Origin of the sequence: Asanoa siamensis (assembly GCF_016862555.1) — a bacterium.
Taxonomy (GTDB): domain Bacteria; phylum Actinomycetota; class Actinomycetes; order Mycobacteriales; family Micromonosporaceae; genus Asanoa; species Asanoa siamensis.
Window position 1 is genome coordinate 1 of sequence record NZ_BONE01000033.1, and the last position, 55,062, is coordinate 55,062.

General features: G+C 71.1%; 59 protein-coding genes and 2 pseudogenes (1 of these 61 only partly in view). 24 read left to right on the forward strand and 37 right to left on the reverse strand.

Annotated features, from left to right (window positions below; genetic code table 11):
* Window positions 1–113 precede the first annotated feature (113 nt).
* Window positions 114–836, forward strand: a complete 723-nt coding sequence (locus tag Asi02nite_RS20500; RefSeq protein WP_203715262.1) for a TIGR03943 family putative permease subunit — start codon at window positions 114–116, stop codon at window positions 834–836.
* A 3-nt stretch (window positions 837–839) separates the two neighbouring features.
* On the opposite strand, the gene Asi02nite_RS20505 is transcribed toward Asi02nite_RS20500, so the two are convergent.
* Window positions 840–1,739, reverse strand: coding sequence for a hypothetical protein (locus Asi02nite_RS20505; RefSeq protein WP_203715264.1), 900 nt, complete (start codon window positions 1,737–1,739; stop codon window positions 840–842).
* Between the two features lie 449 nt (window positions 1,740–2,188).
* On the opposite strand from Asi02nite_RS20505, the gene Asi02nite_RS20510 reads away from it, so the two are divergent.
* The 4 genes from Asi02nite_RS20510 to Asi02nite_RS20525 are packed head-to-tail and all read left to right on the forward strand — an operon-like array spanning window position 2,189 to window position 5,204.
* Window positions 2,189–3,133 carry a metal ABC transporter solute-binding protein, Zn/Mn family gene (locus Asi02nite_RS20510; RefSeq protein ID WP_239126852.1) on the forward strand — a complete coding sequence of 315 codons (945 nt, stop codon included), beginning with the start codon at window positions 2,189–2,191 and terminating at the stop codon, window positions 3,131–3,133.
* Entirely contained in the window at window positions 3,133–3,951 is an 819-nt protein-coding gene (locus tag Asi02nite_RS20515) for a metal ABC transporter ATP-binding protein (RefSeq protein ID WP_203715271.1), read from the forward strand. Before Asi02nite_RS20510 ends, Asi02nite_RS20515 begins: the two co-directional genes overlap by 1 nt.
* Window positions 3,944–4,840: a metal ABC transporter permease gene (locus tag Asi02nite_RS20520; protein WP_239126853.1), complete on the forward strand. Its 897-nt coding sequence runs from the start codon at window positions 3,944–3,946 to the stop codon at window positions 4,838–4,840. The genes Asi02nite_RS20515 and Asi02nite_RS20520 overlap by 8 nt, the downstream gene beginning before the upstream one ends.
* A 19-nt stretch (window positions 4,841–4,859) precedes the next feature.
* Window positions 4,860–5,204: an ArsR/SmtB family transcription factor gene (locus Asi02nite_RS20525; protein ID WP_203715273.1), complete on the forward strand. Its 345-nt coding sequence runs from the start codon at window positions 4,860–4,862 to the stop codon at window positions 5,202–5,204.
* Window positions 5,205–5,206: 2 nt separating this feature from the next.
* Here Asi02nite_RS20525 and Asi02nite_RS20530 read toward each other — a convergent pair whose 3' ends face one another.
* The 11 genes from Asi02nite_RS20530 to Asi02nite_RS20580 form a co-directional block, all read right to left on the reverse strand.
* Window positions 5,207–5,878 carry a hypothetical protein gene (locus Asi02nite_RS20530; protein WP_203715274.1) on the reverse strand — a complete coding sequence of 224 codons (672 nt, stop codon included), beginning with the start codon at window positions 5,876–5,878 and terminating at the stop codon, window positions 5,207–5,209.
* Window positions 5,879–6,023: 145 nt separating this feature from the next.
* Window positions 6,024–6,665, reverse strand: coding sequence for a choice-of-anchor M domain-containing protein (locus tag Asi02nite_RS20535; RefSeq protein ID WP_203715275.1), 642 nt, complete (start codon window positions 6,663–6,665; stop codon window positions 6,024–6,026).
* Complete coding sequence (locus Asi02nite_RS20540) at window positions 6,662–7,315, reverse strand: choice-of-anchor M domain-containing protein (protein WP_203715276.1); 654 nt, start codon at window positions 7,313–7,315, stop codon at window positions 6,662–6,664. The genes Asi02nite_RS20535 and Asi02nite_RS20540 overlap by 4 nt, the downstream gene beginning before the upstream one ends.
* Window positions 7,316–7,445: 130 nt before the next feature.
* Complete coding sequence (locus tag Asi02nite_RS20545) at window positions 7,446–7,850, reverse strand: Fur family transcriptional regulator (RefSeq protein WP_203715277.1); 405 nt, start codon at window positions 7,848–7,850, stop codon at window positions 7,446–7,448.
* 113 nt (window positions 7,851–7,963) lie between these two features.
* Window positions 7,964–9,490 (reverse strand): TIGR03773 family transporter-associated surface protein, encoded by a 1,527-nt coding sequence (locus Asi02nite_RS20550; protein WP_203715278.1) that lies wholly within the window; start codon window positions 9,488–9,490, stop codon window positions 7,964–7,966.
* Window positions 9,487–10,524: a WxL protein peptidoglycan domain-containing protein gene (locus tag Asi02nite_RS20555; protein WP_203715280.1), complete on the reverse strand. Its 1,038-nt coding sequence runs from the start codon at window positions 10,522–10,524 to the stop codon at window positions 9,487–9,489. The genes Asi02nite_RS20550 and Asi02nite_RS20555 overlap by 4 nt, the downstream gene beginning before the upstream one ends.
* A 2-nt stretch (window positions 10,525–10,526) precedes the next feature.
* The gene (locus tag Asi02nite_RS20560) at window positions 10,527–11,993 is read right to left on the reverse strand and encodes a choice-of-anchor M domain-containing protein (protein ID WP_203715281.1); all 1,467 of its coding nucleotides are present in this window, start codon (window positions 11,991–11,993) and stop codon (window positions 10,527–10,529) included.
* An 82-nt stretch (window positions 11,994–12,075) separates the two neighbouring features.
* A complete protein-coding gene (locus tag Asi02nite_RS20565; protein ID WP_203715283.1) occupies window positions 12,076–12,930 on the reverse strand; it encodes an anchored repeat-type ABC transporter permease subunit in 855 nt (284 codons plus the stop codon).
* A 1-nt stretch (window position 12,931) separates the two neighbouring features.
* On the reverse strand, window positions 12,932–13,702 hold the full coding sequence (locus Asi02nite_RS20570) for an anchored repeat-type ABC transporter ATP-binding subunit (RefSeq protein WP_203715285.1): 771 nt from the start codon (window positions 13,700–13,702) through the stop codon (window positions 12,932–12,934).
* Window positions 13,699–14,583, reverse strand: a complete 885-nt coding sequence (locus Asi02nite_RS20575) for a choice-of-anchor M domain-containing protein (RefSeq protein ID WP_203715287.1) — start codon at window positions 14,581–14,583, stop codon at window positions 13,699–13,701. The genes Asi02nite_RS20570 and Asi02nite_RS20575 overlap by 4 nt, the downstream gene beginning before the upstream one ends.
* A 16-nt stretch (window positions 14,584–14,599) precedes the next feature.
* On the reverse strand, window positions 14,600–16,177 hold the full coding sequence (locus Asi02nite_RS20580) for an anchored repeat ABC transporter, substrate-binding protein (protein ID WP_203715296.1): 1,578 nt from the start codon (window positions 16,175–16,177) through the stop codon (window positions 14,600–14,602).
* Window positions 16,178–16,280: 103 nt separating this feature from the next.
* Between Asi02nite_RS20580 and Asi02nite_RS20585 the strand changes: the two genes are divergently transcribed.
* Window positions 16,281–17,387: a TolB-like translocation protein gene (locus Asi02nite_RS20585; protein ID WP_203715298.1), complete on the forward strand. Its 1,107-nt coding sequence runs from the start codon at window positions 16,281–16,283 to the stop codon at window positions 17,385–17,387.
* A gap of 475 nt (window positions 17,388–17,862) precedes the next feature.
* Here Asi02nite_RS20585 and Asi02nite_RS20590 read toward each other — a convergent pair whose 3' ends face one another.
* Window positions 17,863–18,444, reverse strand: a complete 582-nt coding sequence (locus Asi02nite_RS20590; RefSeq protein ID WP_203715300.1) for a carboxymuconolactone decarboxylase family protein — start codon at window positions 18,442–18,444, stop codon at window positions 17,863–17,865.
* Window positions 18,422–18,769 (reverse strand): carboxymuconolactone decarboxylase family protein, encoded by a 348-nt coding sequence (locus tag Asi02nite_RS20595; protein ID WP_203715302.1) that lies wholly within the window; start codon window positions 18,767–18,769, stop codon window positions 18,422–18,424. Before Asi02nite_RS20595 ends, Asi02nite_RS20590 begins: the two co-directional genes overlap by 23 nt.
* Window positions 18,770–19,020: 251 nt before the next feature.
* Between Asi02nite_RS20595 and Asi02nite_RS20600 the strand changes: the two are divergent.
* Together Asi02nite_RS20600 and Asi02nite_RS20605 are read left to right on the forward strand one after the other, a co-directional pair.
* Window positions 19,021–19,644, forward strand: a pseudogene (locus Asi02nite_RS20600) (zinc metalloprotease); the annotation flags it as partial.
* A gap of 107 nt (window positions 19,645–19,751) precedes the next feature.
* Window positions 19,752–20,525 (forward strand): ZIP family metal transporter, encoded by a 774-nt coding sequence (locus tag Asi02nite_RS20605; protein ID WP_203715306.1) that lies wholly within the window; start codon window positions 19,752–19,754, stop codon window positions 20,523–20,525.
* A gap of 70 nt (window positions 20,526–20,595) precedes the next feature.
* Here the strand turns inward: Asi02nite_RS20605 and Asi02nite_RS20610 are convergent, their stop codons facing one another.
* Together Asi02nite_RS20610 and Asi02nite_RS20615 are read right to left on the reverse strand one after the other, a co-directional pair.
* Window positions 20,596–21,006 (reverse strand): (R)-mandelonitrile lyase, encoded by a 411-nt coding sequence (locus Asi02nite_RS20610; protein ID WP_203715308.1) that lies wholly within the window; start codon window positions 21,004–21,006, stop codon window positions 20,596–20,598.
* A gap of 16 nt (window positions 21,007–21,022) precedes the next feature.
* Window positions 21,023–22,033 (reverse strand): zinc-dependent alcohol dehydrogenase family protein, encoded by a 1,011-nt coding sequence (locus Asi02nite_RS20615; RefSeq protein WP_239126854.1) that lies wholly within the window; start codon window positions 22,031–22,033, stop codon window positions 21,023–21,025.
* 155 nt (window positions 22,034–22,188) lie between these two features.
* On the opposite strand from Asi02nite_RS20615, the gene Asi02nite_RS20620 reads away from it, so the two are divergent.
* The gene (locus Asi02nite_RS20620; protein ID WP_203715311.1) at window positions 22,189–23,070 is read left to right on the forward strand and encodes a helix-turn-helix domain-containing protein; all 882 of its coding nucleotides are present in this window, start codon (window positions 22,189–22,191) and stop codon (window positions 23,068–23,070) included.
* A gap of 11 nt (window positions 23,071–23,081) precedes the next feature.
* Here the strand turns inward: Asi02nite_RS20620 and Asi02nite_RS20625 are convergent, their stop codons facing one another.
* Window positions 23,082–23,309: a hypothetical protein gene (locus Asi02nite_RS20625; protein WP_203715313.1), complete on the reverse strand. Its 228-nt coding sequence runs from the start codon at window positions 23,307–23,309 to the stop codon at window positions 23,082–23,084.
* A gap of 82 nt (window positions 23,310–23,391) precedes the next feature.
* Window positions 23,392–23,883, reverse strand: coding sequence for an RrF2 family transcriptional regulator (locus Asi02nite_RS20630; RefSeq protein ID WP_203715315.1), 492 nt, complete (start codon window positions 23,881–23,883; stop codon window positions 23,392–23,394).
* Window positions 23,884–23,960: 77 nt separating this feature from the next.
* Between Asi02nite_RS20630 and Asi02nite_RS20635 the strand changes: the two genes are divergently transcribed.
* The 5 genes from Asi02nite_RS20635 (at window position 23,961) to nhaA (ending at window position 28,397) form a co-directional block, all read left to right on the forward strand.
* Window positions 23,961–24,725 (forward strand): SDR family oxidoreductase, encoded by a 765-nt coding sequence (locus Asi02nite_RS20635; RefSeq protein WP_203715318.1) that lies wholly within the window; start codon window positions 23,961–23,963, stop codon window positions 24,723–24,725.
* Between the two features lie 81 nt (window positions 24,726–24,806).
* Window positions 24,807–25,253 (forward strand): CBS domain-containing protein, encoded by a 447-nt coding sequence (locus Asi02nite_RS20640; RefSeq protein WP_203715319.1) that lies wholly within the window; start codon window positions 24,807–24,809, stop codon window positions 25,251–25,253.
* Window positions 25,250–26,548: an ArsB/NhaD family transporter gene (locus tag Asi02nite_RS20645; RefSeq protein WP_203715321.1), complete on the forward strand. Its 1,299-nt coding sequence runs from the start codon at window positions 25,250–25,252 to the stop codon at window positions 26,546–26,548. The genes Asi02nite_RS20640 and Asi02nite_RS20645 overlap by 4 nt, the downstream gene beginning before the upstream one ends.
* A 122-nt stretch (window positions 26,549–26,670) precedes the next feature.
* Window positions 26,671–27,027: a hypothetical protein gene (locus Asi02nite_RS20650; protein WP_203715323.1), complete on the forward strand. Its 357-nt coding sequence runs from the start codon at window positions 26,671–26,673 to the stop codon at window positions 27,025–27,027.
* Window positions 27,028–27,095: 68 nt separating this feature from the next.
* Window positions 27,096–28,397: a Na+/H+ antiporter NhaA gene (gene nhaA / locus Asi02nite_RS20655; RefSeq protein ID WP_203715325.1), complete on the forward strand. Its 1,302-nt coding sequence runs from the start codon at window positions 27,096–27,098 to the stop codon at window positions 28,395–28,397.
* A 24-nt stretch (window positions 28,398–28,421) separates the two neighbouring features.
* Here nhaA and Asi02nite_RS20660 read toward each other — a convergent pair whose 3' ends face one another.
* The 4 genes from Asi02nite_RS20660 to Asi02nite_RS20675 all read right to left on the reverse strand — a co-directional run bounded on the left by Asi02nite_RS20660 (window position 28,422) and on the right by Asi02nite_RS20675 (window position 32,142).
* Window positions 28,422–29,999 (reverse strand): ABC transporter permease, encoded by a 1,578-nt coding sequence (locus tag Asi02nite_RS20660; protein WP_203715327.1) that lies wholly within the window; start codon window positions 29,997–29,999, stop codon window positions 28,422–28,424.
* Window positions 29,996–30,922: an ABC transporter ATP-binding protein gene (locus Asi02nite_RS20665; protein ID WP_444541774.1), complete on the reverse strand. Its 927-nt coding sequence runs from the start codon at window positions 30,920–30,922 to the stop codon at window positions 29,996–29,998. The genes Asi02nite_RS20660 and Asi02nite_RS20665 overlap by 4 nt, the downstream gene beginning before the upstream one ends.
* 83 nt (window positions 30,923–31,005) lie before the next feature.
* Complete coding sequence (locus tag Asi02nite_RS20670) at window positions 31,006–31,191, reverse strand: hypothetical protein (protein WP_203715465.1); 186 nt, start codon at window positions 31,189–31,191, stop codon at window positions 31,006–31,008.
* Window positions 31,192–31,308: 117 nt separating this feature from the next.
* Window positions 31,309–32,142, reverse strand: coding sequence for a helix-turn-helix transcriptional regulator (locus Asi02nite_RS20675; protein WP_203715330.1), 834 nt, complete (start codon window positions 32,140–32,142; stop codon window positions 31,309–31,311).
* A 147-nt stretch (window positions 32,143–32,289) separates the two neighbouring features.
* Between Asi02nite_RS20675 and Asi02nite_RS20680 the strand changes: the two genes are divergently transcribed.
* Entirely contained in the window at window positions 32,290–33,720 is a 1,431-nt protein-coding gene (locus tag Asi02nite_RS20680; RefSeq protein WP_203715331.1) for an aldehyde dehydrogenase family protein, read from the forward strand.
* 13 nt (window positions 33,721–33,733) lie between these two features.
* A complete protein-coding gene (locus Asi02nite_RS20685) occupies window positions 33,734–34,702 on the forward strand; it encodes a zinc-dependent alcohol dehydrogenase family protein (protein ID WP_203715333.1) in 969 nt (322 codons plus the stop codon).
* On the opposite strand, the gene Asi02nite_RS20690 is transcribed toward Asi02nite_RS20685, so the two are convergent.
* From Asi02nite_RS20690 to modA, 5 genes are all read right to left on the reverse strand, one after another.
* Window positions 34,697–35,755: a zinc-dependent alcohol dehydrogenase family protein gene (locus tag Asi02nite_RS20690; protein ID WP_203715334.1), complete on the reverse strand. Its 1,059-nt coding sequence runs from the start codon at window positions 35,753–35,755 to the stop codon at window positions 34,697–34,699. The two genes, Asi02nite_RS20685 and Asi02nite_RS20690, sit on opposite strands and share 6 nt — an antisense overlap.
* 48 nt (window positions 35,756–35,803) lie before the next feature.
* Window positions 35,804–36,205 (reverse strand): adenylyltransferase/cytidyltransferase family protein, encoded by a 402-nt coding sequence (locus Asi02nite_RS20695; protein WP_203715335.1) that lies wholly within the window; start codon window positions 36,203–36,205, stop codon window positions 35,804–35,806.
* 64 nt (window positions 36,206–36,269) lie between these two features.
* The gene (locus tag Asi02nite_RS20700) at window positions 36,270–37,355 is read right to left on the reverse strand and encodes an ABC transporter ATP-binding protein (protein ID WP_203715337.1); all 1,086 of its coding nucleotides are present in this window, start codon (window positions 37,353–37,355) and stop codon (window positions 36,270–36,272) included.
* Window positions 37,352–38,182 carry an ABC transporter permease gene (locus tag Asi02nite_RS20705; protein WP_203715340.1) on the reverse strand — a complete coding sequence of 277 codons (831 nt, stop codon included), beginning with the start codon at window positions 38,180–38,182 and terminating at the stop codon, window positions 37,352–37,354. The genes Asi02nite_RS20700 and Asi02nite_RS20705 overlap by 4 nt, the downstream gene beginning before the upstream one ends.
* A complete protein-coding gene (modA, locus tag Asi02nite_RS20710; RefSeq protein WP_373312296.1) occupies window positions 38,182–38,973 on the reverse strand; it encodes a molybdate ABC transporter substrate-binding protein in 792 nt (263 codons plus the stop codon). Before modA ends, Asi02nite_RS20705 begins: the two co-directional genes overlap by 1 nt.
* 239 nt (window positions 38,974–39,212) lie before the next feature.
* Between modA and Asi02nite_RS20715 the strand changes: the two genes are divergently transcribed.
* Together Asi02nite_RS20715 and Asi02nite_RS20720 are read left to right on the forward strand one after the other, a co-directional pair.
* Window positions 39,213–41,135, forward strand: a complete 1,923-nt coding sequence (locus Asi02nite_RS20715; RefSeq protein WP_203715349.1) for a potassium transporter Kup — start codon at window positions 39,213–39,215, stop codon at window positions 41,133–41,135.
* An 80-nt stretch (window positions 41,136–41,215) separates the two neighbouring features.
* Window positions 41,216–42,100, forward strand: a complete 885-nt coding sequence (locus tag Asi02nite_RS20720) for a phytanoyl-CoA dioxygenase family protein (RefSeq protein ID WP_203715356.1) — start codon at window positions 41,216–41,218, stop codon at window positions 42,098–42,100.
* 3 nt (window positions 42,101–42,103) lie between these two features.
* Here the strand turns inward: Asi02nite_RS20720 and Asi02nite_RS20725 are convergent, their stop codons facing one another.
* Window positions 42,104–43,567 carry an MFS transporter gene (locus Asi02nite_RS20725; protein ID WP_203715358.1) on the reverse strand — a complete coding sequence of 488 codons (1,464 nt, stop codon included), beginning with the start codon at window positions 43,565–43,567 and terminating at the stop codon, window positions 42,104–42,106.
* An 18-nt stretch (window positions 43,568–43,585) separates the two neighbouring features.
* Window positions 43,586–44,251 (reverse strand): annotated as a pseudogene (locus Asi02nite_RS20730) (DsbA family oxidoreductase); the annotation flags it as partial.
* A gap of 155 nt (window positions 44,252–44,406) precedes the next feature.
* On the opposite strand from Asi02nite_RS20730, the gene Asi02nite_RS20735 reads away from it, so the two are divergent.
* Window positions 44,407–44,817 (forward strand): winged helix-turn-helix transcriptional regulator, encoded by a 411-nt coding sequence (locus Asi02nite_RS20735; protein ID WP_203715369.1) that lies wholly within the window; start codon window positions 44,407–44,409, stop codon window positions 44,815–44,817.
* A gap of 213 nt (window positions 44,818–45,030) precedes the next feature.
* Entirely contained in the window at window positions 45,031–46,083 is a 1,053-nt protein-coding gene (locus tag Asi02nite_RS20740; RefSeq protein ID WP_239126862.1) for a glutathione-independent formaldehyde dehydrogenase, read from the forward strand.
* A gap of 23 nt (window positions 46,084–46,106) precedes the next feature.
* Here Asi02nite_RS20740 and Asi02nite_RS20745 read toward each other — a convergent pair whose 3' ends face one another.
* Window positions 46,107–46,664 carry a DM13 domain-containing protein gene (locus Asi02nite_RS20745; RefSeq protein ID WP_203715371.1) on the reverse strand — a complete coding sequence of 186 codons (558 nt, stop codon included), beginning with the start codon at window positions 46,662–46,664 and terminating at the stop codon, window positions 46,107–46,109.
* A 92-nt stretch (window positions 46,665–46,756) separates the two neighbouring features.
* Between Asi02nite_RS20745 and Asi02nite_RS20750 the strand changes: the two genes are divergently transcribed.
* Entirely contained in the window at window positions 46,757–47,023 is a 267-nt protein-coding gene (locus Asi02nite_RS20750; protein WP_203715372.1) for a hypothetical protein, read from the forward strand.
* On the opposite strand, the gene Asi02nite_RS20755 is transcribed toward Asi02nite_RS20750, so the two are convergent.
* A complete protein-coding gene (locus Asi02nite_RS20755) occupies window positions 47,017–47,469 on the reverse strand; it encodes a cyclophilin-like fold protein (protein WP_203715375.1) in 453 nt (150 codons plus the stop codon). The genes Asi02nite_RS20750 and Asi02nite_RS20755 overlap by 7 nt on opposite strands.
* A gap of 131 nt (window positions 47,470–47,600) precedes the next feature.
* Between Asi02nite_RS20755 and Asi02nite_RS20760 the strand changes: the two genes are divergently transcribed.
* Both Asi02nite_RS20760 and mraY read left to right on the forward strand, forming a co-directional pair.
* Window positions 47,601–48,479, forward strand: a complete 879-nt coding sequence (locus tag Asi02nite_RS20760) for a helix-turn-helix transcriptional regulator (RefSeq protein WP_203715376.1) — start codon at window positions 47,601–47,603, stop codon at window positions 48,477–48,479.
* A 57-nt stretch (window positions 48,480–48,536) separates the two neighbouring features.
* Complete coding sequence (mraY, locus tag Asi02nite_RS20765; protein ID WP_203715378.1) at window positions 48,537–49,640, forward strand: phospho-N-acetylmuramoyl-pentapeptide-transferase; 1,104 nt, start codon at window positions 48,537–48,539, stop codon at window positions 49,638–49,640.
* Here mraY and Asi02nite_RS20770 read toward each other — a convergent pair.
* The 3 genes from Asi02nite_RS20770 to Asi02nite_RS20780 all read right to left on the reverse strand — a co-directional run bounded on the left by Asi02nite_RS20770 (window position 49,619) and on the right by Asi02nite_RS20780 (window position 51,710).
* Window positions 49,619–50,245, reverse strand: a complete 627-nt coding sequence (locus Asi02nite_RS20770; protein WP_239126863.1) for a GNAT family N-acetyltransferase — start codon at window positions 50,243–50,245, stop codon at window positions 49,619–49,621. The genes mraY and Asi02nite_RS20770 overlap by 22 nt on opposite strands.
* A 29-nt stretch (window positions 50,246–50,274) precedes the next feature.
* A complete protein-coding gene (locus Asi02nite_RS20775) occupies window positions 50,275–50,808 on the reverse strand; it encodes a restriction endonuclease (protein ID WP_203715380.1) in 534 nt (177 codons plus the stop codon).
* A gap of 164 nt (window positions 50,809–50,972) precedes the next feature.
* Complete coding sequence (locus Asi02nite_RS20780) at window positions 50,973–51,710, reverse strand: SDR family NAD(P)-dependent oxidoreductase (protein WP_203715382.1); 738 nt, start codon at window positions 51,708–51,710, stop codon at window positions 50,973–50,975.
* Window positions 51,711–51,876: 166 nt separating this feature from the next.
* On the opposite strand from Asi02nite_RS20780, the gene Asi02nite_RS20785 reads away from it, so the two are divergent.
* Complete coding sequence (locus Asi02nite_RS20785; RefSeq protein ID WP_203715384.1) at window positions 51,877–52,242, forward strand: hypothetical protein; 366 nt, start codon at window positions 51,877–51,879, stop codon at window positions 52,240–52,242.
* Here the strand turns inward: Asi02nite_RS20785 and Asi02nite_RS20790 are convergent.
* The 3 genes from Asi02nite_RS20790 to Asi02nite_RS20800 all read right to left on the reverse strand — a co-directional run.
* Window positions 52,239–53,426: a M20 metallopeptidase family protein gene (locus Asi02nite_RS20790; protein WP_203715386.1), complete on the reverse strand. Its 1,188-nt coding sequence runs from the start codon at window positions 53,424–53,426 to the stop codon at window positions 52,239–52,241. The two genes, Asi02nite_RS20785 and Asi02nite_RS20790, sit on opposite strands and share 4 nt — an antisense overlap.
* On the reverse strand, window positions 53,423–54,211 hold the full coding sequence (locus Asi02nite_RS20795) for an alpha/beta fold hydrolase (RefSeq protein ID WP_203715388.1): 789 nt from the start codon (window positions 54,209–54,211) through the stop codon (window positions 53,423–53,425). Before Asi02nite_RS20795 ends, Asi02nite_RS20790 begins: the two co-directional genes overlap by 4 nt.
* Before the next feature lie 72 nt (window positions 54,212–54,283).
* Window positions 54,284–55,062, reverse strand: the 3' end of a protein-coding gene (locus Asi02nite_RS20800) for an ATP-binding protein (RefSeq protein WP_203715390.1). It continues 1,531 nt past the right edge of the window; the window shows 779 of its 2,310 coding nt (coding positions 1,532–2,310); its start codon lies beyond the right edge, outside the window; the stop codon is at window positions 54,284–54,286.

The window sequence follows — 55,062 nt, forward strand, 5'->3', positions numbered from 1 at the left end:
AAACTCATCTCGATGCAGACGGGCGTCTTCGGCCGGCGGTTCGCGACCCGGTTCTCACCGGCCACGTTCGCCGTCGCGGTCCTCGTCGCCGTCGCGGTAGGAGCGGTGGTCCTGTGAACCGGCAAGCACAAGGTGTCGTCCTACTCCTGCTCGGCGGCGCCGTCCTCAAGGCCAGCCTGACCGACGTCTACCTGCGCTACGTCAAGGAAGGCCTGCGGCCGTTCCTGATCGCCGCGGGGGCCGTCCTCGTCGTCGCCGCCGTCATGACGCTCGTCCATGACCTGCGCCAGCAGTCGCGCGAGCCGGACGACTCGGACGACGGTCACGGGCACGGCCACCACGGCCCGGCGGTCGGCTGGCTGCTCGTCCTGCCCGTCCTCGGCCTGCTGCTGGTCGCGCCGCCGGCGCTCGGCGCGTTCGCCGCCGGACAGGCCGGCACCGCCCTGTCCAGCCAGGCCACCTCCGACTACCCGCCGTTGCCACCGGGCGATCCCGCCAAGATCAGCGTCCTGGAGTACGCGTCCCGCGCGGTCTACGACAACGGCACCTCCATCGGCGACCGCACGGTCCAGATGTCCGGCTTCGTCATCCCGGGCGAGAACGGTGAGCTGATGCTGGCCCGCATGGTCATGTCGTGCTGCGCCGCGGACGGCCGGCCCATCAAACTGGGCCTGACCGGAAGTGCGCCAGTCGACGTACCGGCCGACACCTGGATCGAAGTCACCGGGAAATACTCCGAGAAGGCCGGCACCGACCCGGTAAACGGCGAGCAGATCCCCTACGTCGACGTGCAGACCTGGGTGCAGGTCGAGCCGCCCCGCAACCAGTACCAGTGACGGTCAGGTCAATGCGCGCAGTTCGAGCGCGGTCCACGAGACGCGGTCCTCGAAGCCGCTGGACCACCACAGGAAACCACCTGAGTAGCGCACGCTGATCGCGTCGGACGCGACGGTCACGGTCGCGTCGCGGGCAATGTCGTAAATCTGTAGCGGTCGGCCCTGGGCGGCCCGGGACGCCGGGTCGAGCCCGGTCAGCACCTCGAACCGGTCGAGCACCGCGACGTCCGTGACCGGAAAGCCGACATCGGGCCCGGCGACCCGGCGGCGCTCGGTGCCGTCGACCCGGACCAGGTCGACCCGGCCCGAACTCCCGTCATCGACGACGATGGACCGGCACCACGTGGCGCCGCACGCCGGGAAGTCGGCCGGCCCGACGGTGAACTCCCGCGTCGCCCGGTCGAGCCGGTTCATCAGCACGATCCGGCCGCCGCCGACCGCGTCGGTGCTGTCCATCAGCCACGGCCAGGCGACCGGTGACCACAGCCGCGGTATCGTCGTGGTTCGCGGGTCACCGCCGTCCACGACGACCGATCGCAACTCGGTGGACGCGTCGTCACCCGGACCGATCGCCGTCCAGTGCAGGCGGCCGTCCACAATGGCCAGATCATAGGTGGAGTCGGTCTGACGCACGTCACCGGCGTCCGCGACGATCCTGCGCGGCGCGCCCTTCAGATCGCTGCCGATCACCCACATCGAGGTGGTACGCCGGCCGGACGCGTCCTCCGACGACTCGGCCCAGGCAACCCACCCGGTGCCGGACGTGAAGCCGAAGAACTGCGGAGCCGACTCCGCCGGCAGCCGCCGCAGTTCGAGGATCGCCCCCGCGTCGGGCACCACGAGGAGTTGCACGAACGCACCGTCCGCGGTGACCGCCGGGCCGATCGACGTCTTCACATCCACGAAGAAGCCGGGAGTGTAGGTACCGCCGTCTCCCAACGCGCTGGGCATCGAGGCTCGCGGGGCCGACGGCCACACCGAACCGACGCTGCGGGCAGGCGGTGACGCGCCGTCGCCGGCGGGCTCGGAGGGCTCGGGCGACGACCCCAATAGCCACGCCGCCGCCACGAGAGCGGCGACCAGCCCTGTCCACCGCACCTCGCGACGGGCGGCCGGCCGGGAGGCGGCGGAGCTGCTGACGACCACGGGTGTCTCCTGCCCTCGACGAACCGGACCGCAGACTATCCAACGATCCGACCGGGATCCGTCCTCTTGGGAACATGCGGTTATCGCGATATCGTGATACCGCAATCATAATGAAAATCACTTTCAGGTATCTTGTGGTGCGGGCGCGGTCTCGCCTAACGTCCTGCTGGTAATGAACCTCATTGTCAGTAAGCCGGACGTGGAAGGTGGCGATCCCGGTGCGCCATAAACGCGCGGGTCTAGTTGGTGCTGTGCTGGTGTCGATGGCCATGCTGGCGACGGCGTGCGGGTCCGGCGGAGACGAGGACGCGGCCGCGACGCCTTCTGCTGCCTCGCCTGCGGCCGGCGACGTGTCGGTTGTCGCGTCCACCAACGTGTACGGCGACATCGCCCGGCAGATCGCCGGCGACAAGGTGGCGGTCACGTCGATCATCAGCGACCCGTCCGCCGACCCCCACTCCTACGAGGCGAACACCCGCACGCAGCTCGCGCTTTCCAAAGCCGACGTGGTGATCGAGAACGGTGGCGGCTACGACGACTTCGTCGACACCATGCTCAAGTCGGCGAACAGCGACGCCAAGGTACTCAACGCCGTCCAGATCTCCGGTCATGTCGCGGCCGGTGGCGAGGAGCTCAACGAGCACGTCTGGTACGACCTGCCCTCGATGGGCAAGCTCGCGGACCAGATCGCCGGCGCCCTGTCGGCGGCCGACGCCGGCAACACCGCCACGTTCACCGCCAACGCGACCGCTTTCAAGCAGAAGCTCCAAGAGCTGGAATCCGTCGCCGCGCAGATCAGGACGGCGCACACCGGAGCGGGTGTGGCGATCACCGAGCCGGTGCCGGTCTACCTCCTGGAGGCGTGCGGGCTGACCAACAAGACGCCCGACGAGTTCAGCGAGGCGGTCGAGGAGGGCACTGACGTGCCCGCGAGCGTGCTCCAGGAAACCCTCGGCCTGTTCACCGGCAAGCAGGTCAAGCTCCTCGCCTACAACGAGCAGACCGCCGGCCCGGAAACCGAGAAGGTCCTCCAGGCCGCCAAGGACAACAAGGTCGGCGTGGTCCCGGTGACCGAGACGCTGCCCGCCGGCAAGGACTACCTGGCCTGGATGGCCGGGAACCTCGAGGCCGTCAAGACGGCGCTGGGCTGATGTCCGCTCCGGTGCTGGAGTTCGAGGACGCCGGGCTGAGCTTCGGGCCGCGGCGGCTCTGGTCCGGCCTGTCGCTGCGGGTCGAGCCGGGCGAGTTCGTCGCGGTGCTCGGCGCCAACGGCTCGGGCAAGACGAGCCTCGTGCGTGCCATCCTTGGACTCCAGCGCCTCAGCTCCGGCCGGATCCGACTGGTGGGCAGCCCGCCGCGGCGCGGCTCGGACGACATCGGCTATGTGCCACAGCAGCGGCGGATCGATCCCCTCACGCCCATGCGCGCCCGCGACATCGTCGGCCAGGGCCTCGACGGACACCGTTGGGGCCTCGGCCGGCAGGCCGGCCGCGCCGCACGGGTCAGGGCGGCGCTCGAGTCCGTCGACGCGGCCGCCTTCGCGGACCTGCCGATCGGGCTGCTCTCCGGCGGCGAGCAGCAGCGGGTACGCATCGCGCAGGCGCTCGTCGCCGACCCGGGCCTGCTGCTCTGCGACGAGCCGCTGCTCTCGCTCGACCTGCGCAGCCAACGGACCATCACCGCGCTGGTCGACCGGCGCCGCCGGGAGAAGGGCACCGCCGTCGTGTTCGTCACCCACGAGATCAACCCCGTGTTGCCCTATGTGGACCGTGTGCTGTACCTGGCTGACGGCCGGTTCCGGGTCGGCTCCGTCGAGGAGGTCTTCACCTCGACGACCATGTCCGAGCTGTACGGCGTACCGGTCGAGGTGGTACGGATCAACGGCCGCATCCTGGTCGCCGGCATACCGCAGGCCGACGAAGCGCACCATCACGAGAACGGCGCCGTCTCCGGAGCACGGCGTGGCTGACCCCGGGATCTGGTCGCAGGTTTTCAACTTCGCCGACTATGGCCAGTTGTTAGGTCTGGTCCACAACTCCTTGATCGCCGGCGCGGTTCTCGGGGTCGTCGGCGGCCTGATCGGCACGTTCGTAATGATGCGCGACCTGCCCTTCGCTGTGCACAGCATCAGCGAGCTGTCCTTCGCCGGCGCCTCGGGCGCTCTGCTGATGGGCGCCAACGTCGTGCTGGGCTCACTGTCCGGCTCGATCCTCGCCGCCCTGGTCATCGGCCTGTTGGGCAGCCGCGCCCGCGACCGCAATTCCATCATCGGCGTCCTGATGCCGTTCGGTCTAGGGCTCGGTGTGCTGTTCCTGGCCCTCTACAAAGGGCGAGCGGCGAACAAGTTCGGCCTGCTCACCGGGCAGATCGTCGCCGTGGACACGCCGCAGCTCTCGTGGCTGCTGGCCACGTCGGCGGTGGTCGTGGTCGGGCTGCTGGTGATCTGGCGACCGCTCGCCTTCGCCAGCACCGACCCTGAACTGGCCGCCGGCCGTGGTGTGCCGGTGGCCGCGCTGTCGACCATTTTCATGGTGCTGCTCGGGCTGACGGTCGCGATGTCGGTGCAGATCGTCGGCGCACTGCTCGTGCTCAGTGTCGTGTGCACCCCGGCTGCCGCCGCGATGCGGGTAACCGCCTCGCCGCTGCTGGTCACCGTCCTGAGCGTGCTGTTCGCCGTCGGCTCCGTCGTGGGCGGCATCCTGCTCGCCCTGGGTAGCACCATCCCGATCAGCCCGTACGTCACGACGATCTCGTTCCTGATCTACATCGTGTGCCGGATCGTGGGAGCGCGCCGGCAGCGACGGGGCTGGCAGGTCATCCCCCGTCCCCGAGCCCCGCTGCCCGCCGCGGTTCGCTGAGACTTTCGAAGGGGGCTTGGTGGCCGAGCCGGAGGGAGTCTTCACGAGCGAGGCGGTCGACGCCGTGACGGCCGTCCTGCAAGCGCTCGCCCTTCCGCTGCGCCTGCGGATCGTCCTGGACATCCTGGATCGCGAGGCGACGGCCGCGGACCTGGCCGATCGCCTCGATGTGGGCTACGGGACGCTGGCGCAGCACCTGCGGCACCTACGGCTGGCCGGACTCGTGCACCGGCGCCGGGCCGGCAGCCACGTCCGGTACGTCGCGGCCCCGTCCACGGCTGTCCTGGTCCGGGCGATACTCACGCAGGTCGCCCCCGAGGCAGGCTCGGGGGCGCCCATCAGCGGTGCACGCCCGCGACACTGAGCTCAGTTCGGGACGCCTTCCGGCTCACCATCGGCGGTGAAGGCCCCGCTGCCCTGCTCCGTCCGCAGATAGACGTGCTGATGGCCGAGCCCGGCATCGATGTTGAGCTGGTCCAGCTGAGCCGCCGCGACCGACCAGCCCACGGACGCGGTGCGCTGGGCCCGTTCGACCGATCGCAACAGCGCCGGCCGGTTCGCCGCCGGCACCTCCAGCGACATCGCGTAGAGGTCGACGGCCAGGGCGAAACCGTCCACCGCGGCCCGCAGGCCACCGCGCGCCACGTTCGTCGCGGTCGTTCCAGAGGGGCTGTCGGCGTGTGCGTGGACGAGACCGTCGACGGTCGCCTTCCAGGCGCCGACCTGCGCCGCCGACGCCGGGCGGGTGCCGGCGGCGGCCGTGTCCAGCTCCGTGAGCAGCTTTCCGAGCGCTTCCTGCGACGCGCGCGCCACGGTCGTCAGCTCCTTGATCTGGGCGAGGTCGCGTACCGCTTCCTGCTTTCTGATCTCCTCGACGGCCCGGCTCGTCGCGTCCGGCCGGCCGGCCAGGAAGCCGCTCCCACCGCCGACGATCAGGAGGGCCGCCGCGGCCACGATGGCCGCAATCAGCGGGACGCGGCGCCGACGCTGCTGTTCGTCGCGCCGGACGTAGGAAGGCTTGCCGGTCTTGCGCGACATCCGGTCTCCCGTCGTGGGGCGACGAGGGCCGGCCGCCGCTGCCGGCACGGTAACGCGTACCGGCGGCCGCCATCAAGAGACGCACATGATTATCAGAAGCTTTTGCGGGGCCGGGCTCGGTGAGCCCGGCCCCTCCGTTCGGCGATCAGCCGGCGAGCACCTGGAACGTGAAGGCTCTGGAACCGGAGGTGACGGTCGCACCGGTGGACGCGAGCACGCCGGTGACGCTGAAGGTGACGGTGTACGTGCCCGCGGCGTCGAAGGCCCAGTTCACGTGCGAGTGGGTCAACCGGGGCAGCGCGAGGGTGTCGGGTAGGCCGTTGCCGCTGTCGAACAGCACCGTGGGCGTTCCGCCGGACGCGGTGTAGATGCTGAAGCCGGCCGGTCCGCCGACCGCGGTGAGACGGAACGTCACCTTGTCGTCGACGAACACGCCGGCGGGGATCTCGGTGGTGTTCCAACCGGCCCAGAGCAGGCCGGGCACGCTGTTCTGCGGCAGGACCCAGGCCGTGCCACCGGTACCGAGGAAGGACCAGGCGGGCGTGCCCGGGATGCTGGTGAGTCTGGCGGCGACCGGCACGCGGAACGTGACGTCGGACGGGTTCCGTTCGACCGCGGTCGTGCCGGTCTCGTCGAGGACCCGCAGGACGAGCGCGCCACCGCTGTAGTCGACGTCGAGGATGTCGACGTGACCGCTGGTCAGTGTCACGGGCGCGGCGTGCGCCGGAGTCGCGACGGACCCGACGATCAGCGCGGCGAGCAGCAGCGGCGCCAGTACCCGCCTCATGCCTTGACCTCGAAGCGGTAGAGACCCGCGTCGGCGACCGTCCGACCCGTCGCGGCGAGCTTGCCGGTGACCGCGACGGCGATCCGGTAGGTGCCAGGCTTCTCGAAGGCCCAGTTCGCGTGCAGGTGGTCGCCGGTGGACAGGGCGAAGGTGTCGGGCTGGCCGTCGCCGGTGTCGACCAGGATGTCGGCCGGCAGACCGAACGCGTTCTCGGTGTAGACGGCGACGTCACCCGGGCCCAGCACGGCGAACGTCACGTTGACCGTGTCGGCGCGCAGGACGCCGGCGTCGATCTCCTCGGTGCCGAGCCCGGCCCAGATCAGGTCCGGATTCTGGGTCTGCGGCAGGATCCAGACCGGATCACCGGCGTCGCCCAGGAACGCGTACGCGGTATCGGTCGGCACGCTGGTGCGCGCGGACGGACGGACGCGGAGCGTGACGTCCTCGGGCGCCCGCTCCTCGCCCGGCTCGACGCTCTCGTCATGGACGTGCAGGTGCAGATCGCCGTCCTCGACGGCCACGCCGACCACGTCGACGTGGCCGTGGTCGATCACGATCAGGCCGCCGGCCTGTGCCGGTGCGGCGGTGGTGGCCACCACGGCGGCCGCGAGCATGCTCGACGCGACGAGCACCCGGATGGAGCTTCGCACAGTCGCTCTCCTCCCCATGGTCCCCAGTGGACCAGAATATGAACACGATAATCGTTTTCATTTAGGAGCGATAGGTGTGCCAGGGAGGAGAGTTCGTGATGTCAGGCGTCGCCTTCTGACCGGGAGACGGTCAGCGCGCGCAGGCCGAGCAGGTGCCGAAGATCTCGAGCGTGTGCGCGATGTCGGTGTAGCCGTGCTGGTCGGCGACCTTCTCCGTCCAGCGTTCCATGGCCGGGCCTTCGATCTCGACCGTCCGGCCACACATGCGGCACACGAGGTGATGGTGGTGCCGGGATCGCGAGCACTGCCGGAACAGCTGCTCGCCGTCAGGCGTCCGCGTCGCGTCGACCTCGCCGGTCTCGACCATGCGCTGGAGGGTGCGGTAAACGGTGGTCAGGCCCACCTTGGCGCCACGCTCGCGAAGGAGCCCGTGCAACTGCTGCGCGGTGAGGAAGTCGTTGACCTCCTGGAGCAGAGCGGTCACTTCGGTGCGCTGCCGCGTGGTGCGGGCGGGGGTTGGCGTCGAGCCGTTCACCAGGGAGTTCCTCCTGTTCCGACGCGCGACCCTATCACATATGCGCAAACCGCTATCATTCCGCCGGCGACCGCGTGATCGCGGTCGCCGGCGGATCTCGTGGCTCCGGCGCCTCAGCCCTCGACCCCCCGGCGCCGCCGGGCCCCGACCACGAGCACTCCCCCGCCGACGACCAGTCCGCTCCCGAGCAGGGCGGCGGCGATCGTCCACGATGCTCCGGTCTGGGCGAGGCGTCCTCCTTCGCCGCCGCTGCCGGGATCGCCGCCCGGCGCGCCGAACGCGCCATCGGGGTCGACGTCGCCGACCGCGATATTGAGCGTCCTGCGGTCGACCAACGCCTTGCCGTCCTTGGCTGTGCCCGCCATCTCGACGCCGAGGTGGTAGATCCCGGGCCTGGTGAAGGCCCAACTGCCGTGCGCGTGCGTGTTGGGCGGGATCGCGAGCTGCTGTGGCAGCTTCCTCCCGCTGTCGAAGAGCACCTCGGGCCGGCCGAAGGAGCCCGTCAGGAACAGCTTGAACTGGCCAGGGCCGGTGACGCTGGTGAGCCGCCAGGTGACCGCTCCCCTGGTCCCGTTGACGACCGACGGGTCCTGCGTGTTCCAGCCTGGCCAGACGATGCCGGCCTGCTGCGCCTGCGGCAGCATCCACACGTCGGAGCCGGCCCGGCCGAGGAAGGCGTACTCGGAACCGGCCGGCACCTTGATCTTCGCCTTGTCGACGACGTGCAGGACGACGTCGGACAGGTTCCGCCAGGCGGCCGGACTCGTGGTGTCGTCGCGGAGCCGGATCGTCCAGCTGCTGCCGTTCAACGAAGGGCCCATGTCGACGTGGCCGTCGGCGATCACCTTTCGCCCGCTCGCGGGCGCGCCCTTCGGCGGCGGCGCGGGCGCTACGACCCGAGGCGGCGGCGCGGGCGCCGCGACCCCCGGCGCGTTCTTCGCCTCCGCGGCCCGTCGCGGCGCGGCGGGTGACGGCTTCGCCTCCGGTGGGGCGGCGGTCTCCGAAACGCTGATCGGTGGGACCTCCACCCGGAAGGTGGCCTCGTCGCGCAGCTCTCGACCGCCCCGCTCACGACCCGTGACGGCGAGCGCGACCTGGTACGAGCCAGGTGTGTCGAACGCCCAGAGCACGCCTCCGCGACGGTGGCCGGCACGCAGCACGGTCGTCGTTGGTTCGCTCGCCGCGCTGCCCAGGAGCAGGTCGACGGCGCCCAGGCCGCTCTGCGCGTACGCGTGGAACTGGCCGGGACCGTCGACACCCACGAGCTCGACGGTGAGGGTGTCGTCGGCCAACCGTCCTGTGGGGACGCCGGTGGCATCGAACGCGGGAAAGTCCCCGTCCGCGGCCAGCACCCATACCGGCGTGCCCGGTGGCCCGAGGAACGACAAGCGGTCAGGTGCTGTCCCGGTGAAGCCGTCGCCGGCGTCGAGCGTGACGTGCGACGGGTCGGTCCCCGGGTGGCCGGCACGGACCTGACCGGCGTCCCGCGTGTTGAGCACCAGCCCGTCGGACTCGACGCGGACGGACACGAGGTCAGCGCCGGCGACGGACAGTGTTCGCGGCTCGGCCCTGGCCGGAAGGGGGCCGGACAGCGCGGTGACGCCGGCCACGCAGATGATCGCGGCCGCGGTTCGCTTCATGATTTCGTTCCTCCCATGGACGTGGCGGACAGTGCCTCGGCGCGACCGGCGTCCCGGGCCGCGGCGAGCGCGCGCCTTCTGACACGCCGGCGCCACCACACGAACCAGCCCATGCCGGCCACGAGCAGCAGCACGGCGATCTGCGGCCAGGGCGGCGCCCACAGGGACGTCGTGGTCGTCGCCGTCGGCGCGGCCGTGCCCGGTGGGTCCACGATCGCCGGCGCGGGGTCGAACTCCACCGTCAGTCGGATCAGGGGCAGGACCCCGTCCGCGCGTACGGTGGTGAGCACCTCACCGCCGGGCAGGATCTCCGGCACCGGATCCGTGCGGGCGACCCGACGGCCGACACCGAACGGGCCGGCGATCGTCGTCACTGGCTGCCCGGTGAGCCGGACGTTGCCGGTGTTGCGGATCCGGTAGGTGGCGGTGACGACGCCGCCGCCGATCGGGTCGACGGTGCCGGTCCAGCGCGCCGCGACGCGCTCGACCTCGAGCGCCGGCCGCACCTCACCCGTGACGCGCAGGTAGACGCGCGTGCCGACGCGCCGGTCCACCTTCACCTGGCCGCCTTCGGCGGTGGCCGCGGTGGTCGCCACGGCCGCGACGATGCCGCCGGCGTGGTCGCCCGGTGTGGCGTTCTTCGGCACGGACAGACGGAAAGGCACGTCCATGCGGGACTTCGAGGGGATCGTGAGCCGGGCGAACCTGCTGTCGAACGACACCCAGCTGCCGACGCCGGTCGGCTCGCGCGCCGCCGGGAGCAGGTCGAAGCCGCCCTGCTCGGTGGTGAACGCGTCGCTGGCGTACAGGTCGAGGGTGATCGGCGCGGCCGAGTAGTTGGAGACGGCCGCGTAGTCGGTCAGGGTCGCACCGGGGTCGAGCTTGTAGGTGAAGGCGGGGCGGCCGTCCGGCCCGCTCCTGGTCGACGGCGCGATGCCCCATGTCTGTGGGGTCGTGGGTTCGGCCTGCGCCGCCGCCCCGACCGGCAGTGAACCGGCCAGGGCGGCGACGACCGCTGTCGCGAGCAGGCGCATGGTCAGATAGCGGTCAGCGTCAGCGTCGCGGCGTACTGTCCCGCGGCGGTCTCGCTGGGCAGCTCGAGCCGCAACTCCGCGCCGAGCTGCGCGGTGCCGCGGCCACTGCCGGCCGGCGCCGCACCCAGCACCGCCCCGCGGCTGAGTCCGTTGCCGGTCGTGAAGCCCGGTGCGGCCACCGGACCGGCGACGACGCCCTGTCCCTGCGCCTGGCCGAGGACCTGTGGGGTCCAGCCCAGGTATCTGCCGGCGAAACCACCGCCGGCGTTGGCGGCGAAGTCGGACACCGAGCCGGAGGCGTTCCAGCCCGGTCGGGTCGCCCTCGTGTCGGTCACCGTCACCGGCCGCAGCGCGCCCGAGGTCTCCAACCGGTCACCGCTGGCACCGACGGTGGCCGGCGGCAGGTTCACCGTGCGGTCGTCCGGATCCACACTGAGCACCAGGGCGCCGTCGGTCTCCCGGATCGTCGCGGTGATCGACTGGCTGGAGCCCGGGTCGCCGGGGTTGCCCTCCTCCTCGACCACGAGCGTGACCGGGTCGGCTTCGGCCACCGCCCGGTGGTCGTCGTCGTAGAGAACAGCCTTGTACTGGCAGCCGTCCAGGTCCGCTGTCGCGGTGAACTGGTACGAGAAGGTCAGCTCACCGGACACGACCGCGAAGTCCGCCGCTCCGGGGCACTTGCTGAACCAGTGGAAGTGGTCCAGGTCGGTCTCCACGTCGGTCATCGCCACCAGGTTGACCTGCTGCCCCGGCCGGTAGCTGTCCGCCAGGCCGTAGACGTCGAGCTGGAGGTCCGGATCGGTCCCGTCTCCGACGAGGAACGTGTAGTCGACCGGGCCGGTCGACAGCTTCGTCCCGTCGGTGAGCGTCGCGTCGGCCTGGAACCTCAGGGTGTAGGTGCCGGTGGCGCTGAACGCCCAGTTCGCGTGGGCGTGGGTGTGCACCGGCACGTCCAACGCGTCGGGCAGGCCGTCGTCGGTGCGGAACTTGTGCAGCGGCATGCCGATGGCGTCGGACATGAACACCCAGACGTCGCCGGGCCCGTCGACGTCGACGAGGCTCAGCTTGACCGAGTCACCGGCGAACACCCCACCGGGCAGCGTCGTGGTGTTCCAGCCCGGCCAGAGCAGGTTGGGGTCCTGCACCTGGGGCAGGAGCCAGACGGTGGCACCGGGCTCCCCCAGAAAGCTGTACTGGGGGATGTCGGGCACCTGCACGGCGGAGGCCGGCAGGGCGTGGAACGTGACGTCCGCCGGGTCGCGCATGACCGAAGGCTCGACGGTGTCGTCGTGCACCTCGAGGCTCAGTGCCCCGTTCTCGTAGTGGACGTCCACCGCGTCGGTGTGGCCCTGCGACAGGACCACCTTCTCCGCGGCGGCGGCCGGAGCCGCACCGATCGCCATGCCGGCCAGCAGGGCGGCGGCGGTCGCGGCGACCGTCAACGATCGCCCGCGCGCTCGTACTCTCATCCCTCCCCTTCCTAATTGGAAATGAGAACCATTTTCATTACGGGCGGACGGTAGCACGCGTCATGCGTGCTGTCGAGAACGATCAGGTGGCCGACAGGCGTGCGGCGATCAGGCCGTGCCGGGGCGCGAAAACCCAGGCGACCAGGAACGCCGCGGTGAGGACGAGGACGATCGTCCCGCCCACCGGCAGGTCCCACGACCACGAGACGTAGAGTCCGACCAGCGCCGACAGGCCACCCAGCGCGGGCGCGAGCACCATCATCACGCCGAGGCGGTCGGTCAGGAGCCTGGCGGTCGCGGCCGGTGTGACCAGCAGCGCGAGCACCAGGATGTTGCCGATGGTCTGCACCGAGATCACCACCGCCAGCGTGACCAGCACGTACAGGGCGATGTCGAGCCAGAACGTCCGCAGGCCGGTCGCCCGGGCCATCTCGCGGTCGAGGGTGACCGCCACGAACTCCTTGTGCAGCAACAGGATGGCCAGTATGACGCCCAGACCGGTGAGCACCACCACGTAGACGTCGCGATCCGGGATGCCGGTGATCGAGCCGAACAGGAACTGCTGCAGGGAGCCGGCGTAGCCGGGCGCGCGCGAGATGACGACGATGCCCAGCGCGAACGCCGAGACGAAGAACACGCCGATGACGGAGTCCTCCTTGAGCCGGCGATTCTGTGCGAAGACCGCGACCAGGACCGCGGTGACCACGCCGGCGACCGTGCCGCCCAGCACGAGGTTGCCGGACACGACGAACGCCACCGCCAGCCCCGGGAACACGGCGTGTGCGACCGCGTCACCGATGAACGCCATGCCTCGCAGGACGACGTAGGTGCCCACGACACCGCAGACGATCGCCGCCACGACCGCGATCACCAACGCCTTCGGCAGGAAGGCCAGGTCAGGGTTGAACAGGTCGCGAAGGAAGTCGACCGGAGACATCTCACGCTCCCCGCTCGGCGGGCACGCCGCCGTCGATCCCGATGCTCGCCAGCAGCGGGCTGCGCTCGCTCACGCCGAACGCCTCCATCCACACGCGACGATCACGCAGGTCGCCGGGCCGGCCGAACGCGACCACCGTGCGGTTGAGCAGAGCCAGACGGTCGCAGGTGTGCACCGCGGACGCGAGGTCGTGCGTGGCCATGACGACGGCGTTCTCGCGCGCCAGGGCGGTGAACAGCTCGCCGAGCACCTCCTGCGTGGGCATGTCGAGACCGGTGAACGGTTCGTCGAGCAGCAACACCCGCGGGCGCAGCACCAGGGCCCGGGCTACCAGGACCCGCTGCCGTTGGCCGCCGGACAGCTCGGCGACCGGCCGTCGGCGCAGGTCGGTCATCCGTACCCGCTCGAGGGCGTCGCCGACCGCACGCCAGTGCTCCACTCCTGGGCGCCGGAACAGGCCGATGCGCCGCGCCAGGCCGGTCATCACCGCGTCCTGGACAGAGACCGGGAAATCCCAGGTGAACGCGTGGCGCTGCGGCACGTAACCGATCGGTGAGCGGCCAGGGCGGACCGGCCGGTCCGCCACCATGATGCGCCCCTGCCTCGTGCGTACGAGCCCCAGCACCGCCCGCAACAGGGTGGTCTTCCCCGCGCCGTTCGGTCCGACGAGGCCGACCAGTTGGCGGTCTTCGACGTGGAGGTCGACGTCGCGCAGGACAGGCCGTCGGCCGAGATCGACGTCGACGTGTTCGAGAGACAGGACGGCGGTCACGGCTGCTCTTCCTGCTCCGCGCGGCGCCGGACGCGCCTGCTCCGCCAAGCGACCCAGACGAGTCCCGCCGCGACGACGGCGCCCGCCACGGCCACGCCGGAGGTCAGCAGGTGCGACCCACGCTCCGGTGGGTCGGCTTTCCTGTCCGGGGCAACGGCGGACGGCAACGGGTTCGTGAACGTCGCGGCGAAGGCGGCGTCGGCGGTGGTCCCGTCGCCGACTGCGAATCTGAGCACCTCGCGTGCCGTGACCGTGACCCCGCCCGCCAACTCCGCGGTGAACTCGACCGTCGCCAGATAGACGCCGGGACGGGCGAACACCCAGTTCGCATGCGTGTGTGTGTTGGTCTCGACCCAGACCGGCTGCGGGTACGGCTGCCGGCTGCTCCACAGCACGTCCGGGGCGTCGAGACTGCCGGACTGCAGGAACACCGTCAGGGCCCCGGGGCCCTGGACGCCGAGCAGGCTCATCGTCACACCCCGGGCGACAGCGTCCATGACTCCGGGATCCTGCGTGTTCCAGCCCACCCAGACGACGTCCGGATCCTGCGTCTGCGGGATCACGTGCACCGGCGTACCCGGCTCCTGGTCGAGGAACGCGTACGCGGGATCGTCGGGCACGTCCTGGACCGCGGCGTCCGGCACGCGGATCACCGCGTCGCGCGGCGAGCGCCACACCGCTGGCACGACCGTGTCGTCGTGCACCAGGACCGTCCACTCACCGTCGTGATAGCGCGGTCCGATGTCGACGTGGCCCGCGCCCAACTCCGCCCGCCCCGCCGTCACCGTCTGGTCGGCCGCGACCCGCTGGTCGAGATCGTCGGGGGACGGCGACGGCGCGAGGGCGAGAGCGAGCACGGCCAGGACGCCGAGTGTTCTCATGTGCTGGGTCTCCCAATCAGGTCAGGCATCGCTTGAGCGAGTCGGCGTTGAACCGCATCATCCGCACGTACGTGGTCACCGTGTCGTCGAAGGCGTCGCCGTAGATGGCGCACACCTGTCGTCGTTGCTCCTTGGCCACCTCGGCCAATGTGGACGATCGCGCGGCGAGGTTCGGTTCGAGGAACACCGCGCGTACGTGCAGGTTGCGGATCGTCTCGGTCAGCTTCCGCCGGTCCGCCAGGCTCGGCTCGACGGCCGGGTTCGGCGTGACGAAACCGGCGACGGGAATCTGGTACGCGTGCGCGAGATAGCCGAACGCATCGTGGGTGGTGACCAGATAGCGCTGGGATGGCGGGATCGACGCGATCGTCTCCGCGACATAGGCGTCCAGCGCGCTCAACTCGGCCAGGTAGGTCTCCGTGTTGCGGCGGTAGGTGCTCGCCCCGGCCGGGTCGGCGGCGGTCAGCGTGTCCCGGATGAGCTCCACGTACGCCTGCGCGTTGCCGACGTCCTGCCACAGGTGCGGGTCGATCTCGCCGTGCACGTGCCGGCCGAGCACCGCCTGCGGGAGTTGATAGACCTGCTGCCCCGGACGGCCGAGGAACCGGTAACCGCGCCCGGCCGGCACCTCCTTCAGCGCCTTGGCCGGCACCTCGATCACCGTGGTCGCGGGGTCGTACACCTCCTGGTTGACCTCGCCGCCGCCGTGCGGGTCCGCGTAGAGGTGCAACCGCCCGCTGTCGAGGTCGACCGCGATGTCCGCGTGGCCGGCCGCGAGCACGGTCGGCGCCGGGATGCCGGTTGCCGAATGCGGGTCGACACCGACGGCGAAGGTGAAGGTTTGCGTCCCGATGTCGACCGGTCTGGCGTCGTGGGCGACCCGCAGCTTCGCCGACATCGTGAGCCGGTAGACACCGGGCGCCGTGAAGGCCCAGCTCATGTGGGTGTGCGCGGCGGGCGGAAGGGTCGCCGTGTCGTCCCGGTAGCCGTCGGACGCGTCGAAGCCGTCCGCGGAGTTGACGTAGAAGACCGGGTCACCGAACGACTCCGTCAGGTACGCGACCAGGGCGCCAGGGCCGGACACGTCAGTCGCCGAGATCAGCACGTCGGATGCCCGGTTCGCGCCGTGCTGCGCGCCGGTGCCCCGTACCCGCAGACCCAGCCAGATGGTGTCCAGGGAGACGTCCTCGACCAGCGGGATGATCTCGGCCGCGTACTTCGACGCACCTTCGGCCAGCGAGATGTTCGGGATGCCGTCGCGGAGGTTGGCGTCCAGCGCCTTGATGACGTTCTGGGCCTCCAGCAGCAGGTAGTTGCTGAACGCGACGTCGGCGTACACGATGTTGCGCACGTCGCGCAGGCTCGGCTCGTAGACGTGCGAATCGGCCTTGTCCGGCACCACCGAGTCCACGACCACCCGGTCGCCGCCCACGTTGCGCACCAGGTCAGCCAGGATCCCTGTCGTCGTGACCACCTGGAGCCGGTCGGTGGAAGGGCTGAACGCCACGGGCGCTGTGCAGGCCCCGAGTAACACGGCCGACCCCGCGGCGATCGCCGATACCGCCGCGCGCCGCCACTGCCTGGACGTTGCCATCCGGACGCACTCCTCCCGCCTCTCCGAGCGAAAATGAAAACCGTTTTCGCATCGTACGGCCCGGTGCGCGTGTTGCAAAGCGGGGGCGGCTACGGTTGCCCGCGTGAACGAACCGGCGCCGGAGTCGCCGCCGCGCCGGCCGCGGCCGCCGGCGCGCAGCGTCCTCGCGTTGGTCGCGGCACTGGCGGCGACAGGGGCGCTGGTGGCGCAGACACCCGAAGGGCCCCGCGCCCCGCAACCGCCACCGCCGGCGGTCGGAACCGTGTGGCCGCAGGCTCAGCGCGCGGACGTTCCCGGTGTGCTGGCCGACGGTGACTCGTACAACCCCACCTTCTTCGTCGACGCCCGGACCTCCGCGGGCACCGCCGTCGACGCCGGCGGCAAGGCGGTGCGTCTCGTGCTGCGCGCGGCCGACGGCACCGTGCGGGTGCTCCGCCAAGTCCCGGCTGCGACTGGCCCGCAGTTCGCGGCGTTCGCCCGCCTGGGCAACCAGTTGGTCTGGGCGGAGACGGACGGGACGGCCCGGACCGCGCTATGGCGCGCCGACCTGTCCGGCGGCAGACCGCGCAAGATCACCGACGACACCGGCTGGGCGACCTTCGCCGGCTCGGACTACGACATCGTCTGGCATGCCGGCCGACTGTTCTGGACAGCGACCGCGCCGGGCGACCAACGGGCGACCGAAGTGCGGTCCGTCCCCGTCGACGGCGGGCCGGTCGAGGTTCGCACGGAGCAGGGCGAGTGGACCCTGTCCCGCTGGCCGTGGCTGGTCAACGCGAGCAGCGGCCAGGTTCGGTTACGCAACCTCGACACCGCTCGGGTCATCGACGTCGACGCGGGCCAAGACCGCCTAGGTCAATGTGGACCGACCTGGTGTCGTGTGTACGTACTGTCCGGCGACGACCCGGCCCGCACGGAGCTGATACGTCCTGACGGATCCGAGCGGCTGCGAATAGCCGACGACGGCGCGACCGCCTCGATCGTCGACGTGGCACCACTCGACCGCTTCGAGATCCTCTCAAAGGACTCGAGCACGCTGGGCGCCGCGATCGGCGGACAGGAGCTGCTCGTGTACGACCTCAAGAACAGGCGGACGATCCTGGTCGCCACAGCGGCGACAAGTGTGTCCTATCGAGCCGGTGTGCTGTGGTGGTCCACCAACTCTCTCGGACTCCTCTCCTGGCACACGCTCGACCTGCGCACGGTCTGACATCGACGGCGCAGGTCCGCCCACGTCGGGCGCCGCGGCCGCCCGGGCTCTCACGAATTACCCAATCGTCAGTGGGACCTTCGTCTGCCGGGTCTGCGCCATCGAACACCTTCGACACGTATCGCGAGGGTTACAAGTGGCCCGACAGACGTACAACCAGCCTGATCTCGCGCCTCGCGCGAGGTCACTTGAACCCGGATGTTCGTAGGCGGGCAGCCGTCGTCTCTCGGTGCTACCTAGATGACAACACGACGCGCTGTTCGATCACGATCTTGCCCAGTTGCTGATCATCGGTTTAAGATGTTCTGCGGGTTCCCGGCGGCGCACCAAAAGCATCCAAACTAGTGGGGCGGGAACCGGAACGTGAGTTTCGGTGCCTGCCCTTTCTGGTTTCTCGGTCCCTGACCGACCGCGGCCGCCGCGCGATCCGCCTCGACGACTGGCGCCTCGCCGATCTGCCCGTTGACGTCGGCCCTCAGCGGTAGCCGCGCTTGAGCAGGTATTTGGCTCCTGCCGCAAAGCCCTCGGGGCTGAGCACGTCGAAGCCGAACGCGTCGGCGAGCTTTGCGGTGGTGGTAAAGGCCGCACAGACGGCCAGGGCGTCCTTGATCTGTTGCGGTGAGGCGCCCGCTGCCAGCACCTGGCGCATGTCGTCGGCGCTGACGCCGCCGTCGCGGGTGAGCGTGCCGAGCATCCGCAGCGTCGCCCGCAGTGGCTCCTCGATCGGCGCCGACTCCAGGTCGGTGAGGACGGCGGTGACTCGTGGCGCGTCCTGGTACGCGAGGCGGGCGGTCGCCGTGTGTGCGCCGATGCAGAACGCGCTCTCGTTCACCTTGGCCACGTAGGCCGCCATCAGTTCACGGTCGCCGACCGACCAGTCGGACGGACCGCGCATCGCCTCGTGGGTGAACGCTTTCGCCTTCTCGCCGTAGAAGTCCGGGCGGTAGAAGACGAGCTTGGCCGCGTCTGGCACCGGCTGCCGGGAGAACAGGCGGATGACGCCGAAGAGCAGCTTGGTGCCAGGGCTGTAGCCGCTATTGAGGATCTCGAGCCGCATTGCCCGCACCTCCATCCGCGGTCGCCTCGGCCAGCGCCGCGAGGCCGGCTTCGTACAGCCGGTTCGACTGACCGACCGCCGCACACACCACCAACTCGAAGATCTGGTCCTCGCTGAGCCCGGACGCCTTCGCGGCGGCGATGTCGGCATCGGTAAGCCGCACCGGGCTCCGTACGACGTTGTGGACCAACGCGTCCATGGGTGGTGAGGTGCCGTCGTTGTGGAAGGCCTGTGCACGCAGCTCCGCGGACGCGGTGCCAGCTCCGTTCAAGACGCGATCAACCAACGCTTGCTGCGCGGCTCGCTTGTCGTCCCCATCCGGCATGACGTATCCGGCTCCTCTGGTGTCGCCTTCACGCTCTGTATACACCTACCCCTGATCAGGCTCGGCTCGGTGCCCACGGAGTGGTCGCGCTTTGCTGACATGCCGCGGAGTTCGTCCGGACCAGGAGCACGTTTTCGGCCGTCAGCGTAGGGCCATTCGATGGGCGCTCCCGGCTACCGTGCTGACGGTGTCGCCGAGTATTGGTATCCGGATCAAGACACACCGTCGCTGTCCTTGGAATGTGCGGAGTCGGCGGCTACCTGCCGGACTCGATGATCCAGCAACAGATCGCCGTGCTGAACGACTCGTACGACGGCGGCACGGTCGGCGGCGCGGCCACCCCGTTCGCCTTCCGACTCCAGTCGATCACCCGCAACGTGCGGCCGGAGTGGTACCCCATCGTCTACGGATCCTCCGCCGAGCGGGCGATGAAGGCCGCGCTGCGGGTCGGCGGCAAGGACACCCTCAACATCTACACCGGCGAGCTCAGCGACGACCTGCTCGGCTGGGCGACCTTCCCGCAACGCAAGCTGCACAGCTCCGACGGCGTCGTGATCCTCGGCGAGTCCATGCCCGGTGGCAGCGCCGGGATCTACAGCCTCGGCGACACGGCGACGCACGAGGTGGGCCACTGGCTGAACCTCTACCACACCTTCCAGGGTGGGTGCGGCAAGAGCGGCGACCAGATCGCCGACACGCCCGCCGAGGCCGAGCCCGCGTTCAACTGCCCGACCGGCCGCGACACCTGCACGGCCGCGGGCCTCGACCCGATCACCAACTTCATGGACTACAGCCAGGACTCCTGCATGTACCAGTTCACCGCGGGCCAGTCCGCACGCATGACCGATGCCTGGGCCGCGTACCGCGCACCCTGAGCCGCTGGACCCGTGCCCGGGCCGGGCGACTGGCCCGGTCCGACCGGCCCGGGCACGGTCACCACGCGTCGGTTCGTCCTGGGTCCGCGCTGGGTACATCACCGGTCGTGGATGCCCTCATCTTCGGTGCCATCGCCTCGAGCGCGTTGGTGATCGGTGCTGTCGTGGGCGCCAAGGTGCGGATGCCGAAGCGGGTGCTGGCCGCGATGCTGGCGTTCGCCGCCGGGGCGCTGATCACCGCGCTGGCCTTCGAGCTTTTCGAGGACGCGTACGAGCACGGCGGGATCTGGCGGGCGGCCCTCGGCCTGGTCGCCGGTGCGGTCATCTTCACCATGCTGAGCGCCTGGTTGGACCGGCTCGCCGAAGGGCCGCACGAGCAGCGGCACGGCAGCGAAAAGCTGGATCCGGACGCGGCCGCCACCGACCGCGCCCCGACCACCGCCTCGACGTCCGGTGCGGCCGGCTTCGCCCTGCTCGCGGCGGTCACCCTCGACGGCGTCCCGGAGAACGTGGCCCTCGGGGTGTCGCTGGGTGAAGGAACCAGCGGCCTGGCCCTGCTGGCCGCCATCTTCGTGTCGAACTTCCCCGAGGCACTGGTCGGCAGCGCGTCCATGCGGGAACAGGGTCGGAGCCCGGCCTTCATCCTCGGCACCTGGTGCGCGTGCGCCGCCCTGCTCACCGCGGCCGTGGTCCTCGGCGCGGGCCCGCTGTCCGCGTCGTCGCCCGAGACGATCTCGCTGCCCCTCGCCTTCGCGGCCGGTGCGGTGCTGGCCTCGCTGGCCGACACGCTGATGCCCGAGGCGTACGAGAAGGGCGGACCGCTCGTCGCACTGAGCACGACCGCTGGGTTCGTCCTCTCCTTCGTCCTCGCGACACTCTGACCGCGGGAGCCTGTCCCCACACACTTTCCGCTCGCCAGTCGGCGCAACTCCTGCGATCCGACGAGCAAGCTCACCGGGCTTCGTTGGCCTTCTGGTAGTGCTCGTCGTTCAGGCGCTCGAGCCACGTCGTCGGGTCCGCACCGTCCGGCAGCGATTCGAGCATGGCCAGGTGGCTCATGAACGTCTCCGCCGCCGCCCCGTGCCAGTGCTCCTCGCCCGGTGGGCAGACGACGGTGTCGCCGGCGCGGACGCGGACCACGTTGCCGTCGCGGGTGCCGACCAGGCCGACGCCGTCGGTGACGTGGAGTGTCTGGCCGACGGCGTGGGAGTGCCAGTTCGTGTGGGCGCCGGGCGTGAACCGCACGAGCGCGACCGTCATCCGCGACGGACCGGTTCCGGCGTAGATCGGGGTCAGGTAGACGTCGCCGGTGAAGTTCTGGGCGGGCGTCTTCACGGTGGGGTCAACAGGCCGCAGTTCCATGTGCTCTCCTAAACGATCAGGGCCGCAGCAGGGTCTTGATGGCGCGGCGCTGGTCCATCGCCCGGTAGCCCTCGGCCGCCTGGTCCAACGGCAGGGTCAGGTCGAAGACGCGGCCCGGGTCGATCGCGCGGGCGTGGATCAGGTCGATCAGCTCGGGCAGGAACCGCCGCACCGGGGCAGGACCGCCGTGCAGGTGTACGTGGGAGAAGAAGAGCTCCTCGCCCGGCAGTTCGACGCCGTGGGCGACACCGACGTAGCCGACGTGTCCACCGGGGCGGGTGGCGCGGATGGCCTGCATCATCGACTCGGGGGTGCCGACCGCCTCGATCACCGAATGCGCACCCAGCCCACCGGTCAGCTCCTTGATCGCGGCAACGCCGTCGTCGCCACGCTCGGCGACGATGTCCGTCGCCCCGTACTCGAGCGCCAGCTTCTGTCGGTTCTCGTGGCGGCTCATCGCGATGATCCGCTCGGCGCCCAGCTGCCTGGCGGCCAGGACGCCGAGCAGCCCGACCGCTCCGTCGCCCACGACGGCGACCGTCCTGCCCGGGCCGGCCTTCGCCGCGACGGCGCCGAACCAGCCCGTGCCGAGCACGTCGGAGGCGGCGAGCAGGCTCGGCACGAGATCGTCGGACGGTGCCTCCGGGGTCGCGACCAGCGTGCCGTCGGCCAGGGGCACCCGCAGCCGTTCGGCCTGCGCGCCCAGCGCACCCACCGGCTCCCGCCGCACGCAGGAGGACTGGTAGCCCGCCCGACAGATCTCGCAGGTGTTGTCGGACGCGAAGAACGAGCCGACGACGAACTGCCCGGGGCGCACGAGGCGGACGTCGCTGCCGACCTCCTCCACGACGCCGACATACTCGTGTCCCATCGGCGACGGACCGTTGACCGCTTCGATGCCACGGTACGGCCAGAGGTCGGAGCCACAGACGCAGGCCGCGACCGTACGGATGACCGCGTCGGTGGGTTTCTCGATCGTCGGATCCGGTCGCTGCTCGACGCGGACATCGCCGGGGGCGTACAACATCGCACCTAACACGGGGGGTGTTCCTCTCACTGCACAGGCCGGAGTGCTCAGTCGCGATCCATGGAACCCGCTGCGCCGCCCGGGTGGGAGTGGCTGTCGAAGCAGGTAACGGCAGAACCCCCCTCGTTGCCTCCCAGGGTCGTAGCGTGGCTGTCATGGACAGCCGGGACGAGGTGCGCGAGTTCCTGGCCTCGCGCCGGGGCAGGATCAGCCCGGAGCAGGCCGGACTGCCGTCGTTCGGCGGCACCCGCCGCGTCGCCGGGCTGCGGCGGGCCGAGGTCGCCCTGCTGGCCGGCATCAGCCCCGACTACTACACCCGGCTCGAACGCGGCAATCTCTCCGGCGTCTCGGACAGCGTCCTCAACGCGATCGCCCGCGCGCTGCGACTCGACGAAGCCGAACGTTCCCACCTGTACGACCTCGCCCGGACCGCCAACACCAGCCCGCGCACCCGGCGGCGGCCCGTCCGTGCGCAGGTCCGGCCCGGCGTCCGATCACTGCTGGACGCGATGACCGACGCCCCCGCGTTCGTCCGCAACGGACGCCTCGACGTCCTGGCCGTCAACCGGCTGGGGCAGGCGCTCTACGCGCCGGCCTTCGACGGCCCCGAACGGCCGGTCAACCTCGCCCGGTTCTGCTTCCTCGATCCGCGGTCCGAGGACTTCTATCCGGACTGGGACGGCGCGGCGGACACGACCGTCGCGCTGCTGCGCACCGAAGCCGGCCGCGACCCCTACGACAAGGAACTGACCGACCTGGTCGGCGAGCTCGCCACCCGCAGCGACGAGTTCCGGGTCCGCTGGGCCGCCCACAACGTCCGGCTGCACCACACCGGCGTCAAGCATTTCCAGCACCCCGTCGTCGGCCGCCTCGATCTCGCCTTCGAGGCGATGCCCCTGCCGGCGGATCCAGGCCTCACACTGACCGCCTACAGCGCCGAGGCCGGCAGCCGCGCCGCCGACAACCTGCGGCTGTTGGCGAGCTGGGCCGCGGCACCGCAGCCGGTGAGCGACGATCGGCAGCCACCGTCGACGTAGACCGGCACCGGTCAGCCGATTCCGCCGCGGGCGGAGGTGAGCTTGCCGAGCAGCTCATGGCATGTCTGGGCGCGTTGGGCGTCCTCGTCGCGGACCTTTTCGATGAACTGCCGTACGTCGTCATGGCCCTCGGCGTCATCGAGGTACCTGGCGTACGACGTCGCCGCTTTCAGCGCGTGGTACTGGATGCTGACCAGGTCGTAGACGATGTCGTCGGCAGGCGAATGGGACTCGGCCATGACGTCACTCCTTCCTGGGGGTCTCCCGTCCGCGTACCCGCAGGACCCGTGGAAAAACACGTGGCGGCGGCCGACCGGATGGTCAGTGGGCCCGCGGGCGATCCGTCGTCGACGCGAGCCGGGATCGGGTGCGGGCCGGCGCGGTCGAGGGAAGCGTGGCGATGATGTCGGCGAGCGAAACGCCGGCGAGGCTGCGCCGCCACGCCTCGTGGGCCTCGGCCATCTTCTGGGCCAGCACGCAGGTGTCCTGGCACTGCTCCGGCGGCAGCGCTCCGCGTCCCTGTTGGCGGATCTCGCGGCACTCGTACGGCGCGGAGGTGCCGTCGACCGCCTCCACGATCCGCAGCAGCGTGATCTCGGACGCCGGCCGGGCGAGCCGGAAACCGCCGCGCGGGCCGGTCGTCGCCGCCAGCACACCGGCCTTGACGAGCTCTTGCAACTGCTTGGCCAGATAGGCCGCCGGAAGGTCGAAGTATCGGGACAGCTGCGCCGCCGACGCGCTGGCTCCCGGCTCGAGTTGCGCCAGTGTCGCGGCGCAGTGGAGGAGCCACTCGGTGCTCGCAGGCAGCTTCACCGCGTCATCATAACGCCGACATTGCGGATCCGGTAAGTCCGAGATAGCGTGAGCCCGCAACGAACGAGAGGAAGACCATGCGGATAGCAGTCGCCGGCGCGACCGGGAACATCGGCGCCCTCACCGTCACCGCCCTCGAACGGGACGGGCACGATGTCGTACGCATCAGCCGTTCCCTGGGCCTGGACCTGTCGACGGGTGACGGACTCGACGAGGCCCTCATCGGCGTCGACGCGGTCATCGACGCCACCAGCATGCCGGCCGCCGGCCGCGCGGCGACGGTGGCGTACCTGGGCACCACCACCCGGAACCTGCTCGGCGCCGGGAAACGGGCCGGCGTCCGGCACCACGTGCTGCTCTCGATCGTCGGGACCGACCGGATCGAAGGCAACGCGCACTACGCCGGCAAACGCGAGCAGGAGCGCCTCGTGGCCGCGGGTCCGGTGCCGTGGACGATCGTCCCGGCCACGCATTTCCACGACTTCGCCGCCATGGTCGCCGGTTGGGCCGAACGCGACGGCGTCGCCACCATCGCGCCCCTGCTCGTCCAGCCGATCGCCCCCGCGGACGTCGCCGACATTCTCGCCGAGATCGCGGTGGGCGAGCCGCGCGGCCGCTACGCCGACGTCGCGGGCCCGCAGACGCAGGATCTCGTCGACATGGCCCGGCGCACCAACGACGCGCGCGGCCACGCGATCGAACTCGTGCCGACGTGGTCGGGCATCTTCGGCCCGGAGATGGCCGGCACCGTCCTGCTGCCCAGCGAGCCGACCCGTATCGCACCGACCACCTTCGACGAGTGGCTCACCGGACAGCAGCAGGACCGCACCCACGTCGGATAGATCGACCAAAGGGCTAGCGTGCCCGTGGGTGTGGCGGGAAGTCTGGTCGGCGAGAAACCAGTCCACGTCCGGAGGCCGGCGATGCGCGCACGTGACCTTGCTGCACCGTTCCCGATCGTCGAGTTCGCCACGCCGGCGGTCGAGGCGGCCCGGCTGTTGGCCGGGCAGGATCTGCCGGGCCTGATCGTGGTGGACGGGGCTGGTCGTCCGTCGACGATCCTGCCGGGGACCCAGGTGCTGCGGATGGCGATCCCCACCTACTGCCAGGACGACCCGGCGCTCGCGCGCGTCATCGACGAGGCGGCGGCCGACCTGTTCCTGCGCGAGCTCGGCGACCGCACGGTGCGCGACTGCCTGCCGGAGCGGGAGCGGGAACTGCCGGTAGTCGACCCGGACGCGACGGTCCTGGAGATCGCGGCGCTGATGGCCCGCTCCCGAAGTCCGCTGGTCGCGGTGGTGGACCGGAAGGAGGGCATGCTGGGCGCGGTGACGCTGGACGCGCTCCTCGACCGGCTGGTCGCCGAGTGACCGTCACCGCCTGGCTCGCCGTCGGCGTCTTCGCCGCGGCGTACACGTTGATCGCGACCGAGAAGGTGCACCGGGTCGCCGCGGCGCTCGGTGGTGCGGCGCTGATGCTGGTGATCGGCGCGACGGACGCCGAGCACGCGTTCTTCTCCGAGGACGCGGGCGTCGACTGGAACGTCATCTTCCTGCTGCTCGGGATGATGCTGATCGTCGCGGTCCTGCGACGCACCGGTGTGTTCGAGTTCGTGGCGATCTGGGCGGCCAAGAAGGCGCGCGGCCGCCCGTACCGGCTGATGGTGATCCTGGTCCTGGTGACCGCGGTCGCGTCGGCGTTCCTCGACAACGTGACGACCGTGCTGCTGGTCGCGCCGGTGACGTTCCTGGTCTGCGATCGGCTGGCCGTGCCGGTGGCACCGTTCCTGATCGCGGAGGCGTTGGCGTCGAACATCGGTGGCACGTCCACTCTGGTCGGTGACCCGCCGAACATCATCATCGGCAGCCGCGCCGGCCTGTCCTACAACGACTTCATCGTCCATCTCGCGCCGATCGTGGTGCTGCTGCTGGTCGCGTTCCTCGCGCTGTGCCGGTGGCTGTTCCGGGACGCCTTCCGGTACGACCCGGAGCGCGCGGCGTCGGTGCTGGCGCTGCGGGAACGGGACGCGATCCGGGACGTCCGGCTGCTGGTCGTCTCGCTGGTCGTCCTCGTGCTGGTGACGGCGGCGTTCGTCCTGCACACCGTGCTGCACCTCGAGCCGTCGGTGGTGGCGCTCGTCGGTGGGCTCGTGCTGCTGGCCGCGTCGCGGCTCGACGCCGGGGAGGTGGCCCGCGACGTCGAGTGGCCGACGCTGGTGTTCTTCGCCGGCCTCTTCGTCATGGTCGGCGCGCTCGTCTCCACGGGCGTCGTCGACCGGGTCGCGCAGGCAGCGTCGGACGCGGTGGAAGGTCGGCTGCTGACCGCGTCGATGGTGTTGCTGTGGGGTTCCGCGGCGCTGTCGGCGATCGTCGACAACATCCCGTACGTGGCGACGATGAGCCCCGTCGTCGCTGAGTTGGTCCGCGCCGACTACGGCGGCCAGGACCCGCAGGTCCTCTGGTGGTCGCTGGCCCTCGGCGCCGACCTGGGCGGCAACGCCACCGCCATCGGCGCCTCCGCGAACGTGGTCGTCCTCGGCATGGCCGAGCGCGCCGGCCGCCCGATCTCGTTCTGGCAGTTCACGAAGTACGGGCTCGTCGTGACCGTGGTGACGGTCGCGCTCTGCGTGCCCTACCTCTGGCTGCGGTACTTCGTGTTCGCGTGAGCGTTGTTCACCGCACAGCACAAAGACGGCCGTATCGGTTCCGTCAAGACCCTGGCGGATCCGGCCCGAACGCGCTGACATGGATGTGGCGCCCCGACCTCCACACCCCCTGGAACGGTCCCATGCAACGTCTGCCGGTCATCCCGGTCACCCTCGGCGGCTGCCTCGTGGTGGCCGTCGTCGGGCTGGCCGCCGCCACCACCGAGACCAGTACGGTCGGGGTGCTCCTGGCGGTGGCCGTGGCGGTCGGCGTGCTCTCCGCGGTCGTCGCGGATCGTCGGGCGTGGCTGGCGGTGACGGTGTCCGGCGCGCTGACGTTCCTGGTCGCCGTCGACGACGGCGAGAACGGCTGGCCGTATCTGGTGTTCCTCGTCCTCGCCGCGGTGCTCGGTCGGGGGCAGCGGTGGATGCGCCCGCACTCCAAGCCATTGCCGATCATCGATCGACATGTGCGGGGGTCGTCCCGTCCCATGCCGTAGACTGGGCGGCAGGAGCGCCGGGAAGCCTGGTCGGCACCGTGTTGTCGACCCCGAAAGGGCCCTCCCACATGGCGAAAAGCGCCCAGAGTCGGCTATTTGGCCGCGGCAGTTGGGTCGAGACCCGGCGCATCACCGACATCCTCCGCACCGAGACCGCGGGTGGCCTGCTGTTGCTGGCTGCCGCCGTCGTGGCCCTCATCTGGGCCAACTCACCGTGGTCCGGCGGTTACCTCTCCCTGTCGGCGATCGAGGTCGGCCCCGCGTCGTGGCATCTGGACCTGACCCTGGCCGAATGGGCCGCCGACGGGCTGCTGGCCATCTTCTTCTTCGTCGCCGGGCTTGAGCTCAAACGGGAGTTCGTGGCCGGCGACCTGCGCGACCGCAGGCGGGCCGCGCTGCCGGTCGCGGCCGCACTCGGTGGCGTCGCCGTACCCGCGATCGTCTATGTCGCCGTCAACCGGCTCAGCACGGGGGGCGCGCCCGTCGGGTGGGCGGTGCCGACCGCGACCGACATCGCCTTCGCGCTCGCCGTGCTCGGCCTGATCAGCACCCATCTTCCGGCCGCCCTGCGGACCTTCCTGCTGACCCTGGCCGTGGTCGACGACCTGCTGGCGATCATGATCATCGCGATCTTCTACACGAGTTCGCTGGCCTGGGCGCCGCTGCTGCTCGCGCTGATCCCGCTCGCCGCCTTCGCCGTGCTCGTGCAGCGCCGCGTCCGCTCGTGGTGGTTGCTGCTCCCGCTCGCGGCCGCGACCTGGATCCTGGTGCACGCGTCCGGGGTGCACGCCACCGTCGCCGGCGTCCTGCTCGCGTTCGCGGTTCCCGTCATCCGCCGCGCGCCGGGCGACGGTCCGGGCCTCGCCGAACACTTCGAGCACCGGTGGCGCCCGTTGTCCGCGGGCGTCGCCGTGCCGCTGTTCGCCTTCTTCGCCGCCGGCGTCTCGGTGACCGGCGCGGGTGGGCTCGGGGAAAGTCTGCGCGATCCGGTGACCATCGGGATCGTGCTCGGCCTCGTGGTCGGCAAGACCGTCGGCATCACCGGGTCGACCTGGCTCGTCCAACGGTTCACCCGCGCCCAACTGGCCGACGGCCTGTCCTGGTGGGACGTGACGGGCCTCGCCATGCTCGGCGGTGTGGGCTTCACCGTCTCCCTGCTGATCAGCGATCTCGCGTTCGGCAGCGGAACGCCGCGCGACGACCACGCCAAGGTGGGCATCCTCCTCGGGTCGATTGTCGCGGCCCTGATCGCCGCCGTCGTCCTGCGCGCCCGCAACCGCCACTACCGCCGGCTGTGCGCCGACGAGGAACGCGACTGGGACGAAGACGGCGTGCCGGACGTCTACCAGGGGGACGCGGTTCGGCCTTGAACGACGCCGGCATCGCACGGCTGCTCAGTAGCCCACGTCCCGACGGCGCAGGCCGGCATAGCCGCTGATCGCGACCACCACCGCGACGAGCGCGATCAGGACCAGCGGGGTCGCCGTGAGGGCCTCCAGGGGAGCCTGCGGTGTGTGGGCGAACGGCGACGCCCGCCGCAGCCACCCGGGGAGGTCGAACGACTCCGCGAACAGGGCGATCACCGCGCAGTACGCGACCGCGACCCAGGCGACGACCGCGGCGGCGCGGGGCAACCACCCGATCGCGAGTACGGCGACCGCGGCCACCACGAGGACGGCGGGCAGGTAGCCGAGCGCGACACCGAGCAGGCGCGGGACCTGGTTGGCGTCGCCGACGGTGAGCCCGTACGCGAGACCCTGCCCGGCGCCCGCCGCGGCCAGGACCAGGGCGCTCCCGCCGACCGCCACGCTGAGGTGACTGGCCAGCCAGGTTGCGCGGCTGGTCCCGGTGGCCAGCACCGGCTCGGCCCGACCGGAGGTCTCCTCCGCGCGGGCGCGCAACGCGGCGGTCACCCCGAAGGCCGCCGTCATCAGGGCGAGAGTCGTCATCGTCAACGCCAGGTACGCGTTGATCATGTCCGCGGCGCCGCCGGGGAGGAACTGGGCCACCTCGGGGTTGTCCGCGACGTACTGCTCGATGCTCTCGCCGATCGACCCGTACGCGGCGCCGAGCAGGAACAGACCGACCGCCCAGCCGACGACGGGCCCGCGCTGCAGCCGCCACGCCAAGCCCCAGGGCGAGCCCAACGCCGGCGACGCGGACGGGCGTCCCGGTCGCGGCCGCACCAGCCCCGCACCGAAGTCGCGCCGCCCGAGCAGCGCCAGCGCCGCGGTGACCAGCAGCGCACCGAGCGCGACCGGGACGAGCAGCGGCCACCACCGGTTGTCCACGAACGGGAACGTGCGCTGGGCCCAACCGATGGGCGACACCCAGGACAGCGCGCCACTGCCGACGTCGCCCGCGGCCCGCAGGACGAACGCGGCGCCGAGGACGAGCGCGACAGCCCCGTACGCGGCGCGGGTGCTCTCGAACACCTGCACCGCCACGGCGGTGAGCGCGGCGAAGGTCATCCCGACCGCGGCGACGGACACTCCGAACAGGACGGACCCGGCCGGCGGAAGCCCTGTCCCGGCGGTCACGGCGAACAGCAGCACCGCCACAGCCAGGTTGGCCAGGAGGGCCAGGCCGAGGACGGCGGCGAGCGTGGCGGCACGACCCACCCGGGCCGAGCGGACGAGCTCGGCGCGGCCGGACTCCTCGTCGGCGCGGGTGTGCCGGCCGACGAGGAACATGTTCATCAGCGCGACGAGGATCGAGACGAACGCGAGGATCTCGAACGCGACCTCACCGCCGATCGTCTCCAGCAGCCGGACCGGCCCGCTCATCGCGATCACGGCGGTGTTGCCGCCCAGGGTCCGGCGCAGGTTCGCGAGATCCTCCGGTGTGTCGTAGAGGTTCTGGCTCTGCGTCGACTGGACGAGCACCAGCAGCGTGGCGCCCGCCAGCCACCACGGCAACGCGAACCGCTCGCGGCGCAGCATGAACCGCAGCAGGCCACCCGCGCCGGTCACCGGGCCACCGCCGCCGCGGTCGGGGTCTCCTCGTCGCCGTAGTGCCGCAGGAACATCTCCTCCAGCGTCGGCGGCGTGCTCGTCAGGCTCCGCACACCCAGCGGGGCGAGCCGGCGGACCACGGCGTCGAGCTGCGCGGTGTCCACGTCGAAGCGGGCATGGTGGTCGTCGACGACCAGGTCATGGACGCCGGGCAGTGCGTCGATGCCGGACAGCGGCTGGGCCGTCTCCACCGCTATCGAGGTGCGGGTCAGGTGGCGCAGCTCGCGCAGCGTGCCGGTCTCGACCGTGCGCCCGAGCCGGATGATGCTCACCCGGTCGCAGAGCGCCTCCACCTCGGCGAGGATGTGGCTGGAGAGCAGGACCGTGCGGCCTTCTTCCTTGGCCTGGTGGACGCAGTGCTGGAACTGCGCCTCCATCAACGGGTCCAGGCCCGACGTGGGCTCGTCGAGCAGCAGCAGCTCGGCGTCCGAGGCGAGCGCGGCGACGAGGGCCACCTTCTGCCGGTTGCCCTTGGAGTAGGTGCGGGCCTTCTTGCGCGGGTCGAGGTCGAACCGCTCGAGCAGCTCGTCCCGGCGTGCGCGGTGCAGGCCGCCGCGCATCCGGCCGAGCAGGTCGATCACCTCACCGCCGGTGATGGTGGGCCAGAGCGTGACATCGCCCGGCACGTACGCGATCCGGCGGTGCAGGGCGACGGCGTCCCGCCACGGGTCCTGCCCGAGCATCCGCGCGGTGCCGGCGTCCGGGCGCAGCAGGCCGAGCAGGACACGGATCGTCGTGGTCTTGCCGCTTCCGTTGGGGCCGAGGAAGCCGTGCACCTCGCCGGACCCGACCGTCAGGTCGAGCCCGTCGAGCGCGACGGACCGGCCGAAAGACTTGGTGAGGCCGGCGATCTCGATCGCCGGACCGTTCGCAGCGTTCACGTCGATGCTCCTCATAGGACGAGGCGAGGAAGAGGGCGCGCGTTCATGCGCGCGAAGAGAAGCCCGGTGTCGCGGGCGGGTGGCTACTGGGCCGCGTCAGCGGCGACGTCGTCCGGGGGCGGCGGGTCCGGGACGTACATCAGGTAGTCGTCGAGCATCGAGCGGTCGACGAGTAGGCCTTGCGCGAGCAGCTCCAACTCGGGCGCCGTGATCTCGCGCACGCACCGCCGAAAGGCCGGAGCGGCGACATCCACATCGACGGATGCCATGAGATGAGGTTAAACACTCGTTCAATCGCTGCATAGCCCGCGGCAGGACCCGCCGCGTCAAGAACTCGTCAAGATCGGCATCAGCCGCCCGCCAACCACCGGGAGACCTGGGCGTGTTCAGCTCCGTGGATCAGGAGCGCTGTGCTGGTACGCGGTGAGGTAGGCGAGTGCCTCGGCGCTGCGGCTGCCTGGCCCCGGCGTGCCGACGAGCAGTTGCTGGCCGGGCGCGTCGCGTACCTCGAAGGTCTGATATGTCAGCTCTATCCGTCCGACGCCCGGGATCTGGAAGACCTTGGACAACCGGGTCAGGCCGCGCACCGTCTGGTCCTCCCACAAGGCCCGGAACTCCGGCGAAGCCTCTCGCAGGTCGGCGACAAGCGCCTGGATCTCCGGGTCGTCGGGGAACAGCCCGGCGTTGAGACGCAGGGCGTGCACGGTGTTCTCCGTCAGGATGGGCCAGTCGAGGAAGACGGACCGTGCCTGGGGATGCTGGAACAGCACCCGCAGCATGTTGGTCGTGCCCGCGAACGGCGCGAGCAGCGCGGCGGCTACCCGGTTGGTGGCGAGCACGTCGAATGCGGGGTTCAGCACGTACGCGGCCGAGGTCGGGAAGCTCTCCAACAGTCGCAGCAGTTCGGGGTGGACCAGGTCGCGGGAGGCGTTCGGGCCGATCCGGGGATTCAGTCCGGCGAGCCGGAACAGGTGGCCGCGCGCGTCCCTGTCGAGCCGTAGCGCCCGGCCGATCGCGTCGAGGAGCTGTGCGGACGGGTTGCGTTCACGGCCCTGTTCGAGGCGGGCGTAGTAGTCGACGCTCACCCCGGCCAGCACGGCGATCTCCTCGCGGCGCAGCCCGGCCACCCGGCGGTCGCCTCCCCCGCGCAGTCCGACGTCGGCGGGGTCGACCCGGGCACGCTGGGCCCGGAGGAACTCGCCCAGATCATTGCCGCGCACGTCAATCAGCCTAGATCCGCTGGTCGGAGGCCTGCCAGGGTGCCGTACTCCCTGGAAGACGCGGCCTTCTCCGGTCGGGCGAGGAGCGCGACGGTGGACGCCGGACGCGAAGCCGTCGCCATCCTCACCGTTCACAGGAGCTCTCCCATGTCGCACTCGCCGACAGTTGCCACGAACCTGACCATGACGATCGGCGGTGCCGCGGTGTCGGGCAGGTCGTCGTTCGAGGTGGTCAACCCCACCGACGAAGCCCTCATCGCGTACGCGCCGGAATGCACCCGGGAGCAACTCGACCACGCGGTGCTCGCCGCCCGCACCGCCGCGCGCACCTGGGCCGCCGTGCCGTTCGCGCAGCGGCGGCGGCTGTTGCACGAGATGGCCGACGTGATCGACGCCCACGTCGACGAGCTCGGCCGGCTCGTCACCGCCGAGCAGGGCAAGCCGTCGGCGGTGGCCGCGGCCGAAGTGGCCGGACTGGCCTACTGGCTGCGCGAGACCGCGGCCCTGACACTGCCGGAGACGGTGAACGAGGACAGCGGCGAGCGCCTCTCGGTGACCCGCCGGGTGCCGCTGGGCGTGGTCGCCGCGATCACCCCGTGGAACTACCCGATGGGGCAGCTCTCCTTCAAGCTCGGACCGGCACTCCTGGCCGGCAACACCGTGGTGGTGAAGCCCTCGGCGTTCACCCCGCTGTCCACCCTGCGGCTCGGCGAGCTGCTGCGCGACGTCCTGCCGGCCGGCGTGCTCACCGTCGTCTCGGGGAGCGGGGACCTGGGCGCCTGGCTCAGCGGACACCCCGGCATCGACAAGGTCAGCTTCACCGGTTCCACCGCGACAGGTCGCGCGGTCATGGCGGGCGCCGCGCCGACCCTGACCCGGATCACGCTTGAGCTCGGCGGCAACGATCCGGCGATCGTCCTGCCCGACGTGGACGTGCCGAGCATGGCGGAGAAGTTGTTCTGGGCGGCGTTCAGCAACACCGGGCAGATCTGCCTCGCCGTCAAGCGGGTCTACATCCATGCCGACATCTACGACGAACTGACGCGGAGCCTCGCCGACTACGCCGCCACGATCCGGATGGGTGACCCGACCCAGGAGGGAACTCAGCTCGGCCCGATCTCCAACCGTCGCCAGTACGAGACGGTGCTCGACCTGATCGAGGACTGCCGGCGACAGGGGCACACGTTCCTGACCGGCGGGACGCCCGCGCCGCGGCCGGGATTCTTCGTACCCGTGACGCTGGTCGACAACCCGCCGGAAGAGTCGCGGATCGTACGCGAGGAGCAGTTCGGCCCCGTCCTGCCGCTGCTGCGCTTCGACGACGTCGACGACGTCGTGGCCCGCGCCAACGCCGGCGAGTACGCCCTCGGCGCCTCGGTCTGGTCGGCCGACCCCGACGCCGCGCTCGCCATCGCCCGCCGGCTCGACGCCGGCACCGTCTGGGTCAACGAGATCATGCACCTGACACCGCAGGTCGCCTTCGGCGGCCGCAAGCAGTCGGGCATCGGCGTGGAGAGCGGCCACGAAGGGCTGCTCGAGTTCACCGAGGCACAGACCATCACCGTCCGGCGGGGCTGACATGCGTGCGTCGGTGCTCAGGGAGTTCGGTGGTCCGCTGGCCCTCGCGGAGATCGCGCGGCCGGTGGCCGGTCCCGGACAGGTGCTGGTCCGGGTGACGGCCAGCGGTGTCAACCCGTTGGACACCAAGATCCGGGCGGGCAGGGCCGCCCATGCCCGGGTCCATCCGCCGGCGGTGCTCGGCATGGACCTGGCCGGCGTCGTGGCCGAGGTCGGTGCGGGCGTCACCGGGTTCGCTCCCGGCGACGAGGTGTACGGCCTGACCGGCGGCGTGGGCGATCTGCAGGGGTCGCTGGCCGAGTACGCCGCCGTGGATGCCCGCCTGCTCGCCCGCAAGCCGGAGTCGTTGACACCGCGCGAGGCCGGCGCCCTACCCCTGGCCGTCGTCACCTCGTGGGAGGCGCTGGTGGACCGGGCGCGGGTGACCGCCGGCCAGCGGGTGCTGATCCACGGGGGCGCGGGCGGCGTGGGGCACGTGGCCATCCAGATCGCGCGCGCCCGCGGCGCCCAGGTGTTCGCCACCGGATCGCCGCGAAGCCTGCGCACGATCGCCCGTCTCGGGGCGACGCCGATCGATTACACCACCACGCCCGTCGAGGACTACGTCGCGGAACACACGGCCGGCGAGGGCTTCGACATCGTCTTCGACACCATCGGCGGCGCGACCCTCGACCTGTCCTTCCATGCCGTCCGCCGCTACACCGGACACGTCGTCAGCGCGCTCGGCTGGGGTACGCACAGCCTCGCGCCACTGTCGTTCCGCGGCGCCACGTACTCCGGCGTCTTCACCCTGATGCCGATGCTGACCGGTCATGGACGCGAGCACCACGGAGAGATCCTGCGCGCGGCCGGCGCGCTGGCCGACACGGGAGCGCTACGGCCGCTGCTCGATCCACGACCGTTCACACTGGCCACCGTCGGCGACGCCCACGCCTTGGTGGAGAACGGCACCAACAACGGCAAGGTCGTCGTCTCGCTATGAGATCCGCGGGGGAAGCGCGACCGTTTCGCCGGCGACATCGATCGCGACCTTGCCGTGGAGTGCGTACGATCGCCTGTTCTCCAGGAGTTCGTGGGCCTCGCCCATGCGGGCGAGCGGAAGGGTCGCGCCGATGATCGGCTTCACGAGGCCGCGTTCGACCAGTGTGGTGAGCCCGTCCAGCTTTCCTCGGTTCTGCCGGGCGAAGACGAAGTGGTAGGCGGTGTTCCGGCCCCACGCCTCGATGAGGTTCTGCGGCTGCGGGATGTCCACAATGCTGACTACACGGCCGAAGTCGGTGAGTGTCAGCGGGCTTCGGGTGAGCGTGTCGCCGCCGATGGTGTCGAAGACGACCTCGACCCCCTTGCCCCGCGTCATCTCGGACACGGCGTCGACGTAGTCCGTCGACGTGAAGTCGATCGCTTCATCCGCTCCGAGAGCGCGCACGAACTCGTGGTCGCCGGCCTTCGCGGTGGTGATGACTCGTGCGCCGATCGCCTTCGCGATCTGGATCGCGATCGTGCCGACACCGCCCGCCCCGCCGTGGATGAGGATCGTCTCCCCCACGGTGAGCGCGGCCCGCGTGACCAGGGACTCCCAGACCGTCGCGCCGACGAGGGTCAGGCTCGCCGCCTCCAGGTGACTGAGGTTCTCCGGCTTCCGGCCGACGAGGTCGACATCGGCGACGTGCTGCTCGGCGTAGGAGCCGGGGCCACCGAAGATCCGGGGCGTGTAGTACACCGCATCGCCGGCGTCGAACTCGGTCACGTGGGATCCGACTTCCTCGACCACGCCGGAGATGTCGTGCCCGATGATCGCCGGAAGCGGCACCTGGTCCGCGTAGTCTCCGCGACGGATCTGATAGTCGAGCGGGTTGACGGCGGTCGCATGGACGCGCACCCGCACCTGGCGGGGTTCGACCCGCAGCACGGAGACGTCGCGCAACTCGAAAGCATCGACCCCTCCGAAACGGGCGAGCACGACAGCCTTCATCGGATCAGTGTCGCGCGCTCGCCGACCAGACAGGCATCCTTGGCCCGACCACGCGCGCACCACCGCCCCACACTGGTCGGCAGCTCACGACACGACCACCACAGGCACCACCTATTCGCCTCGAGAGTCCAGGACGCGCCGGATGATCTCGGTCGTCGAAACAGCCGCGGTGTACGGCACGTAGCGGAAGATGCCCGCGGCCGCGGCGTCGCCGTAGATGTCGTGCACCACCTCCATCGGCAGGTCATCGCCGTGCGCGACCAGGGAGATGTCGTGACAACTGATGAAGTCGGCGGTGACTCGGAAGGGCGCCGGAGCGATGACCTCGTCGACGAACCGGCACGCACTAATGACCGCCACGCGCTCGTCCAACGACATGATCGGCCTGCGCTTGTAACGCGCGATCGTCTCGTCGTCCAGGACGCCGACAACGAGCGAATCGCCGAGTGCGCGGGCCGCTTTGAAGAGATTCACATGGCCGCGGTGGAACAGATCTCCGGGCCACGTCCACATAGACCCTCGAATCGCGACTCGTCCCACCGCGTCGGCTGCTGACCTGCTCCATCAGGTGATCATGTCAGCCGGCCGGCCATCCTGCCGCGTCCGCGGGATAGGCGCGGGTTTCCGTCGCCTTGACCGCGGCCCAGACGTGGCGGCCGAGGGTGAGGTCGAGCTGCGCGGCGGCGGCGGGGGTGATGTCGGCGGCCGCGGCGATCGGGCCGTCGAGTTGGAGTCGAAGGTTGTCGCCGTGGCGCTGGATGGCCGCGATCGTGGCCGGCCAGGTGTTGCGCGGGCTGCCGGTCGGCCGTTCAATGTGGACGGCCACGGCGACCGGGGGGAACGCGACGAACGCCTCGCCGTCGACGGAGTCGGTGGTCATCAGCGTCAGGTCACCCGCGATGTCGACCCTGCCGCCCACGGCCCGGCCCCGGTAGAGGTTGAGTCCGACGAGGCGGGCGACGTAGTCCGTACGCGGTTGGGCGGTGATCTCGGCGGCGTCGCCCTCCTGGACGACCCGGCCGCCTTCGAGGATGACGAGCCGGTCGGCGAGGACCAGCGCGTCGAGCGGGTCGTGCGTGACCAGCAGTGTCGCGCCTGGATGCGCGGCGAGGTGGCGGTGCAGTTCGGCGCGGGTGTCCAGGCGGGTACGGGCGTCGAGCGCCGCGAGTGGCTCGTCGAGGAGCAGCAGTTCGGGCTCGACGGCGAGGGCACGGGCGAGTGCGACGCGCTGTGCCTGGCCGCCGGATAGCTGCCGCGGCTTGCGGCGCGCGTGGTCACCGAGCCCCACCCGGTCCAGCCACGCCGCGGCGACCGTATGCGCTTCCTTGCGGCCTGTGCCGTGACTGCGCGGGCCGAAGGCCACGTTCTCGAGCGCGGTCAGGTGCGGGAACAGCAGATAGTCCTGGAAGACCACGCCGATCGGCCGGTGCTCGGCGGGCACCCAGCGCCGGGCCCGGGCGTCGTCGAGTTCGCGGTCGCGCAGCCGGATGTGCCCGTCGGTCAACGGTACGAGACCCGCCAGCGCGCGCAGCGCCGTGGTCTTCCCGGCGCCGTTGGGACCGAGCAGCGCGACGACTTCGCCGGGGTCGATGCGCAGGTCGATGTCGAGGCGGAAGGCGCCGCGGTCGACGACGATGCGGCTGTCGACGAGTGGGCCGGTCATGGAGCCGTGATCCAGCGATCGCGCAGGCCGGCGAGGATGACCACCGACACCACCAGCAGGATGAGGCTCAGCACGATCGCGCCGTCGAGGTCCTGTTCGAGGGTGAGGTAGACGGCCAGCGGCATCGTCTGCGTCCTGCCCGGGAAGTTGCCCGCGAAGGTGATGGTCGCGCCGAACTCGCCGAGCGCGCGGGCCCAGCACAGCACGGCGCCGGCAGCGATCCCGGGCGCGACGAGCGGGAGGGTGACACGCCGGAAGGTGGTCCACCGCCCGGCGCCGAGCGTCGCGGCCGCCTCCTCGAAGCGGGTGTCGGCGCCCCGCAACGCGCCTTCGACGGCGATGACGAGGAACGGCATGGCGACGAACGCCTCGGCCAGGACGACGCCCTTGGTGGTGAACGCGAACGTCAGCCCGAACGCCTGGTCGAGCCATTCGCCGAGCAGCCCGCGGCGGCCGAACACCAGCAGCAGCGCGAGACCGCCGACGACGGGCGGCAGCACCAGCGGCACGGTCACCAGCGCACGGACCAGGCGGCGGCCGGGAAACTCGACGCGCGCCAGCAACCAGGCCAGTGGGACGCCCAGCACGAGGCAGAGGATCGTCGCGAGCGTCGACGTCTCCAGCGACAGCCGCAGCGCGGTGAGGACCTGCGGGTCGGTCAGGCGCTGCGGCAGCGTCGCCCACGGCGCCCGGATCAGCAGCCCCGCCAGCGGAAGCACGAGGAAGGCCAGGGCGAGGATCGCCGGGAGGACCAGGACCACGGGGGTACGGCCGACGCGCCGCCGGAACCGGGGTTTCCTGGCGCCGGCGGCGTCTGTGGTGGTCACTACGGGGCCTGGAAGCCGGCGTCCGTCAGGACCTTCTCCCCGGGGTCGGAGGTCACGTAGTCGACGAACGCCTGGCCGCCCGCCTTGTTGGGGGCGTCCTTCAGCACGACGATCGGGTAGTCGTTGACGGCCTGGGCCGACTCGGGGAAGTCGACCGCGTCGACGCTGCTCGCGGCGGCCTTGGCGTCGGTGCGGTAGACCAGGGCGGCGTCGACCTCGCCGAGGGTCACCTTGGACAGGGCGGCCTTGACGTCCTGCTCCTGGGTCACCGGCGTGACGTTCGCGCCGGAGGCGGCCAGCGCCTTCTTGGCCGCGGCGCCGCACGGCACCTGCGCGGCGCAGAGCGCCACCTTGACGTCGGACTTGCTCAGGTCGGGCAGCCCCTGGATGCCCTTCGGGTTGCCCTTGGCGACGGCGATGACCAACTGGTTCTTGGCGAAGATCGTCGGCTGCCCCTCCGCGTTGCCGGCGTCGGTGACGGTCTTCATGTTGGCCGGCGCCGCCGAGGCGAAGACGTCAGCCGGGGCGCCCTGGTTGATCTGCGTCGCGAGCGCCGACGATCCGGCGAAGTTGACGATCACCTTGGTGCCGGGGTTGGCGGCCTCGAAGTCCTTGCCGATCTGGGTGAACGCCTCCGTCAGCGACGCCGCGGCGAAGACGGTGATGTCGCCGGTGCCCGCCGGTGCGCCGACGGTGCCGCTCGACTCGTCGCCGCTGCCGCAGGCGCCAAGGGCCAGCAGGGCGGTCGCCGCCAGGCCGGCCACCACCCCGCGTATCGAACGTGTGATCACGCTTGTCACAGCACAACGCTAGCAGTCGCATCTGCCGCGCGAAACGGCTATCGGGGCTCGCTTTCGCGGCGAACGTAGCCTTCGATAGTTCGCAGTTGCGCGCGTAACAGCGACCAACGAGGCCCGCGCGACCGGCGAATCAAACGAGTAGATCTTGACGTTTTCTTGACGGGTGTGGCCGGGTCGGGCCGGCAGGATGGACGCCGGTGGCGCGACGTCGAGAGGGCCGATCGGTGCACATGGAGTCTTCGCCGGCGGCAGCGCCCGGTGGTCGCGACGTCGTGCGGGCGGCCGTGGTGGTCGGCGCGCTCGGTGTCGTGTTCGGTGACATCGGGACCAGCCCGATCTACACGATCCAGACCGTCTTCAACCCCGCCGACCCGCACCCGGTGCCGGTCAGCAGCGGCAACGTGTACGGCGTCGTGTCGCTGGTGTTCTGGTCCGTGATGCTCATCGTCACCTTGACCTATGTCTCGCTCGTGATGCGGGTCAGCAACCAGGGGCAGGGCGGCATCATGGCCCTGATCACCCTGCTGCGCCGGGTGACCGGCCGGCGGCGGGGCAGTGCGCTGGTGCTGGCCGGGCTCGGGGTGTTCGGCGCCGCCCTGTTCTTCGGCGACAGCATGATCACGCCGGCGATCTCGGTGCTGTCCTCGATCGAGGGCCTCAAGGTGGTGCAGCCCAGCCTCGCGGACGCCGTCGTGCCGATCACCGCCGTGATCATCGTGCTGCTCTTCCTCGTCCAGCGGCTGGGCACGGCCGCGGTCGGCCGGTTCTTCGGCCCGGTGATGATCGCCTGGTTCCTGGCGATCGGCGCCTGCGGTGTCGGCGGGATCGTCGAGAACCCGGGCATTCTTCGCGCGCTGTCCCCGTCGTACGCGATCACGTTTCTGACCGGGCATTTCCACATCGCGTTCTACGCCCTCGCGGCGATCGTGCTCGCGGTCACCGGCGCCGAGGCGCTGTATGCCGACATGGGGCACTTCGGCCGGCGGGCGATCACCCGCGGCTGGCTGCTGCTGGTGCTGCCGTCCTGCACGCTCAGCTACTTCGGCCAAGGCGCGTTGATCCTTAAGGACCAGAGCAACATCAGCAGCCCGTTCTTCCTGCTGACTCCCGACTGGGCCCGGTTGCCGATGGTCGTGCTCGCGACCGCCGCGACCGTCATCGCCTCGCAGGCCGTCATCACCGGCGCCTTCTCGGTGGCGAGCCAGGCGGCCCAGCTGGGCTACCTGCCCCGGGTCCGGATCGCGCACACGTCGGCGTCGACGATCGGCCAGATCTACGTGCCGTGGATCAACTGGTTGCTGATGGTCGCGGTGCTGACGCTCGTCTTCGCGTTCCGCAGCTCCGCCGCTCTGGCGTACGCCTTCGGCATGGCGGTCGTCGCGACCATCACGATCACGACCCTGGTCTTCTTCTATCTCGCCCACGTCCGCTTCAGGACTCCACTATGGATCACGATCGTCGGCGCGGGCTTCCTGTTGGCGATGGACCTGTTGTTCCTCGGGGCCAACCTGACCAAGCTGTTGCACGGCGCGTGGCTGCCGTTGCTGATCGCCGTGGTCGCGTTCGCGGTGATGACGACCTGGCAGCGCGGGCGGCAGGTGGTCACGCGCGAACGCGCCGAGGCCGAGGGCCCGCTGCGGGAGTTCGTCGCCGACCTGCACGACCACGCCGGCACGTTCACGCGGGTGCCCGGCACGGCGGTGTTCCTCAATCGCGGCAAGGAGACGGCACCCTTGGCGTTGCGGGCCAACGTCGAGCACAACCACGTGCTGCACGAGCACGTGCTGATCCTGTCGATCGAGACGGAGACCGTGCCGTACGTGCCGGACAGCGCGCGGATCGAGGTCGACGACCTCGGCTACGCGGAGGACGGGATCGTGCACGTCATCGCCCGGTACGGCTACATCGAGACGCCGAACGTCCTCGCCGCCCTGGCGCTGCTGCGACCGGACCGCACCGAGGGCACGGCCGCCCTCGAGGGTGCCTCGTACTTCCTGTCGAAGATCGAGCTGACCCGCGGCGACGCGCCCACGATGGCGGGCTGGCGGAAGCGGCTGTTCATCGCGACGTCGTACGTCACGGCCGACGCCGCCGAGTACTTCGGCCTGCCGCGCGAACGTACCGTCATCATGGGCTCCCGCATCGCGGTCTGAGCACGGCTGGCCATCATCGAAAACTGGTTGCCCGTCGATCTCGCCTCGCTGATCCTGGCTCGGTGGACGTCAAAGACGCGGTGCGGGCCTGGCAGAGCGATGGCTTCGTGATCCTTCCCGGGTTTCTGCCCGCGGCCGAGTTGACCGCCGCCACCAAGGAACTGGACCTGCTGTTTCCCTCCGCCGACGGGTTCCATGACGGCACCGATCCGCGGCGGGGGCGTTTCGTCGGCGACGAGTTCGCCGGGATCGACACCTTTCCGTTCGCCAGCACGGAGATCAGCCTCCTGGCCGTGAACGATCGCATCCTGGGGTTGGCCGCAGCCCTGCTGCAGGACGACGACGTTCACCTCTACGGGGCGGAGGCCTGGGCGAAATACACCGGCGCCTGCGACTACGACCAGGACCTCCACCGCGACTACCTCGGCCACACCATTCTCGTGCCCAGCACCACACCCGGGTGCCAGCAGGTCGAGATGTTCGTGTTCCTCAACGACGTGTTCGAGGATCTCGGGCCGCCGCATCTTGTCTCCCGCGCGCACACCGCCCACCTGCCCGCCGTGCCCAACTGGTTGCTCCGCCCCGGGCACGAGGGCGCCGGCCGCTTCGTGGGGCGCGCCGACCCGGCGCTCTACGACGCCGAAGTGTCCGGAGCCGGGCCCGCGGGCACCGTCATCGCCTTCGAGGCCGGGACCTTCCATCGCGGCACGCAGTTGCGCGCACCGGGCGGCGCCCGCTACAGCATGCATCTGAGCTTCCGGCCATCGAGCCTCCACTGGGGACACCGGGTCGGGTGGGCGATGAAGAGCTACTCCGACGAGTGGGCCGAGTTCGTCCACCGCGCCACCCCGCGTCAGCTCCAGTCGCTCGGCTTCCCGCCGCCCGGACATCCTTACTGGACGCCCGAAACCCTGGCGGGCATGGCCCTGCGCTATCCGAAACTCGACCTCGAGCCCTGGCGCTGAGACTCAGTCCCCGAGCGCCGGTTCGAGGTTCGTCACCGGCACCTCCTCCCGCCGCGGCGCCGGGGCGTGCCGCCCGTCGGTTCGGCGCAGGCCGAACAGCGCTACGGCGGCCGCGCCCAGCATGACGAACGTACCGATCAGATAGCCCCGGTCGAAGCCCTTGACCAAGGCTTCGTTCGCGCCGGCGCCCCGGCCGACGAGATCACTGGTGTACGCCGCGGCGATCGAGCTGATGATCGCGACCCCGATGGCGCTGCCGAGTTGCTGCGACGTGTTGATGAGGCCGGACGCGAGGCCGCTCTCCCCCGGCTGCACGCCGACCGACGCGGTCAGGAACATGGCCGCCCAGGCCAGGCCGGCGCCGATCGCGGTCAGGAGCATGCCCGGCAGGACACCGGCCGCGTACGAGCTGTTCGCGTCACTGAAGCTCAGCGCGAACAGGCCGCCGGCCAGGATGACCAGGCCGGGCAGCAGGGTCGCCTTCGGACCCGCCTTGGCGATGATGCGCTGCGCGAACCTGCTGGCCACGAACATCGCGACCGGCCATGGCACGTACGCCAGGCCGTTCTGGATGGGGCTGAAGCCCTTGACGTCGGCCAGATACAGGGTCGGGAAGAACATCATGACGAACATCCCCGCCCGCATCAGGAACATCGTGGTGTTCGTGACCGCCAGCGCCCGGTGGCGGAAGATGCCCAGCCGGACGAGCGGGTGCCGGGACCGGGCCTCGATCACGAAGAACAGCGCGATGAGCGCGGCGGCTCCGGCGATGATCCACCACACCTTCGCGGAACCCCAGCCCCAGTCGGCGGCATTCACGATGCCGTACACGAGAAGCAGTAGCCCGGCGGTGATGGTGACCGCACCCGGCAGGTCGATCCGGTTCCTCTCCCCCGCGACCCGGTGGCGGCTGTTCGGGATGACGCGCAGGGCGCCGATGACGGCGATCGCCGCGATCGGCACGTTGACCAGGAAGATGGCCCGCCAGCTCAGCCACTCGGTGAGGACGCCGCCGGCCAGCATGCCGGACGCGCTGCCGGACGCCGTGACCGCGCTGAAGACGCCGAGCGCCTTGGCCCGGTCGGCGACGCCCTCGAAGGTGACGATGATGATCGACAGGACGGCCGGCGAGGTGAGCGCGCCGCCCAGGCCCTGCACCGCGCGACCGACGATCAGCGTCTCCGGGTTCTGCGCCAGCCCGTTGACCAACGACGACACACCGAACAGCGCCAGGCCGATGACGAACATGCGCTGCCGGCCGATCAGGTCACCGGCCCGACCGCCGAACAGCAGGAAGCCGCCGAACAACAGGACGTAGACGTTGATGACCCACTGCAGTTGGCCCTGACTCTCGAAGCCCAGGCTCGTGGAGATGGACGGCAGGGACACCGTCACGATGGTCGCGTCGAGCACGACCATGAACTGTCCGATCAGGACGATCCAGAGGATCGCCTTGGAGTTCTTCACTGTTCCCCCGTGCAGGAGCTACGGCCGCGGGGCGCGGCGGTCGGTGGTGCAGGTCTCGGCGCAGACGTCCGCGTCGGGCGCGCCGGCGAGCGTGACCCGCGGGGACTCGTCCCAGGCCTGGGTGATGACGCGCAGGTAGGTGTCGATCTCCTGGGCGCCGGACAGGCCGTAGCGTTCGTCGACGACGGTGAACGGGACGCCGCGCGCCCCGAGCCGCAGCGCCGTCTGATGGTCCGCCCGCACCCGGTCGCGGTAGCGCCGGTCGGTGAGCGCCACACGCACCTCGCCGGCGTCGAAGCCGAGATCCGTGGCGAACGCGACGACGGCGTCGAGGCTGAACAGCGTCCGGCCCTTTCCGAAGTGGTCGCGGTACGCGCGGCGCCAGGCCTCGGTGTTGCCCCCGTGCTCGGCGGCGAAGGCGAGGAACTCGTGGATCAGCTCGGTGTTGCCCATGTCACGGTCCATGACCTCGTAGGGCTGCAGGCCGTCGCGCCAGGCCAGCCGCTCGATCGGCCGGATGTAGTCCTCGGCGGCTTGGCCGACCTTTCCCACCCGGCGCAGCACCTCGCGCTGGGAGATGCCGTCGCCGGTGGGCAGGTCCGGTGCCATCACGAACGACCGGTGCACCACCTCGACCCGGTCCCGGTGGTCGAACCGCGCCAACGCCTCGTCGAGCCGGTAGTTCGCGAGCCCGCACTAGGGGCACACGATGTCCGACCAGATCTCGATCCTCATTCGCATCTCCAACACTTACGACTTGTGCGTAACCACATCGTGCGTCAGGATCAAAGGGCTTACAAAAGGCACTTTTGTGTTCGTACGAGGAAGAGGTGGCGCCCGTGCCAACCGCGGCGGACTTTCGTGCGGCCGGACTCCGGCTTCCCGGGCCCTGCGAGGAATGGGCCGACGACGCGGGGTTCATCCGGGGGGTCGTCGATCGCGTCGGCGACAAGTGGACCGTTCTCGTGATCGGCACGCTCGGCGACGGGCCGCGCCGCTACACCGACCTCCAGCAGGCGATCCCCGGCATCTCCCAGCGCATGCTCACCCTGACGCTCAAACACCTCACCCGCGACGGCCTCGTCGAGCGCACGGCCTATCCGGAGGTCCCACCCCGGGTCGAATACGCGCTGACCGGCCTCGGCCAGTCGCTACTGAGCTCGGTCCTGGCGCTGGCCCGGTGGGCCTACGACCACCGCGACGACATCCGCACCCACCGCGCGACGTTCGACCGGACGAACACCGCCTGAAGCCCCGCTCCACGGTCGTCCGCATCGGAGGGCGACAGAACAGCTCCGTCGTACGCGGGCGGTTGTGTAGGCGTCGCTCGTGCGGGTAGCCCGTCCTGGGAGCGACGTGAGGAGCATGGACATGAAGGCTGTCGTCTACAGGGCCCCGTACAAGGTATCCGTCGAGAATGTCGATGATCCAAGATCGAACAACCTGGTGACGCCGTCATCCGGGTGACCACCGCCAACATCTGCGGATCGGACCTGCATCCCTACGAGGGCCGCGCGTCGATGGACCCGGGCATGGTCTTCGGCCACGAGAACATGGGCGTCGTGGAGGAGGTCGGCCCCGGCGTCGACCGGATCAAGGTCGGCGACCGGGTGTCGGTGCCGTTCAACCTCGCCTGCGGTACGTGCCGCAACTGCAACGACGGATTCACCTCCGCCTGCCTGCGGGCGAACCCCTCCGGTCAGCCCGGCGCCGGCTACGGCTACCCGATGATGGGCCCCTACTGGGGCGGGCAGGCCGAGTTCCTGCGCGTGCCGTGGGCCGACTTCAACCTGCTCGAACTGCCGGCCGGCACGGAGCACGAGAACGACTTCACGATGCTGTCCGACATCTTCCCCACGGGCTACCACGGCACCGAACTGGCCGGCGTCGCCCCGGGCAAGACGGTGGCGATCTACGGCGCGGGGCCGGTGGGGCTGATGGCCGCACACAGCGCGGTGCTGCGCGGCGCCTCTCAGGTCTTCGTCGTCGACAAGGAGGCCGACCGGCTGGCGCTGGCCACCGAGTACGGCGCCACCGCCGTCGACTTCTCGCAGGTCGACCCGACCGAGACCATCATGGACGCCACCGACGGCTTCGGCGTCGACTGCGGCGTCGAGGCGGTCGGCTACCAGGCGCACGACCAGACCGGCGAGGAACACCCGGAGCTGGCCCTGGACCAGCTCGTCGGCGTCGTCCGCGCCACCGGCGGCTTGGGCGTCGTCGGCGTCTACGTGCCCGAGGACCCGCAGGCGGCCACGGAGCAGGCGAAGCAGGGACGGGTCGCGTTCGACTTCGGCGCCGCCTGGACCAAGGGACTGCGGATCGGCACGGGCCAGTGCCCGGTCAAGGCGTACAACCGCCACCTCCGCGACCTGATCATCCGCGGCGAGGCGCATCCGTCGAAGATCGTCTCGCACGAGCTGCCGCTCGACCAGGCGGTCGAGGCCTACGACCACTTCGACAAGCGCGAGGACGGCTGGACGAAGGTCCTCCTAGGCCCAGGCCGGTCCGCCTGACGCCCAGGCACCGGCGCTCCTGCTCACGGGCGGGGCGCCGGTGCGAGGGTGGCCGCGCCGAAGGAGACCGAGAAGCGCTTGCACCAGATCGCGGCGCTCGTCAGTTGGTCCAGGTTCGTGCCCGCCGGGATCGCGTACGCCTGATCGCCCTTGTTGCCCTTGAGCTCTCCGAGCTCGACCCAGGCGCCGTCGTCGAAGACGCGCCACCCGCCCGCGCCGGACCGCACCGGCTGGTCGGAGAGCCATACGCGCAGGTCCGGGCCGTTGGAGGTGTCGAGGCCGACCAGCTCGAGCACGTGCGATCCGTCGACGTTCAGCACGATCCGCGCCAGGCCGCTGGTGTCGTGCTCGTGGCTGACGAACTGTCCCTGCCGCACGACCGACGGTCGAGAAGCCGCGGCGGGGGCCGGCGACGCCGGGCTCGGGCTCGGCGACGCCGGGACCGCGGCCAACGACTCGTTGACCTCACGGTCGGTGACGAGTTTCCACGGCTGGAACCAGTAGAGGCCGACCCCCGCGCCGAAGACGAGGAGCACCACCGCGACCCACACCAACGGCCGGCGAAGCAGACGCGCGATCACGCTTTGAGTAGACCGCGAATCGGTCGGGAAAGTCCTTACCGAACGGTGACGACTCGCGGTGAATAACGGGCCGGGCGGGGTATTCGGACGTCATGGCTACGACGAAGCAGACGAAGGCCGCAAGGTCCAACGTGCGTAAAGCCCAGGCCGGGGCCAAGGCGAACAAGTCGATCTCGAAGATGCCCGCCAAGACCCGCACCGCGTTGGGGAAGCAGGGCGCGGCGGTCGCGCAGCGGAAGCGGACCGGGTCGAGCGAGCCGAAGACCCGGGCGGAGTCGTACGAGATGGCGAAGAAGCGGAACCTGCCCGGCCGGTCGAAGATGGGCCGCGACGAGTTGGCCAAGGCGTTGGGTCAGTGAGGCGGCTGCCGTTCGATCCGGACCGTGACCTGGCGGCCCGCCCCGGCTAGCTGGTCCAGGCCCGCGTTCACGACGCCCAGGCGGACCAGGCCCGGGGCGGGCACCGTCTGACCGAGATCGGCGTAGTAGATGGCCAGCACCTCGGTCGAGGGCCAGAAGTAGATCTCTCCCGGGGTCGGGTCGTGGATCGGTGCCGCACCCTCGACCGCCAACGTGTGCGGCAGCCGCCCGGACTTCGCCTGCCCCCACACGTCCCGCAGCCGCACGGTCAACGGCAGCATGGCGGTGAACTCCTGCGCCGCGGGAGTGTCGGCCAGGGCCGCGGTGACCGTCTGGCCGTCGAACCGCAGCACCACGCCGGCGCCCGACGGCGCGGCCGGCAACGTCGAGTCGGGCGCCGGTCCGGCCAAGGTCGAACAGCCCGACAGCACGGCGGTCGCTGTCACGACAACCACAAGGCGCGTCCACGAGGTCACGCACCCAGCACACCCGCGCCGGGCGGCGCCAGGAAGTCACTGGCGATGGGTGTACTGCCAGTACGTTCCCCGCGCCGGGCGCGCGCCGTACCGTCGGTGTCGTGGACAACCGGGTCGAGGTGCGTGAGTTCCTGACCTCGCGCCGTGCGAAGGTCAGCCCCGCGCAGGCCGGCCTTCCCGTCAGCGGGCACCGCCGGGTCCCGGGGCTGCGGCGCAGCGAGGTGGCGGCGCTGGCCGGGATGAGCGTGGAGTACTACGCGAAACTCGAACGCGGCTCCCTGGCCGGCGTCTCCGCCGGTGTCCTCGAGGCGATCGCCGGCGCCCTGCGACTCGACGACGCCGAACGGGCGCACCTGCTCCGCCTGGCCCAGGCGGCCGACGGCAGCCTCCGCAGCCCCCGCCGCCGCAGCCGGCAGACCGTGCGCCCGAGCCTGCAGTGGTCGCTCGACGCCATCACCACGCCGGCCGGCGTCGGCAACGACCGGCTGGACCTGCTGGCCACCAACCACCTCGGCCGCGCCATGTTCAGCGACCTCTACGCGGGCGCGAGCACCACGCCGAACTTCGCCCGGTACATCTTCCTCGACAGCGCCGCCCGCCGGTTCTATCCCGACTGGGACCTGGCCGCCGAGACAGCCGTCGCGAACCTGCGCACCGCGGCCGGCAAGAATCCCCACGACAAGGGCCTGCAGGACCTCGTCGGCGAGTTGTCGACCCGCGGCGACGAGTTCCGCCGCCTCTGGGGCGCCCACAACGTGCGTACGCATGGGGCCGGGGTCAAACACTTCCACCACCACGTCGTCGGCGACCTCACCCTCGCCTACGAAAGCCTCGACCTGCGCGCCGAACCGGGCCTCGCCATGACCATCTACGCCGCCGAGCCCGGCTCACCGACCGCCCACGCGCTCACCCTCCTCGCGTCCTGGGCCGCCACCACCGGGCTCGAGGTCCGTGGCAAGCTCATGTCCCGTGACCGATGATCTCGCGAACGACCACCCGCACGGCCCGCTGATCGCACAGGCCATCGAGGCTCGTCCGTGAGGGCCGTCATCGGCACGACGGCGGTCGCGTTCATCATCTCGCTGTTCGGCACGCCGGTGGCCATCCGGGTCTTCACGGCGCTCAAGGCGGGCCAGCCGATCCGATCCATCGGGCCGGCCACCCACCTGAGCAAGAAGGGCACGCCCACGATGGGCGGCGTCGCCTTCATCGTGGCGACCGTGCTGGCCTACGTCGCCGGGCACCTCGCCCTGACCACGCTGCCCGAGCGGCAGATCGCGCAGGAGGGGCCGACCATGACGGCCCTCGTCCTGCTCGGGCTGCTGGTCTTCTGCGGCGTGGTCGGGTTCTTCGACGACATCCTCAAGGTGCGGCGGCGCAACTCCGACGGCCTGTCCGCCAAGGGCAAGCTGCTCGGCCAGGCGCTGGTCGGCGGCGGGTTCGGCGTCGCCGCGCTCTACGTGGCCAGCACCAACGGCCAGACCGTGGCCAGCGAGCACATCTCGCTCTTCCGCGACATCAGTTGGCTGGACGTCGGCAAGATCGGCTCGGTGCTCGTGTTCGTCTTCGTCATCACGGCGATGTCGAACGGCGTGAACCTGACCGACGGTCTCGACGGCCTGGCCACCGGCGCCTCGGTCCTGGTCCTCGGCGCGTACGCGGTGATCGGTTACTGGCAGTATCGGCACTGGTGCGCCGACATCCCGTACGCCCGCGCGAACGAGTACTGCTACCAGGTCCGCGATCCGCTGGAGATCGCCATGATCGCCGCGGCGGCGGCCGCCGCCTGCCTGGGCTTCCTCTGGTGGAACACGTCCCCGGCCAGGATCTTCATGGGCGACGTGGGCTCGCTGGGGCTCGGCGGCCTGATCGGCGGGCTCGCGGTGGCCACCCGCACCACGCTGCTCTCCATCCTGATCGGCGGCCTCTTCGTCATCGTCACCACGACCTGGGTGATCCAGATCGTCTCGTTCCGCACGACCGGCAGGCGCGTCTTCCGGATGGTGCCGCTGCACCACCACTTCGAGCTCGGCGGCTGGAGCGAGGTCAACATCGTGGTCCGCTTCTGGATCGTCGCGGGCGTCTGCGTGGCGGTCGGGCTGGGCCTGTTCTACTCGGACTACCTGGCGGCCGTCGGGTAACCGTCGCGGATCCGGGCGTGCAGGTGCTGGTCGTGCCAGCCGTCCTCATGCAGCAGGGCGCTGCGCATCGTGCCTTCGACGGCGAAGCCGGCCTTGGTCGCCACCCGGCACGACGCCTCGTTGGCCGTCGCGTGGCACAGCCGGAGCCGGTGCAGGCCCAGGTCGTCGAACGCCCACCGGCTCAGGCGCCGCGTGGCCTCGACCGCGGCACCACGGCCGCGGCCCGCGGGCAGGAGCCAGTAGAGGATCTCGGCGCTGCCGCCGGCGAGATCGAGGCCGTCCAGGCCGATCAGGCCCACCGCCGGGCCGCCGCCGGAACGGGCGATGGCCCAGATCGCGCCCTGCTCGTGCCGCCAGCGCGCGCCCATGCGCGCGATGCGCTCCCGCGCCTCCGCGGCAGAAGCCACGACCAGCAGGTTCCACCGCCGGATCGCCGGGTCCTGGCCGGCCGCGACCAGGGCGTCGGCGTCGCTGACCCGCCAGGGCCGCAGTTCCACGTCGCCGGCGAGGGCGAGCACGGGTTGGGCCAGCGTGGCCAGGCTGCCCGGGGGGACGACGGGTGGGACGGCCGAAGTGATCAACGACCGGCCGATGGTTTCGCCCACGTGCGGGAGTATCGCCCCACAGCCGATCGTCAGGCGATCCAGGCCGGGAGGTCGTCGGAATCCACGAGTGTCACGCGGGCCTGTGTCGCCGCGGCGCGGACGGGTGGCGGCACCGGGCCGGACGTGACGAGGACCGTGACGTCGCCGCGGCCCAGGTAGCGGGCCGCTTCCGCGAAGCGGGACACGTCCGCCGCCGTGAGGCTCGCGGGGTCGCGCGGACAGCGCAGCAGCCAGCGGCGCCCGTCCCGGGCCACGCCGACGACGTCGGTGCCCAGGTGGCCGAGGGTGCTGGTGACCGTCACCCGGCGCCAACCGCCGGCCCGCAGCACGGTCGCGACGCGGGCGGCGAGGTCGCCCTCGGTCATTCGGCGGCGTCTGGCGGCGAGCCGGGCTCCGACGATCGCCACCACGACCAGACCGGCCACGATCAACTCGGTCGGCACCCGCAGGAGTTGCGCGGCGGCGACGAGGGCGCCGACGCAGGTCCCGGCGATGACGAAGAGCGGTGTGTCCCTGGTCCGGCGCGCCGGAGGCGGGGCGAGGCGCAGGGGTGGGCGGGCCAATGGAACCTCCGAGGGATGTCGCGTCCCGTCCGTGGGGTGTCTCGTCGACGGCGCCGGGTCTGACTTCCGAACCGCGGCGACGCCGCGAACTCGGTCACAGTGGCGCGACCGTGCCGGGTTTGCACCGGCTTCCAGATGCCGTCCTGATCTCGCTCGCCCGCAGCTTACGGAACGGCCGGTGTCGTCCCGAGCCCGGACCGGCGTACCTGTTCGAAGTGGAACGCGCGGATGAAGCAGTCCCGCGGTTGACCCACCGCGAAGAGCACGCAGTCCACGACCGACCGCGCCGTGAGGTCACCGTCCGCGCGCCGCGGCCCGTCCTGCACGAAGTCCGGTGGAAACAGCGAGATCACGCGGATGCCTTCGGGCCGGAGCCGGTACGAGAGGATCTCGGCGAAGCCGGCGTGCGCGTGTTTGGCCGCGTAGAACGCCGGATGCGCACCCGAGCGGTGGTGCCCCACCTCGCCGCAGGCCGAGATCATGTTGACGACGTCGGGCCGCGACGACGTGCGCAGGAGCGGCAGCAGATGCTTCGTCAGGAGCACCGTGCCGGTCCCGCCGCCGGCCAGCACGCTTTCGATCGCGTCGTCCGAGGCGTCGGCCAGGTCCTCACCCTCGACGTACGCGGCGCCGTTGTTCACCAGCACATCGAGGTGACTGCTGCGGTCGGCGACGGCCGCGGCGAACGCGCGCACCGAATCCGGCGCGGCGAGGTCACAGTGGAACGCCTCCGCCCGGCCCGCGCCGCGCTCGTTGATCGCATCCGCGACCGCGCGGGCCGCCGGCAGGTCACGCGCCGAGAGGAAGACCCGCGCACCGCGTTCGGCGAACGCCTCGGCGAGCAGCCGCCCGGTGTCACGCGCCGCCCCGGTGACCGCGACGTGCAACCCGTCAAGATCCATAGCCGCCAGTCAAGCAGCTGAACCGAGGTTGAGGTCAACAAACGCTTCCCGTGCGTTCATCGTCCACCCGTACCCTGAGCGCGATCTTGGGGGTCCGATGGCTGTCGAGCAGCGTCCGCCGCGACCGCGCGGAGTGCGGTCGCATCCTTTGTTCGACAGCCGCACGATGGTGCTGCGCCTGACCCACGGGGTCGGCGGCGGCGACGAAGGCTCGGAGATCGGCGGGCGCGCGAAGGTCTGTGGCGCCGACCACGACGTGACGTACGCGATCTCCGGCGACGCGCTCGACTACCGCGGCACCCGCTTCGGGCTGAACGCCGAACGGACCGATGCCGGCGAGGGCCTCTATCACCGTCGGCTCGAAGGCACGTGGGACGGCCAGGACGACCTGACCGTCTCCACGTCTCTCCTTCGGATCGAGATGGACGCCGCCGGAACGGCGACGGCCGGCGTCGACCCGCGCAACCCGGCGGTCACCCTTACCCTGCGCCGCGCCACCGAGTCCGACTTCGCCGCGGCCTGCGGCGCCTAACCGTGTTCGGCGAGCGAGCGGCACGCGAGCTCCGCCAGCAGGACCGCGCCGTCCGCGAGGATCGCGTCGTCGAACACCGCGCGGGGGCTGTGGTTGACCGGTGCGTGCTCCGGGTCGTCGGCGGCCGACGCACCGAGGATCAGATAGCAGCCGGGGACCTCGTCGAGCACCCGGGAGAAGTCCTCGGCGCTGGCGACCGGATGCGGCATCGGCTGGAAGCGCTCCGGGCCGAACACGTCCGCGACCACCCCGCGGGCGAACGCGTACCGGTCGTCGTCGTTGACGGTGAGCGGGTACCGCTGCGCGTACTCGACCTCGGCCGTCAGGCCGTGTGCCTCCGCGATGCGCTCGCACAGCCGCCGGCTCTCGGTCCGGATGGCGGTGCGGCTGGCCGCGGAGAACGTCCGTACGGTCGCGCCGAACGAGGCGGTGTCGGGAATCGTGCTGGGACTCGTCCCGGCGTGGAAGGTCCCCACCGTGACGACGACCGGGTCGAACACGTCGAAGCGTCGGGTGACGAGGGTCTGCAGCGCGGTCACCACCTCCGCCGCCACGCTCACCGGGTCCCGTCCCCGGTGCGGCAGGGAGCCGTGCCCGCCCCGGCCGTGGATTGTCACGCGGAGTTCGTCGAAGGCGGCCATCACGGTGCCGGGCCGGCTGGTGAACTGCCCGCGCGGCGTGCCGTAGGACCGGACGTGCAGCGCGTACGCGGCGCTGACCCGCCGGCCGGCGGCGTCCAGGACGCCTTCCGCGATCATCCGGCCGGCGCCGTCCCAGCCCTCCTCGCCCGGCTGGAACATGAACACCACGTCCCCGGGCAGCTCGTGGCGGCGGCCCGCCAGCAGCCGGGCCGCGCCGACCAGGATGGCGGTGTGCAGGTCGTGCCCGCAGGCGTGCATGGCGCCGTCGACCACGCTCGCGTAGTCCAGGCCGGTCGCCTCGTGGATCGGCAACGCGTCCAGGTCGGCGCGGAGCAGCACGGCCGGGCCCGGCCGGCCGCCGCGGAGCACCGCGGTCACCGAGCTGAGGCCGGTGCCGCGGGTGATCTCCAGCCTCAGGCCGTCGAGCGCGTCGAGCACGGCCCGCTGGGTGCGCGGCAGCTCGAGGCCGATCTCGGGGTGCCGGTGCAGGTCACGGCGCAGCCGCACCAGGTCGTCCTGGAGCGCCGCGGCGTCGTCGCTCATCGGCCCGCCGCCAGCAGGTGGGCGAGGTCGACCGGGCGGACCAGGTGCGGGAAGTGGCCGCCGCCGGCCAGCAGGGTCACCTCGACCTCGGGCAGGGCGGAGACCAACCATCGCTGGTACGCCGGATCCGGCTCCTCGCCGACCACGTACTGATAGGTGACGCCCCGGGCCCCGATCGCGGCCAGCTCCCGCTCGCGGAGCGCGGTGTGCTCGGCGGCGGGCCGCACCAGCAGCTCGTCCCAGTAGCCGAGCAGGAGGTCCTGTCGCGGTGTGGTGGCGGTGTCGACGAGGTGCCGCGCGGCGTCGGGCAGCCGGTCGACGCCCATCCGCGCCCGCATGCCCGCCCAGACATCGAGGAAGTCCGGCCCGCGCAACGTCGCCTCGGACCGGCGCAGCAGCTCCGCGAACCCGCCGGCCAGCAGCGGCTGGTCGAGGTTCACGACGCCGCGGGCGGCGTACGTCGCGCCGTAGTGCGTGGCCAGCACACCCCCGATCGAGTGGCCCACGACCACCGGCGCGTCCAGGCCGGCGGCGGTCACGGCCGCGTGGACGACCTGGCACACCTCGTCGAGGTGGTACGACGTGCGTCGCGGCGACTCCCCGTGGCCCGGCAGGTCGAACGCGACGATCCGGCGGCCCGGATCCAGCGCCGCCAGCGCCGACAACAGCGGTGCCCAGTGGCGCCGGTCATAGGTCAGCCCGTGCAGCAGCACCAGCGGCGGTCGGTCGTCGGCCACGCCGTAGCTGTCGGCGGCCAGCTCACCGAAGGTCGGCTTGTCGGTCATGTGTGCTCCCCGTTCTCGGTCTACGCCGGGACAGGCGTAACAACGGGGTGTACGAACCGTTCGTGGCCGCGCTCACACGTGCCAGCGGGCCGGGCCACCGGGCGCCGGCTGGTAGCGGAAGAGCCGGCCGGTGTGCAGCGAGGCCCGCAGGTGCGCGCCGGCCAGCGGCGCGCCGGCCGCCACCCGCTCGACGGTGGCCCGCAGCGCCCGGGTGGCGTTGACCCGGGCCCGCTCGGCCTCGCCGGACTGGGTGCGGGGCCGGCCGCCCAGCCCGGTGGCCCGCCGCAACTCCGCCAGCAGGGCGGTCCGTTCCGCCTCGACGAGCGCCGCCCGTTCGGCGTCGCCGGCCCGGTCGGCCGCGTCGAGGTGCTCGCCGAGCGTCGCGAGCCGGCGCTGGTAGGCCGCCCGGGCCGCGTCGTCGAGCACGGGTTCGGCCGGCGGCACCCGCAGCCCCGCACCACCGGCGACGAGATCGAGCGCGGGGATCTCCTGCCCGGGTGCGGCCAGCAGGGCGCGCAGGTACCGCACGCCCCGCCCGTCGCGGAGGCGGACCGTCTCGGACCCCGCGTCGAGCCGCCAGTCGTCGCCGTCGCGGCGTAGCCGCCACTCGCCGGCGGCGGGCGTCAGCGTGGCGAGCAGCCCGCCGAGGCCGAGCTGTTCGGCGATCGCGCGGGCCCGGGCCGCGTCGTCCGGCGCGCCCGTGACCTCGGCCCGCGCGGCCAGCGTGTAGGCGAGCCACGGCAGCGTGCCCGTGCGCTCCGCGAGGTCGACCGCGCGGCTCAGGTGGTCCACCGCGTCGTCGGGCCGGCCGAGGCGGGCGGCCAGCCTGCCCAGGTAGTCGTCGACCGGTC

Coding starts and splice junctions, on each gene's coding strand:
- Asi02nite_RS20515 (WP_203715271.1), top strand. CDS start 3,133: ATGTCCGCTCCGGTGCTGGAGTTCGAGGACGCCGGGCTGAGCTTCGGG.
- Asi02nite_RS20530 (WP_203715274.1), bottom strand. CDS start 5,878: ATGTCGCGCAAGACCGGCAAGCCTTCCTACGTCCGGCGCGACGAACAG.
- Asi02nite_RS20535 (WP_203715275.1), bottom strand. CDS start 6,665: ATGAGGCGGGTACTGGCGCCGCTGCTGCTCGCCGCGCTGATCGTCGGG.
- Asi02nite_RS20550 (WP_203715278.1), bottom strand. CDS start 9,490: ATGAAGCGAACCGCGGCCGCGATCATCTGCGTGGCCGGCGTCACCGCG.
- Asi02nite_RS20555 (WP_203715280.1), bottom strand. CDS start 10,524: ATGCGCCTGCTCGCGACAGCGGTCGTCGCCGCCCTGGCCGGTTCACTG.
- Asi02nite_RS20560 (WP_203715281.1), bottom strand. CDS start 11,993: ATGAGAGTACGAGCGCGCGGGCGATCGTTGACGGTCGCCGCGACCGCC.
- Asi02nite_RS20565 (WP_203715283.1), bottom strand. CDS start 12,930: ATGTCTCCGGTCGACTTCCTTCGCGACCTGTTCAACCCTGACCTGGCC.
- Asi02nite_RS20575 (WP_203715287.1), bottom strand. CDS start 14,583: ATGAGAACACTCGGCGTCCTGGCCGTGCTCGCTCTCGCCCTCGCGCCG.
- Asi02nite_RS20580 (WP_203715296.1), bottom strand. CDS start 16,177: ATGGCAACGTCCAGGCAGTGGCGGCGCGCGGCGGTATCGGCGATCGCC.
- Asi02nite_RS20590 (WP_203715300.1), bottom strand. CDS start 18,444: ATGCGGCTCGAGATCCTCAATAGCGGCTACAGCCCTGGCACCAAGCTG.
- Asi02nite_RS20595 (WP_203715302.1), bottom strand. CDS start 18,769: ATGCCGGATGGGGACGACAAGCGAGCCGCGCAGCAAGCGTTGGTTGAT.
- Asi02nite_RS20610 (WP_203715308.1), bottom strand. CDS start 21,006: ATGGAACTGCGGCCTGTTGACCCCACCGTGAAGACGCCCGCCCAGAAC.
- Asi02nite_RS20615 (WP_239126854.1), bottom strand. CDS start 22,033: ATGTTGTACGCCCCCGGCGATGTCCGCGTCGAGCAGCGACCGGATCCG.
- Asi02nite_RS20620 (WP_203715311.1), top strand. CDS start 22,189: ATGGACAGCCGGGACGAGGTGCGCGAGTTCCTGGCCTCGCGCCGGGGC.
- Asi02nite_RS20625 (WP_203715313.1), bottom strand. CDS start 23,309: ATGGCCGAGTCCCATTCGCCTGCCGACGACATCGTCTACGACCTGGTC.
- Asi02nite_RS20635 (WP_203715318.1), top strand. CDS start 23,961: ATGCGGATAGCAGTCGCCGGCGCGACCGGGAACATCGGCGCCCTCACC.
- Asi02nite_RS20640 (WP_203715319.1), top strand. CDS start 24,807: ATGCGCGCACGTGACCTTGCTGCACCGTTCCCGATCGTCGAGTTCGCC.
- Asi02nite_RS20650 (WP_203715323.1), top strand. CDS start 26,671: ATGCAACGTCTGCCGGTCATCCCGGTCACCCTCGGCGGCTGCCTCGTG.
- nhaA (WP_203715325.1), top strand. CDS start 27,096: ATGGCGAAAAGCGCCCAGAGTCGGCTATTTGGCCGCGGCAGTTGGGTC.
- Asi02nite_RS20670 (WP_203715465.1), bottom strand. CDS start 31,191: ATGGCATCCGTCGATGTGGATGTCGCCGCTCCGGCCTTTCGGCGGTGC.
- Asi02nite_RS20680 (WP_203715331.1), top strand. CDS start 32,290: ATGTCGCACTCGCCGACAGTTGCCACGAACCTGACCATGACGATCGGC.
- Asi02nite_RS20695 (WP_203715335.1), bottom strand. CDS start 36,205: ATGTGGACGTGGCCCGGAGATCTGTTCCACCGCGGCCATGTGAATCTC.
- Asi02nite_RS20700 (WP_203715337.1), bottom strand. CDS start 37,355: ATGACCGGCCCACTCGTCGACAGCCGCATCGTCGTCGACCGCGGCGCC.
- Asi02nite_RS20715 (WP_203715349.1), top strand. CDS start 39,213: ATGGAGTCTTCGCCGGCGGCAGCGCCCGGTGGTCGCGACGTCGTGCGG.
- Asi02nite_RS20750 (WP_203715372.1), top strand. CDS start 46,757: ATGGCTACGACGAAGCAGACGAAGGCCGCAAGGTCCAACGTGCGTAAA.
- Asi02nite_RS20780 (WP_203715382.1), bottom strand. CDS start 51,710: ATGGATCTTGACGGGTTGCACGTCGCGGTCACCGGGGCGGCGCGTGAC.
- Asi02nite_RS20785 (WP_203715384.1), top strand. CDS start 51,877: ATGGTGCTGCGCCTGACCCACGGGGTCGGCGGCGGCGACGAAGGCTCG.
- Asi02nite_RS20790 (WP_203715386.1), bottom strand. CDS start 53,426: ATGAGCGACGACGCCGCGGCGCTCCAGGACGACCTGGTGCGGCTGCGC.
- Asi02nite_RS20795 (WP_203715388.1), bottom strand. CDS start 54,211: ATGACCGACAAGCCGACCTTCGGTGAGCTGGCCGCCGACAGCTACGGC.